Source organism: Flavivirga sp. 57AJ16 (assembly GCF_028736925.1).
In the GTDB taxonomy this organism is placed as follows: domain Bacteria; phylum Bacteroidota; class Bacteroidia; order Flavobacteriales; family Flavobacteriaceae; genus Flavivirga.
Genome location: NZ_JAQZAT010000015.1, coordinates 1 through 57,671 on the forward strand (window position 1 = coordinate 1; position 57,671 = coordinate 57,671).

Here is a 57,671-nt window from a genome sequence, read left to right on the forward strand (position 1 = left end):
TTGGAGGTAAGTCACCAATAAAATATGCAGAAGAAAATTCTCATGGGGCTAGCCCCATGAGAATTAAAAATAATAACTTTATAGAGATATTGGACAATTAAGCAGTTCTAATCAAGGGAAGCTTACAGAAGGAGCTTGTGACGTAATCAACAATAAGAAAAGTATTTTTGAAAAAGCATTGCTTGCTCTGGTTTTAATTTCCTATATCCAACCATTTATGGATGGTAACAAAAGAACGGCAAGAATTGTTAGCAATGCCATTTTAATAAATTACAATTATTGTCCTTTATCATTCAGAACCGTAGATTCCATAGATTACAAAAAGGCAATGTTGTTATTTTACGAACAGAACAACATTTCTAATTTCAAGAACATTTTTATTGAACAATTTGAATTTGCAGTTAGAACATACTTTTAAAGAAAAACGAGCTACAATCGAGTAGGTAAAGGGGAATCTCACCCCTAAACCTCTCACAGAACCGTACGTGAACTTTCTTCTATCGCTTCATGTACCTTAGTTACCGCTAGCACATTATAGTAGTGGTTTGATCAGTTCCCCTAAAAGCCCTGATCGGAAGACCTTCTTCCATCTTTATTTTAGTTACGGTGTCTTTCGACACCTCACAGCACACATCGAGTAGCCCGACATGATGAATAATCACCGTGTTGAGGCTCTCACACCACCCCCGCATCAAGTGCGGGGGGTCTCGTATTCGGCGGTTCGTAAATCATCACGCCAAGGCTCTTTTCACCCTTGGCACTTTCTTCTAGTTTAGGCATAGGCTACCACTAATGCTCCTATGCGAGTTTTAAAGAGAATTACGCTCTGTCCTTCCTTACTCGTGAGACCTATGTGATTTTAAATCAACTCGTTTCCCGTAAGTACTATGTCCTCTGCTGTCTTCTCCTTTATGCCAACTCGTGACTTTGGAGACCTCCCCAGGTAATGGCATCTTCTTTATTCACACATTCTTATTTTATATTATGGAGTTCATGATAACGCTTCGCTAAATTCACTCAATCGCTGCTGTATCTACTTAAATACCCTTTTGATAATCTTTTGGGCATTACAATGATGTGCTTGCTTACCCGAGTCATTATGCCTCTGTATACGGTTTCTGCTTGGCCTGTCCTGAGCTTGACTCAGGGTCTGTACCGAGTTTTGTAGTCTCGCTTTCTTCAGATAAAACCTCATGGTTTTCACCCTTGCGACTTACTAATGCTTCAAGACGTGACTCCTGCGCTTAAGGGACTTGCACCCTATAGATTAATTTCCTACTTTCACGTAAGAGAAAGATGCCCATGCTGGGCACACACAATAAATATAAGCAATAGCGGTTTCTTTGGGAGTTCGAGCGATAGTGGTTCTAATCAACCCCGCCAAATCTACCGATTTGACTATTTTAGTTTGTGTAGCTTTTGGCTGATTAATAACTTGATTCGAAACCACATTTAATTCCGCCACTGCTCATATTAAAACCGTTGTAAGCAAGCTGAAAAATGACATTCGAAAATTTAAATAAACATATTATTCCAATGACCGAATTCACTCTTAAGTGGAGATTTACGGAAGAAAAATATGATCGCTTGTCTGAACAACATTTGAATGCATTAAAACCGTTAGATAAAGTTGGAGCAGAATTTCTTGCTAATTTTTTAAGTTAATTGCAAAGTCCATAGTGAATTCAACAAAGACGTGTATAATTAACTGCAAGTACAAGCTTACTTACGAAAATCCTCGCGGATTTTTATTCGGTTTTTATTTACTAAATTGGGCAATTAAACCACGTAACAAACCATATACACGTTGGCAACAAGCTGAAAAAATCGAAATGCAGTTACAAAAGGCTATTATTAAAGACATCACCGAATTGAGAAAAATCTGTATTGATGCATATTCCAAAAATTTTTATGACCATTGGAATGAAGGTGGTCTTGAATGGTACTTGGAAAAAGAATTTAGTGCTGAAAGGCTCAAATTTGACCTGTTGGACAAAGACACAGAATACTATTTTATCAAACGGGGATTAAAAAATGTCGGATTTATAAAAATTAAAAATAACACGAACAAAGATTTGAACATAGAAAATGCGGTGGAATTGGAAAAAATCTATGTTCTTCCTGAATGCAAGGGAATGGGGATTGGGAAATCCGCATTGACCGAAATCATAAAAAAGACCAAAGAACACGGCTATAAAAATCTAATTTTATGTGTGATTGACACTAACGTAAATGCAATTGCATTCTATGAAAAACTTGGTTTCATATTCCATAGTAAGACCATTTTAGATATACCATATTTTAAAGAGGAATTAAAAGGAATGAACCGAATGATTATACAATTGGACGAAAAAAGCCAGTTGCCAACAATGTATAACCGTTAGCGGTCAGTTAAATCGAAACCTAAAATGACAGATATTAGACAACAGTTCATATAACTAATTCAAAACAGAAGTAAAGAAAACCCAGAATTCTTGAAAGATGACTTTACCAAAGGACGGATTGAAATGCAAACTTAACAAATGCAGCTGGTTCGAATCCTCAGAAGGCAATAAAAACCCTTTAACATATCAAAGATTATTTTTAGAATACACCAGTGTACCTATTCCTTAAAAAATAGCTATCCGATCTACTCACTCTACAATTCCGATAAAAACCTAAAATATTATTCAATAAAAAAAAATATTAAGCGAAAATCATATATTTTTACGAGCCTTATTTAGGCATGGTTTGCAATTATGTAAATTGTGTTAAGAACATATGAAAAATTGATTCAAGGGCTTTTGGATAAAGGTTTTGAATCCGTAGATAACTGGCTTACAGATGATGAGCTAATAGGTCTTCGAAAATCCCTCTTAAAACACCAAGAAAATGATCATTTTCATTTTGCTGGTATAGGAAACAAGGAAAATCTTCAGACTTTAGAAAAAATTAGAAGTGATCGGATTTATTGGATTGATCCTTCAAAAGCTAATCCTTGGGAAGAAATCTTTTTTAAAAAAATTAATGATTATGTCGATTATTTAAATCGAACCTGTTATACAGGCATTAGGTCTTATGAATTTCAATATGCCATTTATGACATCGGTTCCTATTACAAGAAACATATCGATACATTTAAAAATGACGATAAAAGACAGTTTTCAATAGTTTTTTATATCTCTGACCATTGGAAACAAGGAGATGGAGGTGAATTAAAACTTTATACCAACAATGCCGTTACAGAAATTCAACCTATTCCTGGTAAAATGGTTTTTTTTAAAAGCGATATGGCTCATGAGGTTTTAAAAAGCAATAGTAAAAGGTTGAGTATAACCGGCTGGTTGAAATCAAATTAGTAAAACTGGCTATAACATTGTAAACTTAAGAAGTATAGATATCATTGCGGTTGAATTCCTTTATAGGAATCATCACTTTTTCCCTATCCATAGGTTATAAGGAAAAGTCCATTGGGCGTTTTCCGCAACGAGCTATACACAAATCGTTAAACAAACTTTCTAAAAAGAGCAGGCTACAAATTATCCAACTGATTGCTTTTCTTATCCTCGCTAATGGTCCAAAAGAACCCTACAAAAAAGAATTGATCTGCAGCTGGTCGCAAAGCCCGTCTATTAAAATGACCATTTAAGTCTGGTGTATCGGCATATTGATACCCGTTAATATTTTTGAATCCCAAGACGTTGTTTACCGAGGCGTATAGGATCTTTTGCGGACTAATTAAGTAGGCCCAATTAATACTTAAACTATTATAAGGCTTTGTTTTATTGTTCAAAAACCCAGGTTCGTTTGGGTTGGTATAAGTCCTACCTGAAGCCAAGGCATAACTAAACCCAACCTGACTTCTCCAATCGTCGATCCAATATTTCCCAACCACAGATAAATTATGTGTATTAGCAAAATTTGGTTGGGACTTAATGGGGTAGTTTTTATAGTTCCGTTTTGTATCCAAAAAGGAATAACTCAGCCAATAATCGAAACTTTTAATGCTTTTACTATCCCTCCAAAAGAAATCGATTCCCTTGGCAAAACCAGTGCCTTCATTATTATAATGACTATCAAAATTGGTAAACTCGGTATCATATTTCACTAAATGATCATATGCCTTATAATAGGCTTCTGCTCTAAACAATCTTTTATCTGCATTATATTGATAATTAAAAATATAATGGGACGTATTTTGAGTTTTTAAAGTTTGATTAAACTTTAGGATATGACTGGATGGGTTTTGGTAAAAATGACCATACGCCAATGACACCTGACTTTTACCAGACGTTTTATAAGCCAAAGACAGTCTTGGTGCTAAAGTAAAATCTTTAAAAAGCGCACTGTACTCCCCTCTTAATCCTGATTTAAATGCTAACTTTTTGGATATAAAAATATCAGCTTCAGCAAAAGCCGCAGCAATATTGTTATCATAACCATATACTGTATTACTAATACTAGTATCTGAATAGTTTTCCTTAAAATTGGTTGCAAAGTATTCTGATCCAAAATAAAGTTTCAATCGGTTACTGATCCTGTTTTTGAATGTCAATTTTGTATGTACCGAATTTTCAGTGTCCTTAATAGTCCTTTCAATAAAATCAAAATGATTCCTTGCATGCGTATAGCTCACACCTCCAAATAATGTCCAGGTATCGTTTAAAACACCTTGGTATGAACCATTTATATAAACATTATTATTATCCAATTTAAAATGAACGCCCTCACTGTTATTGATATCCTCTTGGATCAATTCAAAATTAGTCGTATCAAATGCCCCATAAAGCTTAAAGAGCCCAGCGTTTGTTTTCTTTCTAAAAACCGCTTCTCCCGATACCGTTTCAAAAGGTTTTATCCAATCGTTCCTATTTGAAGATATAGCATTATAGGGCGCTAAATTTATATAAGAGGCATTTACGCTCAACGCGCTTTTTTCCCATTTCTGGGTATTTCCAAGTGTAGCTCCCACGCTCATAACGCCAATATCGGTCTTTTCTTGATCTGGTTCATCGATCGTATTTAGTAATAGTACACTAGAAAGTGCCTGCCCAAACTCGGCCGAATAACCACCCGTAGAAAATGTAATCCCATCAAATAGAAATGGTGAGTAACGCCCTCGAGTTGGCGTGTTATTTGTTGTAGGCGTGTATGGCGTAAATACGCGAACTCCATCTATAAAAATTTGTGTTTCATTGGCATCGCCACCACGCACAAACAATCGTCCATCCTCAGCTACCGTTGTTGTACCTGGCAATGTTTGCAACGCACCTACAAAATCACCTAAAGCACTTGCTGTAGTAACGACATCCAAAGGTTTTAACACATTCACTTTACTATGGTCTCCTGCCGAAAAAGTACCGGCAGACAGTACCACGGCATCTAAAGTATTCACATCTTCCCGAAGTTTGACAACAAGGTCTTTCATATAGGACACGTCTCCTACCATAGTGAATGTTTCATAAGACAAAAAAGAAACGATTAAAGTTTGCGTTCCTGTTTCGGTGGTGGTGAATGAAAAACGACCTTTTTCATCTGTGGTACTCCCATCGTAAGTGCCTTCTAAATAAATGTTAGCACCTACTATGGGGTTGTTTTTCATGTTAAAAACTGTTCCATTAATAGTTTTTTGGGCACTTATTTGAATCGATATTAATATAATAATGCTAGTTAAAATACATTTCATAGGTAATTTATTCTGTTGTTCATTTTTATTGATGATGCAAATTTGCAACAGAACTCCAGCTAAATAAATTCAATATAACCGAACTGTATATTTTTAATGATGAATTGAATATCCGTGATAAAGCTGTGATGGTAAATAATGTATTTTTTGAATGTAGATTTGCTTATCGTTGCTATTAATAAACAGGACGCTTTTACTCAACAAAAAGCATTTTAAAAACGAATGGCCTTAATTTTTTTTTGCTGTGATTTTTTAATAACTTTAAATGTGATTTTTTTATTTTCCAATAAAATTCACTGCCCATATTCTTTTTCAGGGATTTGCCGTATCACTCTGGGATAAAAGTATAAAAACTTATCATTTAATGCATCAAAAAAAAGCCATAGACAAAAACTATTAAACACATTCAAATTACTAATAATCAGTATTTAACAAATAACACCTAGATTATTAGTTCAACTTTTTAAATGGTCTTATAATAAGCCGTGCAGCTTTGTCAAAATTAATATAATTATAGCCCCAATTAAAGAAAACAATCACTCTATTTCTAAAACCGACCAATGCCATAAGGTGTACAAACATCCAGACAAACCAAGCAAAAAAACCTGCAAATCTAAAACGTTTTAAATCAACAACGGCTTTATTTCTACCTACTGTAGCCATAGACCCCTTATCCTTATATTTAAATTTTTTCAGAGGTTTGCCTTCTATTAATTTTATAAGATTTTTTCCTAGAAGTTCACCTTGTTGAATAGCGGGCTGTGCTACTTGCGGATGGCCGTTTGGATAGTCATCGGTCTGCATCAAACAAATATCTCCTAAAGCAAAAATATTATTATAACCTTCAACCTGATTATATTCATTTACTTTATATCTATTAGCTCGATCTATAAGCACATCTGCCTGAAGCCCCTTCACGGGATTTCCCGTAACACCTGCTGCCCATATTAAAGTTTCAGACTGCAATTCTAAACTTAAATTGGTCTGCACTTTTTTACCATCGTAGTTTTTAACAAATGTATTGCAATGGACTAAAACACCTAGTTTGGAAAGAAATCCTGCTGCTTTTTTAGAAGCATGCTCACTCATAGTAGGTAAAACACGTGAACCTCCTTCTAATAAATATATTTGCATGTCACCCGGAATTAAATCTCGATAATCCCTAGGTAAAATATGGTTTTTAAGTTCAGCAATAGCACCTGCCAGCTCAACACCGGTTGGTCCTCCACCAACAATAACAAAATTTAATAAAGCCTTACGTACCGCTTTATCATTAGTGATGGCTGCCTGCTCAAAATTCTGTAATATTAAACTACGAATATTTAAAGCTTGAGGCACTTTTTTCATAGGCATACCATATGTTTCAATGGATTTATTCCCAAAATAATTGGTCTTAGTTCCTGTGGCTATTACTAAATAATCATAACTTATATCACCAATGCTTGTTATAAGTTCATTTTTTTCTGAATTAATAGAATCAACTTCAGCTAAACGAAAAAAGGTGTTTTTATGATTCTTTAATATTTTACGAAGCGGATACGCAATAGAATCCGGTTCTAGACCAGCTGAAGAAACTTGGTATAATAGCGGCTGAAAGGTATGGTAATTTCGCTTATCAATTAAAACAACCTGAACGTTTTTATTTGCTATTTTTCTAGCAAAGTTAATGCCTGCAAAACCACCTCCAATAACAACAACTCTAGGTAAACTAGATGGGGGAATATTCATAGTAAAATAAGATATGGTGCAAAGATACTACACATAAATATTTTTAGCTATGAACTCATGGTATTTTAATAAAAGAATTTCTTAAAACTAACTATTCCTATCCAGTCGGCAGACAGTCCCGACGCAGAGCGTCGTGGAATGCTTTTCGATTAAAATTATCAAACATAGTTTGGTGTCTGTCCATAGCTATTTGTAAAAACTTTACGACCAGACATCTAGTTTATAAACTCTTAATCATGCTGCCTTATGGAAAGCTAAACCTACATGCACCTCAGTTTGCCAATTAGTTACAATCAAATCCTTATGCGATGTTATAATAGCAAAGCGGTCTTATATCCTTAGCCGAACATTAACGATAAAAAGATTATTTTTACCCCCATTGTAACGTTTTAAAATTTTAGGCTACTTATACAGTAACTAAACCATCACATTGAATAAAGAGTTAGAACACAGTTTTGTTGAATTGCTAGAAAAGCATCAAAATATTATACATAAAGTATGTCGTTTGTATACTAATAATTATGATGCTCACAATGATTTATTTCAAGAAATAACCATCCAACTTTGGAAAGCCTATCCTAAATTTCGAGGAGATGCCAAGTTTAGCACTTGGATGTATAGGGTTGGTTTAAATACAGCAATTACACTTTATAGAAAATCAAAACGAACTATTAATACACAAGATTTTGATGGTGTTGAATTTAAGATAAAAGCAGAGAATTATGATGATACGGAAGAACAGCAACTTAAAATACTTTACAAAGCTGTACATCAATTAAATGATATTGAAAAAGCACTTGTCTTCTTATACTTAGAAGATAAAGACTATAGAGAAATTAGTGAAACTTTGGGAATTAGCGAAGTAAATGCGAGGGTAAAGATGAATAGAATAAAGACGAAGCTTAAAACCATATTAAATCCGTAAGACTATGGATGAATTAGATTTATTAAAGAAGGATTGGAATAAGGATGACAATAATTATCCCAAGCTTACTTATAACGAAATATATAAGATGATTTTAAAAAAATCATCCTCCATTGTTAAATGGATTTTTATAATTAGTTTACTGGAATTTGCTTTTTGGATATCTATATCTTTCTTATTAAAAGATACTGAGAGCATGAAACGCTATGAGGAGTTAGATACCGATCCTATTTTCATGCCCCTAATAGTCATTGGATATGTTATTTTGGCCTTTTTCTTTTATTTGTTTTTTAGAAACTACAGAAGAATATCCACTACAGATAATGCGAAGGTACTCATGGAGAACATTCTCAAAACAAGAAAAACAGTAAAACAGTATGTCGCTTTTAATTTAATCTATTTAGTTGTGGCTACTTTTGCGGCTGTATTTGTTGAGTTGGGTCAAGATCAACTTATTATCGACCAAATAGAACAAGCAGCTGCCAATGGGGAAGTTTTTAAATTTTATGCCACATTTATAATAGCAGCCGTTTTATTTTTAGCATTAGCCATTGGATTATTGTTATTATTCTATTGGCTGGTTTATGGTATTTTATTAAAACGACTCAACCGAAATTATAAAGAATTAAAACGGTTGGAAATTTAAAAAAATGCTCTAACCTCAACAACATCTCCTGGCATTGCAGCGCTAAGACGAATACTTCCTACTCGAACCCGTACCAATCGTAATGTTGGGAAACCAACTGCCGAAGTCATTTTTCGTACCTGTCTAAACTTACCTTCGGTTAAAGTTATTGACAACCATGATGTTGGTCCATGCCTGTCATCCCTTATTTTTTTTGAACGCTTTGGCAAATCTGGAACCTCTTTTAATTTAAAAGCTTTGCAAGGCCTTGTTTGGTATTTTTTACCATCAAAACCTATTTCTACCCCTTCTTTCAATAGCTGAATCGCTTCCTCGGAAATGTTTCCATCTACCTGTGCATAATATTCCTTTTCAACTTTTCGGCTATTAACAAAATCACTCATTTTGCCATCCGTAGTAAGTAATAATAAGCCCTCAGATTTTTCATCTAACCTACCAATGGCCATAATCCCCTCAGGAAAATCATGAAGCGATCCTAAAAATTTCTTCGATTGCTGTTTGGAATCATGACTTTTAAACTGACTTAAATAGCCATCAGGTTTGTAAATCACAAAATGGCGATGCTCGCTTTTAGATACTTCCATTTAAAATACTATAAACGAGTTCCCTAGTTGGTTTTTGTCCGTTTATTTTAGTCCTAACAGCATCAAAGGTCACTTTAAAATCACATCCGGATTTGTAATGGCTACACCCATAAGCCGTACTGCCTTTAATAACGGTTCCTTTCTTACATTTCGGGCAACTCAATTCGTCTGGGTTAGCTTTCTGGGAAGTTTTTTTTGGTTCTAATTTTAACTTGAATGCTTCATCAAAACGGAGCAAACCTTCCAACGTACCAGAATCAGTTTTAAAACCTTTTAAATTAACCGTAGACCCTTTTTGAAGCAACCTGATATATTGCTTTTCGGAAATCTTTTTTCCGGCATAAGAAAAAGGCATTGTGAAATTACAGCCCGATTTATATGCGCTACACCCATAGGCTTTTTTCCCTTTCAAAACACTTCCTTGTTTACATTTTGGACATGTTTCGGCTGTAATCCCTGCTGTCTTTTTTTTGACCGCTTGGGCTTCTCGGTTCTTTATTGTTATTGCATGAGATATATTAGCGCGTTTCGTTTCACTTCTCACCTCATACACTAAAGCATCCACCATACGTTTCATGTTTTTTATAAACGCCCCGGCACTAAACGTTCCCTTCTCAATGTCTTTTAGTTGTTTTTCCCAAGAACCCGTGAGCTCGGCAGATTTTAATAAATCGTTTTGAATCGTATCAATAAGCTGTATGCCCGTAAGCGTAGGCAATACTTGTTTTTTATTACGCTTTATATATTTTCTTTTAAAAAGTGTTTCAATAATATTGGCACGCGTAGACGGCCTTCCAATACCATTTTCTTTCATCAATTCTCGCAAGTCTTCATCATCTACCTGTTTTCCTGCTGTTTCCATAGCACGCAATAAAGAGGCTTCTGTATATTGTTTAGGAGGTTTCGTTTCTTTTTCTAAAAACGAAGGTTCATGGGGCCCTTTCTCCCCTTTAGTAAATACGGGCAATAGTTTATCGTTCTTTGTCTCGTCGAGTGCCTTCGAAGTTTCAAAAACAATACGCCATCCTTTCTCTAAAACCTCTTTTCCCGTAGTTTTAAAGGATACATCTGCAGCCTTACCAACCACGGTAGTATTAGACACCAAGCAATCATCATAAAAAACAGCTATAAAGCGTTTTACTATAATATCGTAGACCTGTTGCTGATTATATTGCAAATTAATCTGAATACCCGTTGGGATAATAGCATGGTGATCTGTTACTTTTTTATCGTTGAAAACTTTAGTTGACTTTCTTATTTTCTTTCCTAAAAGTGACTGTGTCAACTTTGAATAATTTGTTAGCTTTTCAAGAATATTAGGTACCTTAGGATATATATCGTTTGGTAAAAAAGTAGTATCTACTCTAGGATAAGTAACCACCTTTTGTTCATATAATTTCTGAACAATCTTAAGCGTCTCATCTGCCGAAAACCCAAACTTAGTATTGCAATACACCTGCAACCCTGTTAAATCAAAGAGCTTTGGAGCATATTCTTTACCCTTTTTCTTTGTAATAGATGCTATTTCAAAATCACTTTCCTTGACTTTATTAGCTAACGTTTCCCCATCTTCCTTTTTCAAAAAGCGTCCCTCTTCATAACTAAACAACGTTTCCCTATATAACGTTTGTAATTCCCAATATGGCTGGGGCTTAAAGTTTTCAATGTCTTTAAATCTACTAACCACCATTGCTAATGTTGGTGTCTGTACACGACCAACCGACAACACTTGCTTATAACCACCATGTTTTACAGTATACAATCTAGTGGCATTCATGCCGAGCAGCCAGTCACCAATAGCTCTGGAAAAACCTGCATAGTATAAATTATCGTAATCTGAAGCTGGTTTTAAGTTTTCAAATCCTTCTTTAATGGCTTCAGCAGTTAATGAAGAAATCCATAAGCGTTTTACTTCTCCTTTATAATTAGCTTCATTCATCACCCAACGCTGAATCAATTCTCCTTCTTGACCAGCATCCCCACAATTTATAACAACATCTGCCTTATCGAATAGGCTTTTTACAATTTTAAATTGCTTTTGTATTCCTGAATTAGAAACCACTTTTGTTTCAAACTTTTCAGGCAACATAGGTAGATTATTTAAGTCCCAACTTTTCCAATATGGTTTATAATCGTTAGGCTCCTTTAAAGTACATAAATGTCCAAAGGTATAAGTAATAGCATAACCATTACCTTCGTAATAGCCATCACGTTTGGTGCTAGCTCCTAAAACAGAAGCAATCTCACGCGCTACGCTTGGCTTTTCGGCAATACAGACCTTCATTAATTTACGATTATATTTTTATATATAAGAATACGCAAAATAAGGATTTTGATATTGATTTTGAAAAGGAATTATTAGGAGTTATTAACGATAAATCCAACATCAGGATCTTTTTATTTTTATTATTAAAATTTAAGCTTTAAACTTTAATAATTTTTCTTAGCTTCGTAATGAATTAATGAAAAAGCCCCTTTTCAAAAATGACCAAAATAACCTATGCCCTAATAGCACTATGCCTTAGTGTGTATTATAGTTCCGGACAAATAGGTGTTGGAACAACAAACCCCGACCCTTCGTCCATTTTAGATATTACATCTACCAGTCAAGGATTCTTAGCCCCTAGAATGACACAGAGCCAAAGAGATACAATTGGTTGGTATTATCCATGTTACTTCAATAGGCATAATAACAATTTTTATGGAGGCATTCCTCTCGAAAATTCAGCAACAGATTATGCTCAATTGTTATTGGGCAACAGACCCCAAACGACTTAGTTAACTTACAAGTAATACAATAGCGTTAAATTATTTAAAATTAAACAACATCAATTAATTTTTACTACTTTATTTTTTAATGAAAAAGCCCCTTTTCAAAAATGATCAAAATCCATTATGTATTAATAACACTATGTCTTAGTGTGTATTATAGTTTCGGACAAGTAGGTGTCGGAACAACAAACCCCGACCCCTCGTCCATTTTAGATGTTACATCTACAAATCAAGGACTCTTAGTCCCCAGAATGACACAGAGCCAAAGAGATGCCATAACCACTCCTGCCGAAGGATTGTTAATATACAATCTGGACAGCAATTGTTTTCAATACCACAATGGCACAACATGGTCCGATTGCTTAGGTGAATCCCAACAAGCAAATAAGTTAAACTGCAATTCAATTAATGCTAACGGAAATTATGCAGTTGGAGAAACACTAACAAGTGCTAATACAATAACCATAGATGTTTTAGTTAATTCTTATGATACATATACCATCAGCACAAATACCGTTAATGGTTATAGTTTCTCTACTTCTGGAACGTTTTCATCCTTAGGTGTCCATACCATAACATTAACAGGCTCCGGCATCCCTATAGCTGAACAAACAGATACTTTCACCATAGATTTTTCAGGAAATGGCTCCACCTGTAATGTGGATATCAGGGTAACGAATGGGTTTTTAGCAAATTGCTTAGCTTATCTAAATGCTGGATTTACAACAGATGGGATATACACTATTGATTCAGATGGTGCCGGAGGCAACTCAGCCTATGATTGTTATTGCGACATGACCAATGACGGTGGTGGGTGGACGCTTATTTTTAATCACAACATTGCTGGCGGATATTGGACAGGCAATGAAGCCCGTGATGGGCACAATATTAATGCGCCTGGATTAACAACAAATAAATACTCGATATTAAACAAAATGAGCGAGATAAAAAGTGCAACGGATTATGAGTTTAGACTACATTACCCTTCTGTGGGACTCACTAACCATTGGTCACAAACATTTGACCCCAGAAGCGGAAGAACTCCAACGAACCCCAACCCAGTTACTGGATATAACCCAATTAGCATTGATGTGAGTAGCGATAATTGGGGAGGTATTGAGTTTTCTGGAAATTCTACTTACCTAGGAGGTAGTATTGGTCGATATTACCCAAGATACTCCATAGGACTTGAAGTAAACTGGTGGGGTGGTATACGTGCAGGATCAACCACAACAGATCACACACAATTATTTGTTAGATAAACAACCTAAGGTCGCCAACGTAAGCATTTGTATATAAATCTGAATATAGAAATTTGTACGTTTTAAAATTGAACTTTTCTAGGATCGACAGCAATTGTTGTTGGATTGCTTAGTCCTATTCTGGTTATATGACTTCTCCTATCATTGCCATGACTCGGTCTGCTAAATTGTTATTTTTAAGTCATGGCAACAGTAGGAGGCATGCATTATGTTATAAAGAGCCATAAACTAAAGGAAAAATAAAAATCTTTAATTTCGAAAAAGTATTAGAATAAGCCACTTTTCCCTTCTACATGAAAAATTTGATTACCACTCACGCTTTTTATTAAGCTCTTCGAGCGCTTCTAATTCTTTTTGGGGGATTACTTTTAAAAAAGATGGATGTTGTTCGATAGCATATTCGATTTTTTTCACAATCTCATTGGTAGTTTCATTATCGTAGTCGATCTCTAAAGGTTCTTTAATCTCAAAAGATTGTAAAATATTTTTCTTTTTAATACGTAATCCTTTTTTATCAAAAGAGCGCCTAAAGCCATCAATAACAATAGGCACTACAATAGGTTTGTATCGCTTAATAATATGGGCAGTTCCTTTTCTTATGGGTTTAAAGGGCGTTGTTGTACCTTGAGGAAATGTAATCACCCAACCATCGTCTAAAGCCTTTCCGATACTGGAAATATCACTCATCTTGACTTGCCTGTTCACATCTTGTCCTTCAGACCTCCACGTACGTTCAATACTAATAGAACCAACATAAGCCAGTATTTTAGGCAATAGGCCCGCTTTCATAGTTTCCTTGGCCGCTACATAATAGATATTCAACTTAGGATTCCATAAATACCCTACATTTTTTATAGAATCCACACGTCCACTTAAGCTGGCGTTAAAGACGTGGAACATAGCCACAACATCGGCAAAGTAAGTTTGATGATTCGAAATAAACAGTACATTGGTATCTGGTAAGTTTTTAATAATTTCAGAGCCTTCTATCTGTAACTCGTTAAACCCTCTAAAACGACTATGGGTTAATGTGCCTAAAATTCTAATAAGCCACTTTTTTAAAAATAATATATGTCCGAATGGATTTCTTTTAAACAATCCCATAAATCACGCGTCAAAATTGATTGGTTAAATGCAAAAATAACAAATCTATTAAACTACATGTATGGTTTTAACAAGTCTTTAATTTCACTTAGCACCATAGCGGTTGCTCCCCATACAATATGCCCATTTAATTTAAACGCAGGAACCTCAACTTCAGCACTATATGAGGTCGATACTTTTTTAGTGATCACTATACCATCATCTAACAAGTGTTGTAGATCAATTTCAATAATAGCTTCCACCTCATCCTCTTGTTTAATAAAACTTGGTGTATAGCTAGTAGTCCCCAAAAAAGGTTGTACATAAAAATTACTGGGCGGAATATAAACTTGAGATAATTTGCGAATAATTTTTATGGCATCCATAGGCACACCAACTTCTTCAAACGTCTCTCTTACTGCTGCTACCTCTAACGAAGTATCTTGCTTTTCCAATTTTCCTCCAGGAAATGCAATTTGTGCCGAATGCACACCTTTATATGTTTTTCTTAAAATGAGCACAAATTTTGTCTGTTTAGTTATATCCGGATAAAACAGCATCAATACCCCTGCCCTTTTGGCCTTTTTTATGGCCTCTTTTTGTTTTTCCATAAGAGATCTTCGAAAAGGTGGCACCATTTTAAAGTGGGACGATTCGGCTGGAAGCGCTATATTCTTTACTTTTGAAGTTAATTTTAAAAATTCATCAAAATTCATATCTATGAGGCTCGTATTTCTTTTATGTATCTTTTTTTTATTTCTGAACTGTGAAGATAAAAAAACTAAAAAGAAAATTATTACCGAAACTACGGTAACTAAACAGGAGAAAAAAGAAATTACAAAAGACACTATTAAAGAAGTTAAAAGAGCATTTCCTAAGTTAGATTCAAAAAGTGCTATGGCCTTTTTTATGGAGTACGACAAACATCATAAAGAAAATAAAGTACGCATTACTACAGATTTTGGAATTATTGATATCTTGTTATTTAACGAAACAAAATTCCATCGTTCCAACTTCATCTTCTTAACAAAACAGAAATATTTTAACGGTACACAGTTTTATAGGGTTATCAATAACTATATAGTGCAAGCGGGCAATAGCGATGACAAAAAAACAGCTAGGAAACGTGCCCATATTGGAAGGTACTTATTACCGCCTGATACAAAACGAGGGTTTAAGCATGATAGAGGTGCCGTATCGATGCCCAGCAGTGAAATTAACAACCCGTATAAATTAGCATCGCCTTTTGAGTTTTTTATTGTACAACAAAAGGGCGGTGCCCATTTTTTAGATGGTGACTACACTATCTTTGGTAAAGTAATAAGAGGTATGGATGTTGTTGATAAAATTGCTGCCGTTGAAACCGATGATGGGGATTGGCCCGATAAAAATATTTACATTAGAAACGCCGAGATTATTGATTAGTTATTGACCTAAGGTCGATTATTATTTCACTAACTATATCGTTGTCCGATAGCACCTTTCGTTTCCAGTTTATGAGCATTCTAAGATAAAAACTCACATCGAAGAGACATGCTATATTTTACATTCAAATTGATTTCATATTTACCTCTCGACCCAAAATTCACCAAATAAAAGTTTTAATACTGTTTATAACGATTACAAAAACATGTACTTAGCTTGATTGGAGTCGTTTAAATCACTTCATTAACAAAATTTAAACTTCTACTGTTTTATTCAATTTGAAAATCCTTTTTAATTTCATACTTTGCATACAATAAACTATTCACATAGCAAATGGTAGATATTACAAGAATTTTTGATTTTCCATATTATCAGTTAGAAACGTATAATTTAGATAAAGTATTCACCTCTAAGTATAATGGTAAATGGCATTCTATTTCAACTCAAGAATATATTAATCAAGCTAATGCTATTAGCAGGGGCTTGTTACGTTTGGGTGTGCAACCAAATGATAAAATAGCTATTATTTCTTCAACAAATAGAACCGAATGGAATGTTTTAGACATTGGAGTACTTCAAACCGGCGCGCAAAATGTACCAATTTATCCAACCATTGCCGCTGAAGATTACGAATACATTTTAAACCATTCTGAATCTATCTATTGTTTTGTTTCTGATGCTGAAGTTTTGGACAAGTTAAACACGATCAAAAGCAATACAAAACTTAAGGGTGTTTATACTTTTAATGATATTAAAGGTGAAGAAAGCTGGAAAGCCGTTTTAAAATTAGGTGAAGACACCAGTAATCAAAACGAAGTTGATGCCAGGAAAGAAGCTGTTAAACCTCATGATTTAGCCACTTTAATTTATACCTCGGGCACTACAGGGAAACCAAAAGGCGTGATGCTATCCCACAACAACCTAGTATCTAATGTATTGGACAGTTTACCTAGGGTTCCTTTAGAAATAGGTAAATCTAAAGCATTAAGCTTCTTACCCGTATGTCATGTGTTTGAAAGAATGATATTATACCTATATCAATATTGTGGTATAGAAATATATTTTGCTGAAAGTCTTGAAACTATAAGTGATAACTTAAAAGAAATCAAACCAAATATCATAACAGCCGTACCTAGGCTTTATGAAAAAATGTATGATAAAATAATCGCCAAGGGAACAGAATTAAAAGGCATAAAAAAAATATTGTTTTTCTGGGCCGTAAACTTAGGTTTAAAATATGAGCCTTATGGTAAAAATGGCTGGTGGTATGAATTTCAATTAAAAATAGCGAACAAACTTATCTTTAATAAATGGCGGGAAGCCTTAGGAGGAAATATTAACACGTTGGTATCTGGAAGTGCCGCACTGCAACAACGATTAATCAGGGTGTTTTCTGCTGCGAAAATGGAAATACTCGAAGGGTATGGATTAACAGAAACATCTCCTGTAATTTCTGTAAATTGTCCGTTTAATAAAGGTATTAAGATTGGAACTGTTGGTCGCATTATAGATAACGTTGAAGTTAAAATAGCTAGTGATGGAGAAATTTTAGTAAAAGGTCCTAATGTCATGCTCGGCTATTTTAAAGACCCTGAGAGAACTAAGGAAGTTATGACCGAAGACTATTTCCATACTGGTGATATTGGAGAAATAGATAGCGATAATTTCTTAAAAATCACCGACCGTAAAAAAGAAATGTTCAAAACATCCGGTGGAAAATACGTAGCCCCCTCATTATTAGAAAATCAATTCAAACAATCAAGATTTATTGAACAAATAATGATTATTGGAGAAGGTGAGAAAATGCCTGCTGCATTAATTCAACTTAATTTTGAATTTGCTAAAGAATGGGCAAGACGACATGGTATAACATTCCAATCTAACAACGACATGATCACCAATCCTCAATTATTAGAGCGGATTCAAGAAGAAATTGACGCAGCCAACAGACATTTTGGTAAATGGGAACAAATTAAAAAATTCGAAATCACCCAAGATATCTGGTCTATTGATTCTGGTCATTTAACGCCTACCATGAAAATGAGAAGAAAAGTAATTAAAGCAAAATATACAGATTTAATAGAAAAAATCTACAGATCATAACTTAACCCCGTATTATGCATTAAAAAACCTATGGCACCATAGAACTAATTAAAAAACTAGTATCTTGCTATACTTTCTTGGTTTTATTGTATATATGAGATTCTAATGCAGAATACAGGTTAAAGATCACGAAACACATTTTCAATACTCTCTCAATTAAATTGTGTTAAGTTTTACATCAATTTATTATGCATGCATAATAAAATTTTATATATTTGGTCACCAACTGAATATTATGAAAGATAAAACTATTGACTATATACTAAGAACGACATGGCTTGCAGTCCAAAAAATGTACAATGAAGAAGCTGCAAAATTTGAAAGCACTATGGCAACCGGGTTCACTTTATTGAGTATAGACCCAGAAAAAGGTACACCTTCAACTGCTTTAGGGCCTAAAATGGGAATGGAAGCCACTAGTTTATCTAGAATATTAAAAACTATGGAATATAAAGGACTCATTGAACGCAAACCCAATCCAGAAGATGGTCGTGGTGTGATCATTTCCCTTACCGAATGTGGCCTTGAAAAAAGGGGCTATTCAAGGGATAAGGTTTTAACATTTAACGAAGCTATACGAGATAATATATCAGAAGAAAAATTGAAAAGTTTTTACGAAGTAGCCGAAGTTATAAATGATATGGTAACAAATAAAAAAATATATAATCAAAACGATTAGTAGTATAAAATGAGTAAACGTAGAATAAAAAAAGTGGCCATTATAGGCTCTGGTATTATGGGTAGCGGTATTGCTTGCCATTTTGCTAATATTGGCGTAGATGTTTTATTACTTGACATTGTTCCAAGAGAACTCAATGAAAAAGAAAAATATAAAGGTTTAACACTTGAAGATAAAGTAGTTAGAAACAGATTGGTTAACGATGCACTCGCAACATCATTAAAATCAAAACCCTCCCCTATTTATCATCCAAAATTTGCAAACCGTATTACAACAGGCAATCTGGAAGACGATATTGCGAAAGTAGCAGAGGTTGATTGGATCATGGAGGTCGTCGTTGAACGATTAGATATAAAACAACAGGTTTTCGAATCACTTGAAAAGTACAGGACCCCAGGAACTTTAATTACAAGTAATACGTCTGGTATTCCTATTAAGTTTATGAGCAAAGGTCGTAGTGAAGACTTTCAGAAGCATTTCTGCGGAACACACTTTTTTAATCCTGCTCGCTACTTAAAATTATTTGAAATCATTCCTGGCCCTAAAACAGATCCTTCGGTTTTAGAGTTTCTTAATGGTTATGGGGAGCAGTTTTTGGGAAAAACATCTGTAGTCGCTAAAGACACCCCTGCTTTTATTGGAAACCGTATTGGTATTTTTAGTATCATGAGTTTATTCCATACCGTTAAGGACATGGGATTAACGATTGAAGAAATTGATAAATTATCAGGCCCCGTTATTGGCAGACCTAAATCTGCAACATTTAGAACCGTTGATGTTGTTGGTTTAGATACTTTGGTTCATGTCGCAAACGGCATTGCAGAAAACTGTAAAGATGATGAACGCTTAGCGCTTTTTAAATTACCGGATTTCATCAACACTATGATGGAAAACAAATGGTTAGGAAGCAAAACCGGACAAGGATTTTATAAGAAAACCGTTTCTGATGAAGGCAAAAAAGAAATTCTATCCTTAGATTTAAATACCTTAGAATACCGTTCTGCACAAAAGGCAAAATTCGCTACTCTGGAACTTACTAAAACCATCGATAAGGTTGTGGATCGATTTAAAGTACTGGTCTCTGGCAAGGATAAAGCAGGTGAATTTTATAGAAAAAGCTTTGCTGCTTTATTCGCCTATGTTTCTAATCGTATTCCCGAAATAACAGACGAACTATATAAGATCGATGATGCGATGAAAGCTGGTTTTGGTTGGGAACATGGCCCTTTCCAAATTTGGGATGCTATAGGTGTTGAAAAAGGTATAGAAATAATAAAAGCTGAAGGCTTAACGCCAGCTGCTTGGGTGAACGATATGCTAGCCGCTGGAAGCAAATCTTTTTATTCTGTTAAAGAAGGGGCTACTTATGCTTACGATATTCCAAAGAAAACACAAGAAAAAATACCAGGCCAGGATGCGTTTATCATCTTGGACAATATTAGACAATCTAATGAAGTATTTAAAAACTCAGGGGTCGTTATTGAAGATTTAGGAGACGGCATATTAAACTGCGAATTCCAATCTAAAATGAATACCATTGGAGGTGATGTTTTAGCAGGACTTAATAAAGCGATCGATTTAGCTGAAAAAGAATACCAAGGGCTCATTGTTGCTAATCAAGGTCCTAATTTTTCAGTTGGCGCTAACATCGGTATGATTTTCATGATGGCGGTTGAACAGGAATATGAAGAGCTTAATGCGGCCATCAAGTATTTTCAAGATACCATGATGCGTATGCGCTACTCCTCCATTCCAACCATTTCGGCACCACATGGCATGTCTTTAGGAGGTGCCTGCGAATTATCTATGCACGCCGATAAAGTAGTGGCAGCTGCCGAAACCTATATTGGCTTAGTTGAATTTGGTGTAGGCGTTATTCCTGGTGGTGCTGGTTCTAAAGAAATGGCCTTAAGAGCTTCTGATACGTTTAGAAAAGGTGATGTAGAATTAAACATCTTACAAGAATATTTTTTAACTATCGGTATGGCCAAAGTGGCAACGTCTGCTTATGAAGCTTTTGATATGGGCGTGCTCCAAAAAGGCAAAGACATTGTTGTTATTAATAAGGACAGACAAATAGCTACTGCAAAAGCACATGCAAAATTAATGGCAGAAGCCGGTTATACACAGCCCATAAAACGCAACGATGTAAAAGTGCTCGGAAAACAAGCATTGGGCATGTTTTTAGTGGGCACCGACTCTATGGAAGCTGCAAACTACATAAGTGAGCATGACCATAAAATAGCAAACAAATTAGCTTATGTTATGGCTGGAGGCGATTTATCAGAACCTACTTTAGTAAGCGAACAATACCTATTGGATCTTGAGCGCGAAGCCTTCTTAAGTTTATGTACAGAACGTAAAACCCTAGAACGCATTCAGCATATGTTGAAGACGGGGAAACCACTTCGTAATTAGAAGCCCTCTGTCTTCGGCATCTCCCCATTGGGGAGAACCATAAAAAACAAATAGATCTATATTTTGAATAAAAAAATTGAAATTAACATATAAATAAAATCCTATTGACCCCTAATAGGAATTCCCCCTTTGGGGGTTAGGGGGCTAATATGAAACAGGCATATATAGTAAAAGCATACAGAACAGCAGTTGGCAAAGCCCCAAAGGGTGTCTTTCGTTTTAAAAGAACTGACGAATTGGCTGCAGAAACCATTCAATACATGATGAAGGAATTACCCCAGTTAGACAAAACTCGCATTGACGATGTTATTGTTGGTAATGCGATGCCAGAAGGATCTCAGGGTTTAAATATGGCACGCCTTATCTCTTTAATGGGATTAAACAGTGTGGATATTCCAGGAGTGACCGTAAATCGTTTTTGCTCATCGGGTATTGAAACCATTGGTATTGCCACTGCAAAAATACAATCTGGAATGGCCGATTGCATTATTGCCGGAGGTGCAGAAAGTATGAGCGCCGTACCGATGACAGGTTTTAAACCTGAATTAAATTACGACATTGCAAAAGCTGGTCACGAAGATTATTATTGGGGCATGGGAAATACTGCAGAAGCCGTTGCCAACCAATTTAAAGTATCTCGTGAAGATCAAGATGAGTTTGCTTATAATTCGCATATGAAAGCTTTAAAAGCACAAGCTGAAGATCGTTTTCAAGATCAAATCGTACCTATTAAAGTGGAACAAACTTATATTGATTCAAATGGTAAAAAAGCCAATAAATCATATACGGTAACAAAAGATGAAGGTCCTCGCGCCGGAACAAGTTTAGAAGCTCTAGCTAAGTTAAGGCCCGTTTTCGCTCAAGGCGGTAGTGTCACTGCTGGAAACTCTTCACAAATGAGTGATGGTGCAGCCTTTGTAATGGTCATGAGTGAAGCCATGGTAAAAGAATTAAACCTAGAACCAATAGCACGTTTAGTAAACTATGCAGCAGCAGGTGTAGAACCACGTATCATGGGAATCGGTCCCGTAAAAGCCATACCAAAAGCATTAAAACAAGCTGGTTTACAACAATCAGATTTAGAGCTTATCGAATTAAATGAAGCATTCGCATCGCAATCTTTAGCGGTCATTAGAGAATTAAATCTCAACCCGGATATTGTAAACGTGAATGGAGGTGCCATAGCATTAGGACATCCACTTGGTTGTACAGGAGCCAAATTATCTGTGCAACTCTTTGATGAAATGCGTAAACGCCATATGAAAGGAAAATATGGAGCAGTTACCATGTGTGTAGGAACAGGCCAGGGAGCCTGTGGTATTTTTGAGTTTTTGAATTAAAGCCCCTTTGCCTACGGCATTTCCCCAAAGGGGAAAATAAAATAGCACCGTAGTTTAACCAAAAAGGTAGATTTAAAAAAAAGTTAAAAATAGGATAGTGCAAATTTTAAAATAACGTACAATTAAAATACCCGACAAATCCCCTTTCTTTCGGAAAGGGTAAGGGATAGAAACAAATGGAAGCAACAGAAAAAGAATTATTAAGAGGAGGTCAATTCCTTGTAAGAGAAACCAATTGTGAAGATGTATTCACTCCTGAAGATTTCAATGAGGATCAGTTAATGATGAAAGAAGCTGTAACTGAATTTGTTGACAGGGAAATTTGGGCTAATAAAGCCCAATTTGAAAAAAAGGACTATGCGTTAACGGAGTCCTGTATGCGAAAAGCTGGAGAACTTGGGTTCTTAAGCGTCTCCGTTCCCGAAGCCTATGGTGGTATGGGCATGGGCTTTGTAGACACTATGCTTGTTTGCGATTATATTTCTGGTGCCACTGGCTCATTTAGTACAGCTTTTGGTGCACATACCGGAATTGGTACCATGCCCATTACGCTTTATGGTACCGAGGAACAAAAACAAAAATATGTCCCCAAATTAGCTTCTGGCGAATGGTTTGGTTCATATTGCTTAACAGAGCCCAGTGCTGGTAGTGATGCCAATTCAGGTAAAACAAAAGCCGTACTTTCCGAAGACGGAAAAAGCTACAGCATTACAGGGCAAAAAATGTGGATTTCCAATGCTGGTTTTTGTAGTTTAATGATTGTTTTTGCCCGTATTGAAGACGATAAGAACATTACTGGATTTATAGTAGAATACGACCCTGAGAATCCTAATGGCATTACTATGGGAGAAGAAGAGCATAAACTGGGGATCCGTGCATCATCTACAAGACAGGTTTTCTTTAATGAGACTGTTGTCCCTATTGAAAATATGCTATCCACAAGAGGTAATGGATTTAAAATAGCCATGAATGCCTTAAATATTGGCAGAATAAAACTTGCAGCAGCTTGTTTGGATGCACAGCGCCGTGTTATAACAGAATCCATAAAATATGCCAACGAGCGTATTCAATTTAAAACACCCATTTCCAGTTTTGGAGCTATTCGCCAGAAAATAGCAGAAATGGCAACGAACTGCTGGGTAGGAGAAGCTGCAAGCTATAGAGCTGCAAAAAACATAGAAGACCGTATTCTTTTACGTCGTAATAACGGAAAAGACACCCACCAAGAAGCTGAATTAAAAAGTGTCGAAGAATATGCTATTGAATGTTCTATTTTAAAAGTCGCTGTTTCTGAATATACACAAAGATGTACCGATGAAGGTATCCAAATATTTGGAGGCATGGGCTTCTCTGAAGAAACGCCTATAGAATCAGCATGGCGAGATGCCCGTATAGCAAGAATTTATGAAGGTACCAATGAAATAAATAGGATGCTTTCAATTGGTATGCTTATTAAAAAAGCCATGAAAGGCCATGTAGATGTTTTAACGCCGGCCATGGCTGTTAAAGAGGAGTTGGTAGGCATTCCATCTTTTGAAGTACCTGACTATTCTGAGCTGTTTTCTGAAGAAAAAAACATCATACAAAACCTTAAAAAACTCTTCTTAATGGTAGCTGGAGCTGCTTTACAGAAGTATGGCGAAAAAATTGAAGAACAGCAGCAACTCATGTTGGCAGCATCAGATATTTTAATACAAATATACATTGCTGAATCTGCTATTTTACGTGCTGAAAAAATGGCCAAGAAAGAAGGTGAAGCCACAGTTAAAGAACAGATTGCTATGGCTAAATTAAACTTATTCCATGCTATAGATGTTATTGAAACTGCAGGTAAACATTCCATCATTTCATTTTCCACTGGCGATGAGCAACGTATGATGCTCATGGGGTTAAAACGTTATATTAAATATGTTAATATGCCAAATATTATAGAACTAAGAAATATTATAGCAGACAAAGTAACTAAAGAAAATAAATACTGTTTTTAGTATCAATAAAATAATTTGTGACTAACTCAATTTTAAAAACGCTCCGGACTTATTTTCGCAGCGTTTTTTTATTTTATACCGCTTCTCATTTGAACTGGCATTATGTTAAACTTGGAAAATATGTCCCTGTTTTAAATATCGCATACGTCTTATACCAATTATGAATTAAAATGAGCTACAGAAAACGATATTGCTTATTTGTTTTAGCCTGCTGCGAGTTATTTGCATAGCCTAAGCTATGGAAATGATGAGTAAAGTGATAAAACAAATTAATGAATGAGTTTGAATAGCGTATTTTAATTCATAATTGGTATTAATAATATAAACCAACTAGAGATCAACCATGATCTTACTTAAATTTAACTATATTTATATCAGATCGAGCGCAGGTTTAACCAACTTAAAACTTAAGATTATGAAAGTATCTATTATAATTGCATTGGTAACAATGGCCACCTTTTCTAGTTTATCCTGTAAAGCACAAGTTGAAAAAACACTAAAACCAAAATTAGAAAACATCTCTTGGATTTCCGGTCAATGGAAAGGAGAAGCTTTTGGAGGCCAAGTAGAAGAAAATTGGAGCAAACCATCTGGTGGCTCCATGATGGCAACTTTTAAACTCATTAACAATAATGCCGTATCATTTTATGAAATCGAAATAATTCGTGAAATAGAAAACACCCTTATTCTTCAATTAAAGCATTTTAATAACGATTTAACAGGATGGGAAACAAAAGATGAAACAGTAGATTTTCCTCTTAAAGAAATAACCGCTAATAAAGTTGTTTTTGAAGGCATGTCCTTTGAAAAAATAAGTAACAATGAAATGAACGTATATGTTGATATACATAAAAAAAATGGTTCTATAGAAACCGTTAAGTTTAATTATACCAAATAATAGACAATAAATACATGAAGCTAATAGATTAACATGACCCTGGGTTTATTTTCGTTATCTTTAAAACATTAATTTTCGGTCATGAAGTCTATCGTTTCTATTTTATTTATTTGCTTAGCCTTATCGCTCTTTTCCCAATCAAATTCTAACAATAACACAAATAAAGAACATGCAGCTCTAATTGTACAAAAACATATAGCTCCCTTTAACAATAGGGATTTAGAACAATTTATCAATGCTTTTGATGCGAATGTTTCCGTAAACAAGTTTCCAAACGATACCATGTACCTGGGCCGTGACAAACTAAAGGAAAATTATGCACGTTTTTTTAAAGAAAATAAAAAATCAAATGTTAAGGTACTAAACAGAATGGTTCTCAAAAATACAGTGGTCGATGAAGAATTGAGTACCATAAATTATAGGACCGATCGCCATATCACTATTTATAAAACAGATCATGAAGCTATCCATTCCATGACTTTTTTGCATAACTCTAAAACGACTTCAAATCCAGAGCGTGTTGTTAACAAACAGCTAGAAGCTTATAACAAAAGGGATATAGGGGCATTTGTGGCAACGTATTCCAGTAATATTAAACTATACAGGTATCCAAATGACCTAATTTCTGAAGGCCACCAAGCCATCCGTACAGCATATGTCTCATTCTTTGAAAAAGCACCAGATTTGAATGCTCAAATTGTAAATAGAATGGTATTGGGCAATAAAGTAATTGATAATGAAAAAGTTACTTTTAATGGTAATACTTTTTATGCAATTGCCATTTATGAAGTTCAAAACGAAAAAATCACAAAAGTCACATTCATTCAATAAAAAAATGAAATATACCCCGTTATTACTTTTACTATTAATTCCGTCGATCATCATTCCTCAAACCAATCAGCAATTATATGATATTATTGATGCCGTTTCATCAGAACGCATCAAACAAGATATTCAAACACTTGTAAATTTTGGAACAAGAAATACGTTTAGTGATACGATTTCAAACACTAGAGGTATTGGAGCAGCAAGGCGATGGATAAAATCTGAATTTGAAGCTATCTCAAAAGATTGCAACCATTGCCTCGAAGTCTTTTATCAAAAAGACTTTGTTACCAATAATAATAATAATAATAATAATAATAATAATAATCGTGTACCACACGATGCATGGGTTGTTAATGTGGTTGCCATTCAAAAAGGCACAAAATACCCCAACCGCTTTATTATTATGAGTGGTGATATTGATTCTCGTGCTAGTGACACTATGGATTTTACTACAGATGCTCCTGGAGCCAATGATAATGCTTCCGGTATGGCAGGAACCATAGAAGCTGCCAGGGTTTTATCTAAATATACATTTGAAAGCAGTATTATCTATGTTGGTCTGTCTGGTGAAGAACAAGGCCTTTTTGGTGGTGCCGGACTAGCAAAATATGCTCAGGAAAAAGCCTGGGATATTATTGGAATTTTCAATAACGATATGATCGGAAATATAAAAGGAGTTGATGGGGTCATTGATAATCGTTCCTTCAGGATTTTTTCAGAACCTGTACCTCCAAACGAAACAGAACGCCAAAGAAGACTTCGTCGATTCTATGGTGGTGAAGTAGATGGTATTTCACGTCAATTGGCACGCTACGTTCATAAAACCACAAAAACCTATATGCCAGAGATGCATCCTATGATGGTTTATAGGTTGGACAGGTTTGGGCGCGGTGGTCACCATCGTCCATTTAACGATTTAGGATATGCAGGGATTCGTATCATGGAAGCCCATGAGAACTACACACAACAGCATCAGGACATTCGTGAAGAAAATGGTATAAAATATGGCGACGTTATAGACCATGTAAATTTTGATTATGCAAAAAAACTCACCGCAGTAAACGCTATAAATATGGCAAGTTTGGCTAAGGCACCACCAGCACCAAAACATGTTAGTATTGGAGGCATTGTAGAACCTGCTGCAAAATTTAAATGGGATAAAGTTAAGGGGGCCAAAGGCTATAAAATTTACTGGAGAAATACCACCTCTCCTACTTGGGATCATAGCAGATATGTTGGAGATGTCTCAGAATTCACATTAGATGGTATTGTTATTGATAATTATTTTTTCGGAATAGCCTCTGTTGGTGAAAATGGTTTTGAAAGTGTTGTTGTATTTCCTAATAATGTCTTTAGGAATTAAAAACATTAACAAATCCTTAAGAACCTTTTTATTTAATTTTGAGCAAAAGCTAAAATAATGACCTATCGTTTATATCTATTATACCTTTTATTAGTAATGCCATGTGTTTCCATAAGCGCCCAAGGGTTACTTTCAGAAAAAAACAATTTTACCAGACAGGACACCTTAAGAGGTTCTATAACCCCAGAACGTTCCTGGTGGGATTTAAATTATTATCACTTGGATATTAAGGTAGATCCAGATAAAAAATTCATTTCTGGAAAAAACACCATTCAGTATACCGTTTTAAAGGATCATTCTGTGATGCAAATTGATTTGCAGGCACCTCTAAACCTTACCAAAGCCATTCAGAACGATAAAGAATTAAAAATAAAACATGATGGTAATGCCCATTTTATAAATCTTATTGAAAAACAAAAAATAGGAGACATATATACTATTGAGATCCATTATCAAGGCAATCCAAAAGAAGCTGTTAGAGCACCTTGGGATGGTGGGATTTCATGGAAAAAAGACCAAAACGGAAACCATTTTGTAGCGTCTTCTTGCCAAGGTTTAGGTGCTAGTGTGTGGTGGCCCTGTAAAGACCATATGTATGATGAAGTAGACAGTATGCTTATTAGTGTAAATGTACCTAAAAACTTAATGAATGTTTCTAATGGCCGATTAAGACGTGTAGAACAATATACCGATACAAAAACATATAGTTGGTTTGTTAAAAACCCTATAAATAATTATGGTGTTAATATAAATATTGGCGATTATGCTAACTTCTCGGAAGTCTATAATGGGCTAGGCGGACATTTAGATATGGATTATTATGTGCTTAAGGACAATCTTGAAAAAGCCAAAGAACAGTTTAAGCAAGCACCAAAAATGATGAAAGCTTTCGAGCATTGGTTTGGCCAGTACCCCTTTTATGCAGACAGTTTTAAACTAGTTGAAGTACCTTATTTAGGCATGGAACACCAAAGTAGTGTGACTTATGGAAATGGTTATAAAAATGGTTATTTGGGTAATGATCTATCGGGCACAGGTTGGGGTTTAAAATTCGACTTCATTATTATTCATGAAGCGGGACATGAATGGTTCGCAAATAACATTACAAACAAGGATGCTGCAGATATGTGGATTCATGAAGGTTTTACGACGTACTCTGAAAATTTATTTCTGGATTATTATTATGGAAAAAAAGCGTCTGCTGATTATGTTATTGGTACTAGAAAAAACATTCAAAACGATAGGCCTTTAATTGGACATTATGGTGTAAATAGTGAAGGTTCAGGAGATATGTACTATAAAGGTGCCAATATGCTACATACGCTTAGGCAACTTATTGAAGATGATGAAAAATGGCGGCAAATTTTACGTGGATTAAATAAAGATTTCTTTCATCAAACGGTGACGACACAACAAATCGAAAATTATTTAAGTGATAAAACAGGTATAGATCTCACAGAATTTTTTAATCAATACCTAAGAACCACAAAAATCCCAACACTTGAATATGCCATTGATAAAAATGAATTAAAATATCGTTGGACCCATATTGTTGATAAATTCGATATGCCCATTCAAGTTCGTATTAATGGAAATGAGCAATGGTTATTTCCGAAATCCGATTGGCAAAAAATAACATCAGAATTAAACATTGTATCATTTGAAGTCGATCGGGATTTTTATATTGATGTAAACAAACTTTAAGAATATTGGAAATTACCGAGCTATATTTTAAAACAGATACCGAATGGCGTGACTGGTTGCACGCAAACCACAATATCTCTAAAGGTGTTTACCTCATCTTTTATAAAGTGGAAAATAAAGAAGCCTCCATGCGCTGGGAAGAAGCTGTAAAAGTAGCACTTTGTTATGGTTGGATAGATTCCACAGTAAAAAGTCTGGGTCATGGAAAGCGCCGACAACGCTTCTCTCCTAGAAATCCAAAAAGTGTATGGAGTGCCTTGAACAAAAGGTACATAGAAGAATTAACCGCCAATAATTTAATGCACAAAAGCGGTCTTAAAATTATTGAAACCGGAAAACAAAATGGGTCGTGGACCGCTCTGGACGAGGTTGAAAAAGGCATCATTCCAGAAGCATTACAATTGGCCTTTGATAAAAACCCCACAGCCTTTAACAACTATAACAATTTTGCACCTTCATACAGAAAAGGGTATCTATATTGGGTCAGCCAGGCCAAAAGAGAAGAAACCAAACAAAAGCGTATTTCTGAAATTATAAAGCTTTGCGAAGCCAATATAAAAGACAGAGGGGGTTGGTAAGCTAGATGCCGCTTATAAAACTCCCATAAGGGTCTTTAAACTGAATGCCCTCTGTAAATCTCTGTTTGCTCAATTGTTTATATTCCACTAAAGCCCAAAGTACAAACTCCTTCATAAAATAACGATCCTGTTTAGATACATTGGGTTGGTATGCACCTAACAAATCATCTAACGGGGAAATAGCATCCAACACACGCCTATATTCTTTATCACGTAAATCATCCAACAGCTCAAAACCATCTTTCTGATTAAAAAACCAGGATACAATAGCATCATAAGGGCTTTCATCCTCTTGCTTTTTTAGCTTTTCTATCTTTGGAAAAAATTCACCAAACAAGCTCTTAACAGCTTCGCCTATTAAATTATAGGCAACCACTGCCGCTCCCTCCTGCTCGCCTTCATAAACCAATTCTACTTTTCCTGTAATAGAGGGAATAATACCCACAAAATCGCTTAAACGTAACATAGTTGTTTTATCGCCCGATATCAAGACCCTACGTTCGGCTGTGCTTAACAAATTTTCTAATGCTGTAATACTCAATCGTGCGCTTACACCACTTTTAACATCTATAAAATCATTTTTACGAGCTTCAAAAACTATTTGTTCCAATAAATCCCTGGCCAAATCGGGAACTAAAACAGTCTGCTTTTGACCTTCCGCTAATTTGGCTTCCTGTTCTGTTATTAACCGGGCCGTTTCTATATCTATTGGGTAATGTGTTAAAATTTGAGAGCCTATTCTATCTTTTAAAGGGGTTACAATACTTCCCCTATTGGTATAATCTTCGGGATTTGCCGTAAATAAAAACTGAATATCCAATGGTAAACGTAATTTGAAGCCTCTAATTTGAATATCGCCCTCTTGCAAAATATTGAATAATGCCACTTGAATTCTAGCTTGCAAATCGGGCAATTCATTAATTACAAAAATACAACGATTTGCTCTTGGTATCATACCATAATGAATCACGCGATCGTCTGCATAGCTTAATTTTAAATTAGCAGCTTTAATAGGATCTACATCGCCAATAATATCAGCTACCGTGACATCTGGTGTTGCCAATTTTTCTGCAAAACGCTCGCTCCTATGCAACCATGAAATAGGTGTATCGTCCCCTTTTTCCTTTATCAGTTCCACTGCAAACCTTGAAATAGGTTGCAACGGATCATCATTAATCTCGGAGCCCTCAACATAAGGAATATAGTCGTCCAGTAAGTTCAACATTAAACGGGCCAAACGTGTTTTTGCCTGTCCCCGTAACCCTAAAAGATTGATGTTATGACGTGATAGAATAGCACGTTCCAACTCAGGAATCACGGTATTTTCGTAACCGTGAACCCCTTCAAAGGTTGTTTCTTTATTTTTTATTTTCTGAATGAGATTGGCTCTCAATTCATCTTTAATAGATTTAGGTTGATAACCTGCTTTTTTTAATTCGCCTAATGTTTTTATGTCCATATTTGCCTCTCCCTAACCCTCTCCAAAAGAGAGGGAACTGTTATGGGGTGTATTATGATTTAACTTTATTTTTTTACTAAAATTTTCTTTTAAAAAATTTGATAAAAGTATTTGCTCCTCCCCTTCGGGGAGGTTGGGTGGGGCTTACCCCCTAATCCGCTTCTTTCTATTCGTTTCATAATCTTCAAAAATCATTTCTCCCAATCCTTTCAACCCAGTATAAAATGCCTTGCCTTGATTGGCATAGGTAAACTCCCTTACAAACTGCATCAAATAAGGATCTTGAGCAATCATAAATGTTGTAATAGGAATATGTAAGCGCCTTGCCTGCTGTGCCATCGCATAACACTTATTTACAATGTGCTTATCCAGTCCATTACTGTTTTTATAGTACTGACCATCGGGCAAACGCAAACAGCTAGGCTTCCCATCCGTAATCATAAAAATTTGCTTGTTGGTATTTCTTTTTCTTCGTAGTAAATCCATTGCCAATTGTAAACCGGCGACCGTATTAGTATGGTACGGCCCTACTTTTAAATAAGGCAGATCTTTAATTTCAATCTGCCAGGCATCATTGCCAAAAACCAAAATATCCAAGGTATCCTTTGGATAGCGCGTCGTAATTAATTCGGCCAATGCCATAGCCACTTTTTTAGCTGGCGTAATACGATCTTCACCATAAAGAATCATACTGTGGCTGATATCGATCATTAAAACTGTGCTCATTTGTGATTTATGGAGTGTTTCTTCAACCACCAAGTCTTCTTCCGACAGGTTAAAATCTCCAATACCGTGACTGATCTGGGCATTTTTTAAACTTTCGGTCATAGATACTTTATCTAAAGCATCCCCAAATTGATAATTTCTATACGCACCTGTATGCTCATCCCCTAACCCTATGCCTTTACTCTTATGGTTGCCTTGTCCGCTACGTTTAATCTTCCCAAAAATATGATCTAAAGCTTGCTGGCGAATAGCACGCTCCGTTTTTGCGGTAATTGTCATCCCCCCGTTACCATCAGGATCTATGGCTTCTCTTATATAGCCCTTCTTTTTTAAATCCTCAATAAAATCATCAACAGTATAGTCATCGGTGCTAAGTTTATATTCCTTGTCCAATTCCCGCAACCAATCAATAGCTTCGTCAAAATCACCCGAAGTGTACGTAATAAGTTCTTTGAAAACCTCAAAAAAATTATCAAACGGCGATTGATAAGGCTTTTCATATTTTTTAAATACGAATCCTTTCCTTATGGCTTTATCATTTCTCATAGCCCTATAAAAATACTATATTTTTCTATAATATTATATTAACATCTCATTAAGAATCTCACATTTAGTTTTTCTTATCTTTATTCGGATTAATCCGAATATATAATGAAAAGAACCTTTTTTTTATTGACACTATTAGCTTCAATCCCTATATTATCCCAAGAATTCTCAATGGACTTATTAAAAAGCATGCCCCCGCGAAACGTGGGTCCTGGTGGCATGTCCGGTCGTGTCACAGCCATTGATGTTGTGCTTTCTAACCCAGATATCATGTATGTAGGGACTGCTTCTGGTGGTTTATGGAAATCTACTTCTGGAGGTATTAAATGGGAGCCTATTTTTGATAAAGAGGTTACTGCTTCTATTGGAGCCGTTGCCATTCAACAATCTAACCCAAGTGTGATCTGGGCCGGAACTGGAGAGGGCAATCCAAGAAATAGTTTAAATGGGGGTTATGGTATATACAAATCATTAGATGGAGGCAAAAATTGGAAATTAATGGGTTTGGAAAAAACACGCCATATCCACCGTGTTGTTATCGACCCAACAAACCCTAACATCGTTTATGTGGCTGCTATTGGCTCGCCTTGGGGGATGCATCCAGAACGTGGCATATACAAAACGACTGATGGAGGCAAGACATGGAACAACATATTATTCGTCAATAATAAAACTGGAGCAGCCGACTTGGTCATGGATCCAACAAATCCCAATAAATTAATTGCAGCCATGTGGGAACATAAACGAGATCCCTGGTTTTTTAATTCAGGAGGTACAGGTTCTGGGCTGCACATGACACATGATGGCGGTGAAACATGGAAAAAACTAACCGACGAAGACGGCTTACCGGATGGACATTTAGGACGTATAGGTATTGCCATTGCTGCCAACAAACCCAATACTATTTATGCGCTTATTGAAGCTAAAAAAAATGCGCTCTATAAAAGCGAGGATGGTGGTTTTAAATGGCAAAAAATAAATGATAAAAATGGTATTGGTAATCGGCCTTTTTATTATTCTGAAATCTATGTAGATCCACAAAACGAAAATCGCATTTACTCGGTATTCACCTATGTAAATGTTAGTGAAGATGGTGGCAAAAACTTTTCTCAGCTCATGCCAGCCTATGGTGCTAATAATGGTATTCACCCAGACCATCATGCCTGGTGGATACATCCTACCAATGGTGATTTTATGATCGATGGTAATGATGGTGGATTGAACATTACTAAAGATGGTGGTAAAACATGGCGGTTTATAGGAAACCTACCTGTGTCGCAATTTTATCACATAAACGTAGATAATGATGTGCCATATAATATTTATGGAGGCATGCAAGACAATGGTTCCTGGAAAGGTCCTGCTTATGTTTGGCGTTCACAAGGTATTAGAAACTCTTATTGGCAAGAAATAAGTTTTGGTGATGGTTTCGATGTGATCCCAGACAAAGAGGATGCTCGATTTGGTTGGTCTATGAGTCAGCAAGGTTACGTAAGTAGGTACGATGCTGAAACCGGAAATAATTATTTAGTAAAACCGACGCATCCCAATGCCGACATAAAACTTAGGTTTAACTGGAACGCTGCTATTAATATAGATCCTTTTAATTCCAGTACCCTTTATTTCGGAAGTCAATTTGTTCACAAATCTACAGATAAGGGTTTAACATGGACGATTATTTCTGAAGATCTAACAACAAACGATCCGGAAAAACAAAAACAAAGCGAAAGTGGCGGGTTAACAATGGATGCTACTGGGGCAGAAAACCACTGTACCATCCTAGTTATTGAACCTTCTCCACTGGAAAAGGATATGCTCTGGATTGGTACAGATGATGGTCGTGTGCACATTACTCAAAATGGCGGACAGACTTACACCGATGTTACAAAAAATATTAAAGACCTACCTCCGGGAAGTTGGATTCCTCAAATAAAGGCATCCAATAAAAATAAAGGTGAAGCACTTTTAATAGCCAATGATTATAGACGTTTTAACTACACCCCTTATGCCTATAGAACTAAAAACTATGGCAAAACATGGCAACGTATTGTCGATGCTAAGGATGTAAAGAGCTATACCTTAGCAATAGTAGAAGATATTGAAAATCCTAATCTGTTATTTTTGGGAACAGATGATGGCTTGTACATATCATTAGATGCAGGAAACAAATGGACTAAATGGACAGAAGGCTTCCCTACTGTTCCTGTAAAAGATTTAGTTATTCACCCGCGTGAGCATGATTTAATAATTGGAACCTTTGGCCGTGCTGCATGGGTTTTAGATGACATTCGTCCATTACGGGCCATGGCTAAAAACCAGCAAGTCCTTACCCAAAAATTAGAGTTATTCCAACCTCCCACAGCTTATCTGGCCGCTTATCAACAACCAACTGGAACGCGCTTTGGCGGTGATGCGATATATCATGGCGAAAACAGAAAAGCAGGCGCACAAATAGCCTATTATGTAACCATTGATAACAAAGAGGCGTCTAATGAAAAGGAGGACGAAACAAAGAATGGTATTGATGACGAAAAGGAGGGTGAAGATGAAGAACATTCAAATGATGATGACCAAAAAGATAATGAGAACCTGAATCAAGTTCAGGTTAAATGGGATTCATTGACTATGAAAATTTATGACGAAGACCGTTTAATTAGAACATTAAAACAAAAAGCACCCGAAGAAACCGGGGTATATAAATGGACTTGGCATATGAATGAAAAAGGGCCAGATAGAGCGTCTCGAAGGATTAGCAAAAGCACTAATGAACCAGGAGGCGTTAGAGCAAAACCTGGAACCTATAAAATAGTGTTGAATTTTGGAGATCAAAGCTCGGAAGCAATGATTACCATCAAAAATGATCCACGTTTAAACAAATCGGATCATGCCATCAATGCGGTATACAATGCTTCAAAAGACATTGAAAACATGCTACAAACCACAGCAGATGTTGTCAAGCAATTGGTTGAGAGTAAACAAATTGCCGAAAAGTATCAATCCGAATTAAAAAAATTGGATAAAGAATTATACAAAGACCAAATAAAAGCTTCAAAGGATATAACTAAGAAGATGGACAATATCATTAATTTATTTTTAGGAAAAGAAGATAAAAGACAAGGCATCACCCGTAATCCAGAAGCCACTATCACCCAGCGCATAAATCAAGCCTATAGCTATGTAACATCTAGACAAAATGGATTGACCTCAACAGAAACCACGCTCATAGAACATGCAAAAGAAGCTTTAAAAAATGGGATGAACAAAACAAATATATTTTTTAATGAAGACTGGAAAACCTACAAAAATTTGGTAGAAAGCATAAAACTATCCCCATTTAAAGATGTGAAATCATTTAAAACCAATTAAATATGAATAAACTACTAACCTTAATGCTTCTTGTTTTGTTTATCTCTTGTAAAAAAGAGAAACAAAACAAAGAAACCGCTCTTAATTTAAAAGCGTACACCATTGAACAGTTCATGGATAATGAAGCTGTAAGTGGAGGAAGTTTTTCTCCGGACAAATCAAAATTATTAGTCTCTAGTAATCGATCTGGCATTTATAATATGTATACAGTTCCAACAAAGGGCGGCGACTTTACACCTATAACCGCTTCAGATTCTTCATCTATTTTTGCTATCTCGTACTTTCCAAACGATGAGCGTATGCTGTATAGAGCCGATGGTAATGGTGATGAAATTTACCATTTATATTCACGGGATACAGATGGTACCATTACAGAATTAACGCCAGATAAAGGAGCAAGAGCTTCTTTTTACGGTTGGTCCCACGATGGCAAAAGCTTTGCTTATGGCTCTAATAAAAGAGACAAACGCTATATGGATATTTACGAAATGAGCTTGGATGGCATGTCTTCTAAGCTCATTTACCAAAACGACGAAGGTTATAGCCTAAATGCTATTTCCAGTAATAAAAACCTCATCGCTTTTAGTAAACCAATAAACACAAATGATAGTGACATTTTCATTTATAACAGAACGGATAAATCACTTGTCAAAGTAAACGAAAATCAGAGCAGTAACTCTGCCCAAGATTTCTCTTTAAACAATGAAACCCTTTATTATACTACAGATGATGGTGCAGAGTTTTCGTATCTCATGAAATATAATATCGCTACGGGTGAAAAGGAAAAAGTTTTGGAAAGACCTTGGGACATAAGCGGTATTTATTTTACCCATAATGAGAAGTACATGGTAATTTTTATAAATGAAGATGCTAAAAACTCTATAGAAATACTGGATATGTCTTCTGGCAAAAACCTAAAGCTTCCAGATTTTCAAAACGGTAGCATAACCAGTATTGGTATTTCCAGAGATGAAACGATGATGCGCATGTATGTTGGTGGCTCAAATAGTCCTTCAAATTTATTCACTTACAATTTTGCCACTAAAGAGCAACATCAGCTTACTAATGTCCTTAATAAGGATATAGACCCAAATCATTTAGTAACAGCTAAAGTGATTAGGTATAAATCTTTTGATGGTGTTGAAATTCCTGCCATTTATTATTTACCGCATCAAGCATCGGCAGAAAATAAAGTGCCCGCTCTTGTTTTAGTACATGGTGGTCCTGGCGGGCAAAGCAGACAAAACTTTAATTCTCTAACGCAATATCTTGTTAACCATGGCTATGCTGTACTCGCTGTAAACAATCGAGGAAGTAGTGGTTACGGTAAAACATTTTTTCAAATGGATGATCTAAATCATGGTGAAAAAGATTTGCAAGATTGTGTAGAAGGTAAAAATTGGTTAACCTCACAGCCAGAAATTGATGCCCATAAAATTGGCATTATGGGTGGGTCTTATGGTGGATACATGACGATGGCTGCCTTAACTTACACCCCAGAAGAATTTGCCGTAGGTGTTAACCTGTTTGGTGTTACAAACTGGATGCGTACGCTTAAAAGCATTCCGCCATGGTGGGAATCTTTTAAAGAGGCGCTTTACAAAGAATTAGGAAACCCTCATACAGCAGATTCTATAAGACTACATAGAATATCTCCTTTATTCCATACCGATAAAGTAACGAAACCTTTAATTGTTTTGCAAGGTGCTAAAGACCCTAGGGTTTTACAAGTAGAGTCTGATGAAATCGTTTCTGGTGTTCGTAAAAATGGGGTTCCTGTTGAGTATGTTCTATTTGAAGATGAAGGGCATGGTTTTGTAAAAAAAGAAAATCAAATTGAAGCTTACAGCAGTATTCTCAAATTTTTAGACACCTATCTTAAAAAAGAAAATGCGCCCATAGATGGTGAAATTCCTGTAAAGGAAATAGAAGCTGAAGCAGTAAACTAGATGAAATAAAAAACGATGTCTAAAAAGTAATCTATTTTGTTCATTCAGAGCATTCCGACTGTTGTCGGAATGCTCTGAATGAACAACTATAAATTGTATATATGAAAACACGTATAAAGGTAGACTCGTGCTAAAAATTATAACTAGTGTATGGAAAAAGACGCAATGATGTAACGTTGAATAATAGTAGTTGTGTGTCATTCAGAAGGAGGGACCTGAAGAATCTGTGTGAACTTATTAAAAGATTCTTCGCTGTGCTCTGAATGACAAATAGCTGCGCTCTGAATGACACTTTTTACCTTTTTTTATTTTAGATAGACCGATCTTTATTCTATTCGCTTTAAACCTTCTAGACTTTCAATCTTTATTTGCTTGCCAATAGTAGAAATGAGTCCTTCTTTTTTAAATTGGGACAAGACTCTTATGGCAGACTCTGTAGCGGTACCAACTATATTGGCAAAATCTTCACGGGACAACAAAACACTAAGTGTACCATCTGGATTCACTCCAAAACTATCATGTATATATATTAATGTTTCTGCTAAACGTTGTCTTACGGATTTTTGAGCCATATTAACGATAATATCATCAGCTTCTTTTAAATCGTGTGCCATATCCTGCAAAACATCAAATGAAAACTTCGGGTTCTTTTGAAGGTCTGCCATTATTTCACTTTTAGGTATAAAACAGACTTCCATATCATTTAAAGCCGTTGCCTGTAAATTAGAACTTTCGTTGCTTATCAAAGAACGCTGACCTAACAATTGGCCTTTAACAACCATTTTTACGATTTGATCTTTACCATTTTCACTTAATTTAGAAAGTTTACAAATACCATCTTTAACGCAATAAACGCCATTTACAGCATCTCCTTCTTCAAAAATGACCGTGCCTTTTTTTATGATGTGAGAAGTTTTACAATTAGAAATACGTACCAACTCCTCTTTGGTCAAAGACTTAAGCGAATTAAATTGCTTAATAATACATTGTTCACATTTGCTCATATATAATTAATTACCCATGAAGTAAAAATAAAGAAAACATGACAATTATCATATGATAAAGTGAAATCATTTATGATTTTTGTTGCAGGTATAAATGAGCAAATAATAATGAGCAACAACACATGTTTTCATTGTGGGCTAGATGCTACAGCCTCTACAATAACATTTGATAATAAATCATTCTGTTGTAATGGTTGTAAAACTGTTTACGAAATTTTCTCTGTAAACGATTTAACCTGTTACTACGATTTACAACAGGCACCTGGAGCAACCCCTAAAGATATTGAAGGCAAATACAATTTTTTGGATAATGCTAAAATTGTTGAACAACTATTGGAGTTTAATAACGACGACACTCAAATAGTCACTTTATATATCCCACATATTCATTGTAGTTCGTGCATCTGGATTCTAGAAAATTTAAATAAGCTGAATCCATCAATAAGTTCGTCTATAGTCAATTTTGGTAAAAAAAATGTTCGAGTCACTTTTAATAGTGAATCGCTCACACTAAAAAACTTGGTTGCTTTATTAAGCAGTATCGGCTACGAACCTTTTATAAGTTTAGACGATTATAGTGTTGGCAAAAAACATACAGATCGCTCCCTGATATACAAATTGGGAGTCGCTGGTTTTGCCTTTGGAAATGTGATGTTTTTATCATTCCCGGAGTACTTTCAAGTAGATGGTTTTTGGATAGAAAAATATAAACCCCTTTTTAGATGGCTCATGTTTTTCTTTTCGCTTCCTGTTGTTTTTTATTCGGCACAAGATTATTTTATTTCTGCATTTAAAGGACTTCGATCTAAAATTTTAAATATCGATGTGCCTATCGCTTTAGGTGTTTTGGTATTATTTGTTAGAAGTTCTACTGAAATTATCTTTAATGTAGGTTCTGGTTTTTTTGATAGCTTAACCGGGCTTATCTTCTTTCTCTTACTGGGAAAGTTTTTTCAACAAAAAACATATACCTTTTTATCCTTTGAACGCGATTACAAATCGTATTTCCCTATCGGAATTACAAAAATAACAACAGAAGGGACAGAAGAATCCATACAAGTATATGACATCGAAAAAGGCGACCGATTACTTATTAGAAATGAGGAGCTCATTCCCGTAGACTGTATTTTAATAAAAGGAACAGCACACATAGATTATAGCTTTGTAACGGGGGAATCCAAAACAGTATCAAAACAATCGGGCGATAAATTGTTTGCTGGCGGAAAACAATTAGATGGTAGCATTGAAGTAGATGTACTAAAATCGGTGGAACAGAGTTACCTGACACAACTTTGGAGTAACGATGTGTTTAAAAAAGACAAAGCATCATCATTTACAAATATTACCAATAGCATTAGTAAGCGCTTTACAATTGCCATTTTACTCATTGCATTAATCACTACTTCATTTTGGTTGTTAACAGACGCCAGTAAAGCATTAAATGTTTTTACTTCTGTATTGATTATAGCCTGTCCATGTGCCATTGCCTTATCTGCTCCTTTCACTTTTGGAAATATATTACGCATTCTGGGCAAGAAAAAGTTCTATTTAAAAAATGCCAGTGTCATTGAGCAATTGTCTAAAATAAACACCATCATTTTTGATAAAACCGGTACCATAACTGTCAACAAGAAAACAACTATAAACTATGAAGGCTACGAGTTCTCTTTAGATGAAGAAACCTTATTAAAAAGCACATTACGAGGATCCAATCACCCATTAAGTCGATCGCTATACAATATCTTAAATAAACATGACATTGTCGATTTAGATACTTATAAAGAATTTTCAGGAAAGGGTATTGAAGCACAATATAAAAACCGTAAGATAAAAATAGGATCGGCTCCTTTTGTTGGTCATACGAGTGACACGGCAACATTAAATACTACGGTGCACGTAAGTACCAATAACCAATATAAAGGCAAGTTTACATTCTACAATGCCTATAGAAAAGGAATATCACAGCTATTCAATGCGCTTAAAGAAACCTATGACCTAGTTATTCTTTCTGGTGATAATGCAGGGGAAAAGGATAACTTAACAAAGCTACTTCCCACTAAAACAAAGCTACTTTTCAATCAAAAACCAGAAGACAAATTAGAATACATTAAATACCATCAAGATGAAGGTGCCCATGTATTAATGATAGGCGATGGACTAAACGATGCCGGCGCATTAGCGCAAAGTCATGTTGGTATTGTTATTTCGGAAAATGTAAACGTATTTTCCCCTGCCTGTGACGCTATTTTAGACGCTTCAAAATTCGACCAATTATTTAATTATATAAAAATATCCAAATCCGCTATAAAAATTATTAAATGGAGTTTTTTACTCTCGTTCATATATAATAGTATCGGGCTCTATTTTGCAGTAACTGGTCAGTTAGCCCCCGTTGTAGCAGCTATACTAATGCCGCTCAGTTCCATTAGTATTGTCGCTTTTACAACGATAGCAACCAATATTATTGGGCGCAAATTAGAATAAGGGCTATAACACAGAGATACACTGAGTTTTCACGGAGGCTCACAAAGGTATTTGTAATAAACTCTGTGCGACTCTGTGAAACAATTAAAGGCTATAGCACAGAGGCGCACTGAGCTTTCACGGAGACCCGCAAAGACAGTTGTAATATTATAATGAGATCGATGGTAATGGAATCAAAACTCTGCGAAACTCTGTGAAATAACTAGAATAAGGGCTATGACACAGAGATGCACTGAGTTTTCGCAGAGACCCACAAAGGTCATTTGCAATACTCTAATGAGATCGATGGTAATGGAATCCAAACTCTGCGAAACTCTGTGAAATAACTAGAATAAGGGCTATGACACAGAGATGCACTGAGTTTTCGCAGAGACCCACAAAGGTCATTTGCAATACTCTAATGAGATCGATGGTAATGGAATCCAAACTCTGCGAAACTTTGTGATGCTCTGCGAAACTCTGTGAAACAACCAGAATAAGGGTTATAACACAGAGATACACTGAGTTTTCACGGAGACCCGCAAAGACAGTTGTAATATTATAATGAGATCGATGGTAATGGAATCAAAACTCTACGAAACTCCGTGAAACAACCAAATTGGAAATAAATAATGAAACATGATAAATATCATTTTTTAACAATAGGTATGACAGTAATTTTGAACCATAACTTCAAATAGGTATGAGTGTTATTTATATTTTATTAGCTATAAGTATTATTGTAGCTGTTGGTTTCTTTATAGCCTTTATTATGGCTGTAAAAAAAGGACAGTACGATGATAGCTATACCCCTTCTGTAAGGATGTTATTTGAAGATGAGCTCGTTAAAGAAAATTCCAATAAAACAATACTAAACAAAAAAGATCAACAACTATGACCATGAAATCGCCATCACAAAAATTAATTAGAAAACCAATCCTAAATTTGGCGATTGCATAAGACATTTGAAAATCAAATAAACAATCCATTATGAAAATGCAGCAATTTCATTACGATAATAAAATCGTTAAAAATTTCTTATACGCCACCATGCTTTGGGGGGTTGTAGGGATGTTGGTAGGTCTACTACTGGCATTCATGTTTTTATTCCCTAATCTAACCGACGGTATTTCATGGCTTAGCTTTGGTCGATTAAGGCCATTACATACCAATGCCGTAATTTTTGCTTTTGTTGGTAATGCCATTTTTGCAGGAGTTTACTATTCCACACAACGTCTGTTAAAAGCTAGAATGTTTAATGACACCTTAAGTAAAATTAACTTTTGGGGCTGGCAACTTATTATTGTAGGTGCTGCAATCACTTTACCTTTGGGTTATACAACATCAAAAGAATATGCAGAGTTAGAATGGCCCTTTGATATTGCTATTGCAATTGTTTGGGTTGTTTTTGGATGGAATTTAATAGGTACGATCTTAAAAAGAAGACAGCGCCATTTATATGTTGCTATTTGGTTTTATATAGCCACATTCGTTACCGTTGCTGTACTTCATATTTTTAATAGTTTGGAATTACCTGTTAGTGCATTAAAAAGTTACTCGGTATATGCAGGCGTACAAGATGCTTTAGTACAATGGTGGTATGGGCACAATGCTGTAGCATTCTTTTTAACGACCCCCTTTTTAGGGCTTATGTATTATTTTATTCCTAAAGCAGCCAACAGACCCATATATTCTTATAGGCTATCCATAGTGCACTTCTGGTCATTGATCTTTATATACATTTGGGCAGGCCCTCATCACCTATTGTATACAGCCTTGCCAGAATGGGCTCAAAACTTAGGTGTGGCTTTTTCGGTGATGCTATTGATGCCATCTTGGGGCGGTATGATAAACGGCCTTTTAACGCTTCGAGGTGCTTGGGACAAAGTGCGTACAGATCCCGTTTTAAAATTTATGGTAGTAGCCATTACCGGGTATGGTATGGCAACCTTTGAAGGCCCGACACTTTCGCTTAAAAATGTAAATGCCATTGCACACTTTACAGACTGGATTATTGCGCATGTACACGTAGGCGCCTTAGCATGGAATGGGTTCCTAACCTTTGGTATGGTATACTGGTTAGTGCCTAGGCTTTTTAAAACAAAACTATTCTCTGTTGGACTGGCCAATCTGCATTTCTGGATTGGCACACTGGGCATTATTATGTATGCCTTACCAATGTATGTTGCTGGCTTTACACAAGCGAGTATGTGGAAGCAATTCAATCCCGATGGTACATTGGTTTATGGCAATTTCTTAGAAACTGTTACAGAAATCATTCCCATGTACTGGATGCGTGCCATTGGAGGAACGCTATTCATTACAGGTATGCTAATTATGATTTACAATGTTATGGTAACCATTAAAAAAGGCAGCAAGGTTGAAAATGAATTGGCCGAAGCACCAGCTCTAGAGCGTGTTACCAAAAAACGTACTGCAAGTGAAGGATGGCACACTTGGTTAGAACGTAGACCAATTCAGTTAACACTTTTAGCAACAGTGGCCATTTTAATAGGTGGCATTATTCAAATTGTACCAACCATTATGGTGAAATCCAATATTCCTACGATAGCCAGTGTAAAACCCTATACCCCTTTAGAATTAGAAGGTCGTGATATTTATATCCGTGAAGGCTGTGTAGGCTGCCATTCACAAATGATTCGCCCTTTTAGAAGTGAAGTAGAACGATATGGCGACTATTCAAAAGCAGGAGAATTTGTTTACGACCATCCATTTCTGTGGGGCAGCAAACGTACCGGACCGGATTTACATAGAGTAGGTGGTAAATATTCTGATAATTGGCACTTTAACCACATGTACGATCCGCAAAGTACCTCATCAGGATCCATTATGCCCCGTTATCCATGGTTAATAACCGGCAGTAGCAGTAAGTTGGACAAATCTATGACTGAGTCTAAAATGAAAGCAATGGTATCATTAGGGGTTCCCTATACCGAAGAAGACATTACCAATGCTCAGCAAGATATGCTAGCACAAGGCACGCAAATAGAACAAAACCTGTATTCAGATCCCGATTTTGCCAATACATATGAAGCCGATAAAAAATATGCTTCCGAAAATGGCGAAGATTTTGTTGAAATGAAAAACAGGGAAATTGTGGCTCTTATAGCTTACTTACAACGTTTAGGAACCGATATCAAGGTAGAAACAGCACAAAAATAACCATCAAAAACAATACGCATGTTAAAATTTGTAAAAAACCATATGGAGAGTATCACAGGCATCGAAATTTATCCGATGCTCTCTTTGCTCATCTTTTTTATATTTTTTGTGGTCCTTTTTTGGTGGGTTATCACTGCTAAAAAAGACTATATAAAAACCGTAAGTAACATTCCGTTAGACAACCACCACAATAACCAAAATGACGATATATCATGAAACCGACTGTTCAAAGCACAAGTTCATATTTGAATAAAATCGGAGATTGCATTTGTACATTAAAAAACAATAAAAAAACCATCAAATGAAAAAATTAATCCCATCCTGGATACGAGTTCCAATAGTGTTCTTTATTATTTTTGGAACTGTTGAATATTTTGTAGACTCAGGAGATAAACCTGCATTTGTAGAATATCCGATTATCTTACTTTTTCTTTTCTTAGTATTATTGATATTAATTGCCATTGAAGCCATTGTTAGTGCCTTAGAAAATATCATGCTGCAAAAGTTGGACGAAGAAGCTAGAGCAAGATTTTTACAGGAAAGACAGTATCGATTTACTTGGTTTAAAAACACCTATGCAAAGCTTCTTGGACAAAAACCAATTGAAGAAGAAGCCGAAATCATATTAGATCATAATTATGATGGTATAAAAGAACTGGATAATAACCTCCCACCTTGGTGGTTATATGGTTTTTACATGTCTATTATTTTCGCAGCTGTTTATTTATTAAAATATCATGTTTTTAATGGTGACACTCAAATCGATGAATTAGAAACCGAACTAGCAGAAGCAAAAACGGCTATTGAAGCTTATAAAAAAACGGCTAAAGATTTAGTAGATATAAATACGGTTACATTACTTACCGAAGCTGCAGACTTAAATGCAGGTAAAAAGATATTCGAAACCACATGTGTTGCTTGTCATATGGCCGATGGCGGTGGTGGTATTGGCCCAAACTTAACCGATCAAAATTGGATCTTAGGGGGCGATATAAAAAGCGTGTTTAGAACAGTATCTGAAGGAGGCCGTTCTGGTAAAGGTATGATTGCCTGGAAGCAGCAACTAAAACCGTTAGAAATAGCACAAGTAGCAAGCTATGTTTTAACATTTCAAGGAACAACACCTGCCAATCCTAAAGCTCCAGAAGGTGACATATGGGTAGATAAAAATGCGCAAACAAATGAAAACTAGTACTATTCAAGTAGACTCCCTAACAACTTCGTCTAACTAGAATGAACAAAATTAAGACCAGTCAGGTTTTAAAGACCTGACTGGTCTTACAAAGCAAAAAATTTTGGAAACGCCAGAAAATGAAACATTCAGAGACTCTATAGGTACGGTTACCGAAGAAGGTAAACGTGCTTGGGTATTTCCAAAAAAACCCAGCGGAACATTTTATAAATACCGAAAATGGGTAAGTTATGGATTGCTGGCCTTTTTATTACTGTCTCCTTTTATAAAGATTAATGGGAATCAGTTTTTAATGTTCAATGTTTTAGAACGTCGTTTTAATATTTTTGGATTTCCATTCTGGCCACAAGACTTTCATTTGTTTGTGGTCTCAATGATTATTGGTGTCATTTTCATTACACTTTTTACGGTGGCGTTTGGTAGGATTTTCTGTGGGTGGATCTGTCCTCAAACCATTTTTATGGAAATGGTCTTTCGTAGAATTGAATATTGGATCGAAGGTGATAGAGGCAAACAAATAAGATTATCGAAACAACCGTGGAACGCAGAAAAAATTAGAAAAAAAGGATTAAAACTAGCCATATTTCTTATTATTTCTTTCATTATTTCTAATGTGTTTTTGGCATACTTAATTGGAAGCGATAAACTTATTCAATACATAATCGATGGGCCTTTTAACCACATAAGCACCCTAATTTCATTGACCATTTTTACGGCAGTATTTTATTTTGTTTTTGCATGGTTTAGAGAACAGGTTTGTATTATCGCTTGTCCTTATGGCAGATTACAAGGTGTGCTTTTAGACACCAAATCGATTGTTGTTGCCTACGATCATAAACGAGGTGAAGGAGAAAATGGCAGAAAGAAATTTAGAAAAAATGAAGACAGACAAACTTTAGGACATGGTGATTGTATTGATTGTTTTCAATGTGTCCATGTATGTCCAACTGGAATTGACATTAGAAACGGCACACAATTAGAGTGTGTAAACTGTACTGCCTGTATCGATGCATGTGATCATATTATGGAAAGCATCGATCTCCCAAAAGGATTGATTAGATATACCAGTGAAGATAATATTGAAAAGAAAACACCTTTTAAATTAACAGCAAGGATAAAAGGCTACATTGCGGTTCTTTCTATTCTAATTGGCCTGCTAACCGGTATGCTGTTTTTAAGAAATGATGTAGAAGCCAATGTACTAAGGTTACCTGGCCAATTGTACGAACATAAAGAAAATAACATAATAAGCAATGTCTTTACGTATAAATTGGTTAATAAAACAACGAAAGACATTCATGATGTTAGTTTTAAATTAATGTCGCATAAAGGAAATTTAAAATTGGTAGCTACCCACGATAGTTTTGTAGTACCAAGTCAAGGTATTTCAGAAGGAACATTATTTGTAGAGATTAATAACTCGGCCTTAACAGGTGATAGAAATAAAATAAAAATAGGCGTATATGCAGGTGATAAATTAATCGAGACGACAACAGCCAATTTTTTGGGACCGAGAAGTTATAAGTAAAATAAATTGAATATTAACTAAAAAGGAGATTCCCTCCTTCGAGGGAATGACAAAAGAATATAGTTATGAAAATAAACTGGGGAACAGGTATCGTAATGGCCTTTATAGGTTTTATAAGCTTTATAATGTATTTTATTATTACAATGAACGTAAATGATGCTTATGACCACGATTTAGTGACAGAAGATTATTATGCCGAAGAATTAGCATATCAAAAAGATATTGATAAGCTAAAAAATGCTAAAAACCTGGGCGAAAACATTACCTATAAAAAAACTGTCGAAGGATTAATTATTCAATTCCCTAAGGCTATAGACTTTAAAAAAATCACTGGAAAAATATTCCTATATAGACCATCTAACAAACACTTGGATTTTGATACCATTATTTCATTATCCAAGCCTTATTTGCTCATACCTGACAATCGTTTGGTAGATGGTCGTTGGAATATTAAAATTGATTGGCAATATAACGGCATCTCTTATTTATTTAAAGAATCCATTAATTATTAAACATGTTAATTTCGGCATTCATATTAGGGCTTTTAGGAAGTTTTCACTGTTTGGGCATGTGTGGCCCCATTGCTTTTATGCTCCCTTTAGACCGAACAAATGCCTTTAAAAAAGCATCTCAGATCACTACTTATCATCTTGGGAGGCTATTAGCTTATAGTATTATTGGCTTAGTGTTTGGGAGTATTGGTAAGAGCCTGTATATTTTTGGGTTTCAACAACAACTTTCTATTATCACTGGGTTTTTAATGATTTTGATTGTTTTAATCCCACAAAGAACATTTAGCAAGTATAACTTCTCAAAACCTATTTATAAGCTTATTTCTAAAGTAAAATCCGCTTTGGGACATGCTTTAAAAAAGAAAACTTCCGATACGTTTTTAACCATCGGTTTCTTAAACGGTTTTTTACCTTGTGGACTTGTTTATATGGCTTTATTTGGAGCCATTGCTGGTGGAGATATATTAAAAGGTAGCTTCTATATGGCTGCTTTTGGTTTAGGCACCCTACCATTAATGACCGCTGCTATTTACTTTAGTAACTTTTTAAAAGGCACAGCCAGACAAAAAATACAAAAAGCAATTCCAGTTTTTGTGGTCCTTATTGGCTGTCTTTTTGTTCTTCGAGGTTTGGGACTTGGAATACCTTACCTTTCCCCAACCCCTATTTTAAATAGTGTTTCTAGTGCCATTGAATGTCATTAACCATGAAAGGATTAACATCCAATACTGAGCTGTCAATTTTTCAAGGCACCTAATAACTTACTGATTTTCATTACATTTACCCCGATTTCTCTTTTTTATAGTATGGATATAAGAATTGGCCAAATCAATAATACCTTTAATAATAACAGAATTTACCTTGATTATAAGACACTTTTACAGGTACTCATCTTGACTTTTTCTATTTCCTAAAACCTGCAGGCAGGCAGGAATGGCTCATATTTGTTCATATTTCGTTCCTTTTCTTATTCGTAACGAAGTTATGACTTTCAAAAAGTGCCTTATCTGAACAAATTTTAGCTCATTTTAGTTCACTTAACTCTTATTATCATAAATCGGAGTTCATGAATCTTCGATTTCGGTTAAAAACAAAAAGTCAAGATGAGTTCTATTTTAGAAAATTTATTATCTTTAAAAACAGTAGATTTTTTTCAATAAAAAAACCAGCAACAAGTAATACGCACATCCTTGAGCATAATTTTAAAAACCAAAATTTGAATGAAAACAACAATTTTTTACTTCCTATTGTCTTTGACCTTAATTGCCTGTAACAGCAAAACCGCTTCTTCAGAAAAAGTCGATAATACTACAACACCAAAAAAAGACATACAAAAAAGTATCATTGATCTATCGCATACCTATTCTAGCGAGACTATTTATTGGGTAACCTCGCAAGAGTTTAAATTGGATACCGTATATAATGGGCAAACGGATAAAGGGTATTATTATTCGGCCAATAATTTTTGTACTGCAGAACATGGAGGTACTCATATAGATGCCCCCATTCACTTTGTTGAAAATGGCCAAACTGTAGATGAAATAGCTCTCGAAAAATTAATTGGAAATGCCGTCAAGATCGATGTATATTCAAAGGCCATTAACAATCCTAACTATCTAGTGAGTATTGAAGATCTTAAGGCTTGGGAAATAAGTCAAGATATGACCATCCCAGAGGGAAGTATTGTTCTATTACAAACGGGCTTTTCAAAATATTATCCCGACAAGATCAAATACTTAGGAACGGATAAACGCGGAGAAGATGCCATTAAGTTATTGCACTTTCCAGGACTTTCTCCAGACGCAGCCAAATGGTTAATACAAAATCGTAATATTAAATCTATAGGTATTGATACCCCTAGTATTGATTACGGACAATCCGAATCCTTTGAAAGCCATATTGCTCTTTTAGAGAAAAATATTCCTGTTTTCGAAAACCTCACCAATCTGGATAAATTGCCTTTAAAAGGGTTTGAAATAATTGCCTTACCTATGAAAATAGAAGGCGGAAGTGGAGCGCCTTTAAGGATCATAGCCATGGTAAATGACAGGCAAAAATAACCACATACACAGATATATTAAAAAGGTATTAAATCCCAGGGCAAGCCCTGATTCCTGAAAAATGGACCTTAGGGGCGATATAACTTATAAAAAGGCGATCTAAAAATAAATGTAGATCGCCCATTCTCAATAATGAATCACTAGCAATTAATACCATTTCCCTTTTGAAAGGGTATCCTCTAAATTTTAAATGTTATTACTGGTAAGGTTGAATGATTTGCAACATCTTCACCGACACTTCCTTGAAAAAAATGGGATAGCCCTTTTCTTCCATGTGTGGGAATGGCAATTAAATCTGCTCCTATTTTAATTGAAGCACTTAAAATGCCATCCTCAACGATGTAATCTGAAGTATAATGAACAGCATCCATTCTATCTAAATTTCCATCAGCTTTGGTAAAGAAGTTAACAGCAAGCCTTTCTATTTCTGAAGCGCTTTTAAATCGGTCATTTGGCAAATTCACATGAACCAAATACAATTTAGAACCCATCTTATCAAACATTTTAACGGCATTCAAATAAGCCGTAATGGAATCCTCTGAAAAATCGCAAGCATAGGCCACCACCTCAAAATTAACCTGGGGCACATGATCCTTAACGACCAATACCGGAATATCTGCATGTCTCACAACACGTTCTGTATTAGAGCCAATAAAAAATTCCTTAACACCACTGGTTCCATGGGATCCTATGACTATAAGATCTGCATCATACTTTTTTGCAATGTTATTAACTTCGCTAAACACCTTAAAATGCTTAACAATTGGTGTTACTTTAATATCTTTTAGATAATCTTTTTTAAGAAAATCTTCAAATCTTTGTTCTGCCAATTTTAAAAAATAAATTATTTTTTGAGGTTGTTCGCCTCCTGCTGTAAGTATAACTTCAGACATTTCTAACATATGTAACGCTAGCAATTCAGCATCATGCTTTTTTGCCAACTTTGCTGCTGCATTTAAAGCGTATTCTGAATGTTCAGAAAAATCTATCGGTACAATAATCTTCTTCATATTTTTTAGTTTTATAATGAATATCTTTTTACTTCATGTTCCTAAATTAAGGATATTTATCCTACATTATCATAAGCGTATAGCCAAAAGGTTTAAACCCACCTTTTAGCGTCACAACACCATGACATGGATCCCTTTGTTAAGCATCAAGGTTTTCTTTTTAGTTAAACCGTCTTAGAAAACAACTGGGTATCTGGCTGTTTTCTTTGTAATAATAGATCAAAAGCCATACAAATGTTTCTAACAAATGGCCGGCCTTTTTTGGTTACTTGAATGGTGTTGGAACCAACCTTAAGCAATCCATCTACTTCCATTTCTTTTAACCGGTCAATAACATCTGGTAATCCATTAAAATCAAGATTGTTTTGTTCCCAGGTCGTCTTAAAGCGACACATTAAATTAAGTATATGCTCTCTTATAATTAAATCTTCCTCATTGAGAATATGCCCTCTATAAACTGGTAAAATATTATCTTTTAATAAATCATGGTAGGCTTCGATACTTTTAACGTTTTGAGAAAATCCGTACCAACTATCACTAATAGATGATACACCTAAACCAATCATAACCTGAGTTTTCGAAGCTGTATATCCCATAAAGTTTCGATGCAAGTGATCATTTACCATAGACTCATATAACGAGTCTGTAGTTAAAGCAAAATGATCCATCCCTATGTCACTGTAACCAACTTCGGAAAGTAATTGTTTACCCAATTCATACTGTTGCCTTTTTAATTCGGCAGATGGTAAATCGGAATCATGAAATCCGCGTTGGCCGTTCCCTTTCATCCATGGCACATGAGCATAACTATAAAATGCCAATCTATCTGGGAGTAATGTTTTTGTTTTTAAAATAGTTTCTTTTACATGCTCTAAAGTTTGAAACGGTAAACCAAAAATAATATCATGACCAATCGAAGTATATCCAATATCCCTGGCCATATCGGTTGCCCGTTTTACATTTTCAAAGGGTTGAATTCTATGGATCGCTTTTTGTACTGCTTCATTATAATCTTGTACACCATAGCTCACCCTTCTAAATCCAACATCATAAAGTGCTTGTAAATGTCCTCGAGTGGTATTATTGGGGTGTCCCTCAAAACTAAACTCATGGTCATTTGCAAGTATGGAGTGTTTTAAGATGCCCTTAATCAATCGCTGCAAATTTTCAGGCCTAAAAAAAGTAGGTGTACCACCTCCTAAGTGCAGTTCTTTAACAATGGGTTTTTCATCAAATAATGCTAAGTATAAATCCCACTCTTTTAGAACAGCATCAATATAGGGAGACTCAACACTATGTTGTTTTGTAATACGCTTATTACACCCGCAAAACGTACACAAACTCTCGCAATATGGCAAGTGAATATAAAGGCTTATACCTTCTTCCGAATTACTTTCTTTATAGGATTGTATTAAAGACGACTTCCATTTTTTTAAAGAAAATGTCTCATTGTTCCAATAAGGAACGGTTGGATAACTCGTATAACGAGGCCCAGCAATATTGTATTTATTTACTAAAGAATTTAACATACCTAACATTTATATTTCAAAAATATAACATAGTATACTTTAAAAATATGACATATGTCATAACGAACATTTGCAATTCGATTATTATTAGCTTAATTTCACATCGCCAAAAAAAACAACAAAAAAATGAAGAGAGCAATCATCTTATTAATAGTTATTTCTATGGGAATAACTTCATGTAAACAAAAAAAAGAAACAAAAACAGAGGCGCCGACCCAAGTAGAAACAACAGAAAAGTTTGTAGTTAAACCTGAGGCAACATCAGTAAAATGGACCGCTTATAAGACTACTGAAAAAAAAGGGGTAGCTGGTGAGTTTGCTATTTTAAATTTTGAAAATAAAGAAGGTGCTACGCCCCAAGAAGCTTTAAACAATTTAAACTTTTCGATCCCTGTAAGTAGTTTATTTACTAAAGATGAAGCTCGCGATGCTAAATTAAAAGAGTTTTTCTTTGGAGCTATGTTAGATACCGAACTTTTAAAAGGTACCATTAAGTATACTAATAATGTATGCGTGGCTTCTATTACCATGAATGGTGTGACGCATGATCTACCATTAAAGGTTGATATAACAGATGAGAGACGTGTAAGCATGGTTGGTACAATGAATCTTAAAGACTGGGATGCCTTAGGAGCTTTAGAGTCTATTAATAAAGCTTGTTTTGATTTACACAAAGGGCCTGATGGCGTTAGTAAAACTTGGGAAGATGTAGCTATAGAAGTAAATACATTTCTTCGCAAAAGTTAATAAAACACCTATTTTTATTATATAATTCATATTAAAGCTACTTATTAAAGTAGCTTTTTTATTTAATCATATTACTATAAAAAGGATTAAATGGCATGCATAAACACAGAATGTCTGTATCAACTTTTTTTCGTTAACTTAGTAACGTGCCCCCATTGATGTACAAACCTTTAAAATAGTAAATGAAAAAAATCAATTCTGTTGAAGAATACATAGAAGAACATGCTCATTTTAGTGAAGCACTCGTTTTGTTACGGGATATTATTAACAGGACTGAATGTGTTGAAACTATAAAATGGAATGCACCTGTTTATACTATAAACAATAAAAATGTTTTAGGTCTAGGCGCATTCAAAAATCATTTTGGTATTTGGTTCTTTAATGGTGTATTTCTAAAGGACAAACATAACATACTTGTAAATGCCCAGGAAAACAAAACGAAGGCGTTAAGGCAAATGCGTTTTGAATCTGTTTCTGAAATTGATGAAAATATTATTTTGGATTACATCAAAGAAGCTATCGAAAATCAAAAGTTAGGCAAAGAAATAAAACCTGATCGCAATAAAAAAGAGACTGTTATTCCTAAGGAATTAAATGATTTATTAGCAAAAAACAAGGGGTTAAAAAACAGCTTTGAATCTTTATCTCCTTATAAACAGCGAGAATACTGTGAATATATCGACAGTGCAAAACGTGAAACGACCAAACAAACCCGTTTAGAAAAAATCACACCCATGATTTTGCAAAACATAGGTTTAAACGATAAATATAAAAACTGCTAAGCTATCACAACTTGTAATAGGCTGTCATTTCATGAACGAGGTCTCATTTTATTGTTCCTGGTCATTTCGAATCTTTCGACCTAAGCCTGTATCGAGCGGAGTCGAGATGCTCAAGACAGGCTAAAGTAAGAAATCACATCACCAGAATAGAGTCAAGCAATAAGCAATTGATCTTGATCTCAAAAAGTCCCTGATTAATCCTTAAATAAAAAGAGCCCGATATATGATATCGAGCTCTTTACATTAATTTTTTAAGATTTGGTTTTGTCTGATTTCTTTTCTTATGTTTTTAAATAAATTAAACATTGATTTAACTCAGGGTTCTGCTGTACAAGAGAATGAATAAATATTTTAAGCTCTTCTATCTCATAAGGTAGTAAACGCTGTACCGCCTTTTGTACTTCTTTGCAAAACAACGTCGTATCAAAACTGACTTTTCTAAGTACAGTTTTAGTATACTCTAGCATTGCTCTTGCCATAATTTATGTTATAAGGTTTAGGTTTGTGTAAAAAAGTAGATTTTTTTTATAAGCGATGTCTTTTGATTAGTGAACTTAAAATTAATGAAAAATTACATAAGTTTTTTTATTTTAAAAAAATTTAACATTTAAAAACGATTGTCTCCATCCAGTAAATCCCCTAAACCTCCTAAAATACTACCTTCTCCCTTATCCTTACCGCCTCCTCGTGGAGCTGATGCCAAAACACGTCCCGCCAATCTACTAAATGGTAATGATTGGATATAAACGACTCCTGGTCCTTGTAGTTTCGCAAAGAACAGTCCCTCTCCACCAAAAATAGTGTTCTTAATACCACCAACAAATTCTATATCGTAGTCTACGCCCTGAGTAAAGCCAACGATGCACCCTGTATCTACTTTTAGTGTTTCTCCCGCTTGTAATTCTTTTTTGGCCATCGTTCCACCTGCATGAACAAATGCCATACCATCTCCTTCTAGTTTTTGCATGATGAAACCTTCACCACCAAATAAACCCCTTCCTAATTTTTTCGAAAACTCAATACCGATACTTACGCCCTTAGCAGCACATAAAAAAGCATCCTTTTGACAAATAAACTTCCCTCCAAATGCTGTTAAATCTATTGGTAAAATTTTTCCAGGATATGGTGAAGCAAAAGATACATTTCGTTTACCGACCAAGTTATTATAAAAAGCGGTCATGAATAAACTCTCTCCAGTAAGAATACGTTTTCCTGCGCCCAGGATTTTACCTAAAAATCCAGAATCTTTTTGAGAGCCATCACCAAAAATGGTTTCCATTTTTATACCATCGTCCATCATCATAAAACTGCCCGCTTCAGCAATAACACCTTCATCCGGATCAAGCTCAATTTCTACATATTGCATCTCTTCTCCGTATATTCTATAATCAATTTCGTGTGCTGTCATTTTTTATTGTTTTTTGTTGATTTGTTTATTTGTTGATTTGTTTTAGGTTTTGTTACAAAAATTATAAAATTCCAATTAATTATTCCTCAGAGATTCGCAAAGCTTGCTCAGAGATTCGCAGAGAAAAGACCTACCAAACACTCCCTACTCCCTACTCCCTACTCCCTACTCCCTACTCCCTACTCTACTTCCTAATACCTCATCCCTAATGGCTACTCCCCATCTATTCCACAGAGACTCACAAAGTCAGCACAGAGACTCACAAAGAAAAGACCCAATACCTACTACCTAATCCCTACTTCCCTACTGCCAACTGAACACTGAATACTGAACACTGAGCACTGAATACTGAATACTGAACACTGAACATTACCCTTTCACCTTAATACTCCATTCAAAATTAAAGCTAGAAACTTCTAACTCCTCTTCGTTTACACCAATGGATTTCACCCAAATAGTTTGTCCTTCTCCTGTTTCTATGGCTTTTTTTATAGCTTCCTCTATATCCTTGCCATCATAACAAGTAAAGGTTATTCTCCCAACCGCCTTTTTGGTAAATGTTGCTTTGTTTGAGGTCACTAACATAGAAATATGCTTTCCAGATGCTTTAATTTTTGAAACCATTAGAGCACCCGTTGAAAACTCTGCTGCCATTCCCTGCACCGCCCAAAACATAGATTTAAATGGATTTTTATTTATCCATTTGTACCTCACCGTTACTATGCACTTATTAGTATCTATATATTTTGTTCTAATTCCACAAAAATACGCAGCGGGTAATTTAAAGATCATAAAGGCATTTAGTTTTCTGGGTGTTATATCCATATTAACAGTTTATTTTTTCTACCCTCAATAACAACAAATTTAAACATTATTTAATAGCCGTAATTATTAGAAGTAAAAACACCATAAATCCTTTTAATTATAGTGTCGTAGTACAGACAGGCCTATTATGACTAACCGTAATGTAGAGCTCGCAACTTTTTTAGAGCAATTAGAAGAGTACTATTAATGCTTTTTAGTTACATTAAAAACAACAATATTTTATTATTAATCAGTTTATTTGGGTGAGATTGACTATTTGGCCATCCTATACAACCTTAGACTTTTTTACGATTTAATTAAGCCTTTAAAACAGTAGGAAATGGAGTAATACCAATTATGAATTAGAAAAATGTTTCTTAGACTTTACCCCCTCTTTTTAATTTCATGCGTTTTAATAATAGAAAGATGAATTAAAAAATTTCTGTTATGAAACAAAGAAGAAGAAACAAATTACTAAGGTTGGTAAAAAAAATATTAAATATAACAAAAGCTATAGTTGAAATAATTTTAATAATAGTAAAAAACCTGTAGTTATGTTAATAGAAAATAAAAAATGGTCACAATTACGATAACAATTAAAACTTTTAAGCCTGTTTTTGTTTCAAAAAACATTTGAACAAAAATTTCTACTAAAAATTTAAGAAAAGACTCCATGATGAATAATATGTATAAATATGAAAGTTACAATTCAATCAATCTGTAATCAATCAAACATACCATTGCGGATACATAGCTATCCCTCTATTTTCTCTTTTGTATATCACAAAAAATTTCAATTTTCCTAACCAGTACTTCTAAACAATAACTGGCACAATTTGTTTCTAAAAGAAAATACTATCTTCGAATCTTACATTTGTACAACTACATGAGCCATAATAATATTGAAAACAATCTAGATAAAACAATAATTAAAAATATAACAATGACGGTAGAAGACATCTTAACTAAACTCGTTTCATTTCCGGTATTGGGAGGGGAAAGTAATTTAAGCATCATCAATTGGATTAAAGATTATATTGAATCCCATAATGTAACCGTCTATATGGTTCCTAATGAAGAAGGGAACAAAGCATCTTTACATTGCAGAATCGGACCAGCTGTAGATGGAGGCCTTATACTTTCAGGTCACACCGACGTGGTTCCTGTTGAAGGCCAAGATTGGGACACCAATCCGTTTGAATTAGTTGATAAAGGTGATGGCAAACTTTACGGTAGAGGTTCTTGTGATATGAAAGGCTTTCTTGCTACCTGTCTCGTCATGTTGCCGGAAATGGTAAAGACCAATTTAATCAAACCCATATATTTTGCGTTCTCTTATGATGAAGAAGTTGGTTGTTTGGCAGCACCGGATTTGATAGAACATATAAAAACAACCTATACTGAAACTCCAAAA

At 35.2% G+C, this 57,671-nt stretch carries 47 protein-coding genes (1 of these 47 running past the window's edge); 33 read left to right on the forward strand and 14 right to left on the reverse strand.

The genetic code is table 11. The features are described from left to right. Positions 1-145 precede the first annotated feature (145 nt). From PQO00_RS15735 to PQO00_RS15750, 4 genes are all read left to right on the forward strand, one after another. Positions 146-418, forward strand: a complete 273-nt coding sequence (locus PQO00_RS15735) for a Fic family protein (protein ID WP_337992856.1) — start codon at positions 146-148, stop codon at positions 416-418. A 1,082-nt stretch (positions 419-1,500) separates the two neighbouring features. Beyond that, on the forward strand, positions 1,501-1,665 hold the full coding sequence (locus PQO00_RS15740) for a hypothetical protein (RefSeq protein WP_274185810.1): 165 nt from the start codon (positions 1,501-1,503) through the stop codon (positions 1,663-1,665). A gap of 14 nt (positions 1,666-1,679) precedes the next feature. Next, positions 1,680-2,384: a GNAT family N-acetyltransferase gene (locus PQO00_RS15745; protein ID WP_274185811.1), complete on the forward strand. Its 705-nt coding sequence runs from the start codon at positions 1,680-1,682 to the stop codon at positions 2,382-2,384. Positions 2,385-2,747: 363 nt separating this feature from the next. Beyond that, positions 2,748-3,338 carry a 2OG-Fe(II) oxygenase gene (locus PQO00_RS15750; RefSeq protein WP_274185812.1) on the forward strand — a complete coding sequence of 197 codons (591 nt, stop codon included), beginning with the start codon at positions 2,748-2,750 and terminating at the stop codon, positions 3,336-3,338. A gap of 173 nt (positions 3,339-3,511) precedes the next feature. Here the strand turns inward: PQO00_RS15750 and PQO00_RS15755 are convergent, their stop codons facing one another. Next, on the reverse strand, positions 3,512-5,665 hold the full coding sequence (locus PQO00_RS15755) for a TonB-dependent receptor (RefSeq protein ID WP_274185813.1): 2,154 nt from the start codon (positions 5,663-5,665) through the stop codon (positions 3,512-3,514). 450 nt (positions 5,666-6,115) lie between these two features. Continuing rightward, positions 6,116-7,393 (reverse strand): NAD(P)/FAD-dependent oxidoreductase, encoded by a 1,278-nt coding sequence (locus PQO00_RS15760; RefSeq protein ID WP_274185814.1) that lies wholly within the window; start codon positions 7,391-7,393, stop codon positions 6,116-6,118. A 430-nt stretch (positions 7,394-7,823) separates the two neighbouring features. On the opposite strand from PQO00_RS15760, the gene PQO00_RS15765 reads away from it, so the two are divergent. Both PQO00_RS15765 and PQO00_RS15770 read left to right on the forward strand, forming a co-directional pair. Next, positions 7,824-8,318, forward strand: coding sequence for an RNA polymerase sigma factor (locus PQO00_RS15765; RefSeq protein ID WP_274185815.1), 495 nt, complete (start codon positions 7,824-7,826; stop codon positions 8,316-8,318). Between the two features lie 4 nt (positions 8,319-8,322). Next, a complete protein-coding gene (locus PQO00_RS15770) occupies positions 8,323-8,964 on the forward strand; it encodes a hypothetical protein (RefSeq protein ID WP_274185816.1) in 642 nt (213 codons plus the stop codon). Here the strand turns inward: PQO00_RS15770 and PQO00_RS15775 are convergent. Both PQO00_RS15775 and PQO00_RS15780 read right to left on the reverse strand, forming a co-directional pair. Next, positions 8,961-9,548, reverse strand: coding sequence for a pseudouridine synthase (locus PQO00_RS15775; RefSeq protein WP_274185817.1), 588 nt, complete (start codon positions 9,546-9,548; stop codon positions 8,961-8,963). The two genes, PQO00_RS15770 and PQO00_RS15775, sit on opposite strands and share 4 nt — an antisense overlap. Continuing rightward, positions 9,535-11,832 carry a type IA DNA topoisomerase gene (locus PQO00_RS15780; protein WP_274185818.1) on the reverse strand — a complete coding sequence of 766 codons (2,298 nt, stop codon included), beginning with the start codon at positions 11,830-11,832 and terminating at the stop codon, positions 9,535-9,537. Before PQO00_RS15780 ends, PQO00_RS15775 begins: the two co-directional genes overlap by 14 nt. A 200-nt stretch (positions 11,833-12,032) precedes the next feature. On the opposite strand from PQO00_RS15780, the gene PQO00_RS15785 reads away from it, so the two are divergent. After that, positions 12,033-12,326, forward strand: coding sequence for a hypothetical protein (locus PQO00_RS15785; protein WP_274185819.1), 294 nt, complete (start codon positions 12,033-12,035; stop codon positions 12,324-12,326). Between the two features lie 101 nt (positions 12,327-12,427). Then, positions 12,428-13,582, forward strand: a complete 1,155-nt coding sequence (locus PQO00_RS15790) for a fibrinogen-like YCDxxxxGGGW domain-containing protein (protein ID WP_274185820.1) — start codon at positions 12,428-12,430, stop codon at positions 13,580-13,582. 306 nt (positions 13,583-13,888) lie between these two features. Here PQO00_RS15790 and PQO00_RS15795 read toward each other — a convergent pair whose 3' ends face one another. Continuing rightward, positions 13,889-14,686: a 1-acyl-sn-glycerol-3-phosphate acyltransferase gene (locus tag PQO00_RS15795; RefSeq protein WP_274185821.1), complete on the reverse strand. Its 798-nt coding sequence runs from the start codon at positions 14,684-14,686 to the stop codon at positions 13,889-13,891. A gap of 53 nt (positions 14,687-14,739) precedes the next feature. Next, a complete protein-coding gene (locus tag PQO00_RS15800) occupies positions 14,740-15,276 on the reverse strand; it encodes a CoA pyrophosphatase (protein WP_337992854.1) in 537 nt (178 codons plus the stop codon). Positions 15,277-15,385: 109 nt separating this feature from the next. Between PQO00_RS15800 and PQO00_RS15805 the strand changes: the two genes are divergently transcribed. From PQO00_RS15805 to PQO00_RS15855, 11 genes are all read left to right on the forward strand, one after another. Next, positions 15,386-16,090: a peptidylprolyl isomerase gene (locus PQO00_RS15805; RefSeq protein ID WP_274185823.1), complete on the forward strand. Its 705-nt coding sequence runs from the start codon at positions 15,386-15,388 to the stop codon at positions 16,088-16,090. Positions 16,091-16,423: 333 nt separating this feature from the next. Further along, on the forward strand, positions 16,424-18,193 hold the full coding sequence (locus PQO00_RS15810) for a long-chain fatty acid--CoA ligase (RefSeq protein WP_274185824.1): 1,770 nt from the start codon (positions 16,424-16,426) through the stop codon (positions 18,191-18,193). Positions 18,194-18,428: 235 nt separating this feature from the next. Further along, a complete protein-coding gene (locus tag PQO00_RS15815; RefSeq protein WP_274185825.1) occupies positions 18,429-18,872 on the forward strand; it encodes a MarR family winged helix-turn-helix transcriptional regulator in 444 nt (147 codons plus the stop codon). A gap of 9 nt (positions 18,873-18,881) precedes the next feature. Further along, complete coding sequence (locus PQO00_RS15820; protein ID WP_274185826.1) at positions 18,882-21,290, forward strand: 3-hydroxyacyl-CoA dehydrogenase/enoyl-CoA hydratase family protein; 2,409 nt, start codon at positions 18,882-18,884, stop codon at positions 21,288-21,290. A gap of 149 nt (positions 21,291-21,439) precedes the next feature. Further along, entirely contained in the window at positions 21,440-22,630 is a 1,191-nt protein-coding gene (locus tag PQO00_RS15825) for an acetyl-CoA C-acyltransferase (RefSeq protein ID WP_274185827.1), read from the forward strand. 176 nt (positions 22,631-22,806) lie between these two features. Then, positions 22,807-24,618, forward strand: coding sequence for an acyl-CoA dehydrogenase family protein (locus tag PQO00_RS15830; protein WP_274185828.1), 1,812 nt, complete (start codon positions 22,807-22,809; stop codon positions 24,616-24,618). Positions 24,619-25,033: 415 nt separating this feature from the next. Then, positions 25,034-25,516, forward strand: coding sequence for a DUF6265 family protein (locus PQO00_RS15835; RefSeq protein ID WP_274185829.1), 483 nt, complete (start codon positions 25,034-25,036; stop codon positions 25,514-25,516). Between the two features lie 81 nt (positions 25,517-25,597). Further along, on the forward strand, positions 25,598-26,347 hold the full coding sequence (locus tag PQO00_RS15840) for a nuclear transport factor 2 family protein (RefSeq protein ID WP_274185830.1): 750 nt from the start codon (positions 25,598-25,600) through the stop codon (positions 26,345-26,347). Positions 26,348-26,351: 4 nt separating this feature from the next. Beyond that, positions 26,352-27,707: a M28 family peptidase gene (locus PQO00_RS15845; RefSeq protein WP_274185831.1), complete on the forward strand. Its 1,356-nt coding sequence runs from the start codon at positions 26,352-26,354 to the stop codon at positions 27,705-27,707. Between the two features lie 96 nt (positions 27,708-27,803). Next, positions 27,804-29,411, forward strand: a complete 1,608-nt coding sequence (locus tag PQO00_RS15850) for a M1 family metallopeptidase (protein WP_274185895.1) — start codon at positions 27,804-27,806, stop codon at positions 29,409-29,411. A gap of 5 nt (positions 29,412-29,416) precedes the next feature. Next, positions 29,417-29,989, forward strand: coding sequence for a YdeI family protein (locus PQO00_RS15855; protein WP_274185832.1), 573 nt, complete (start codon positions 29,417-29,419; stop codon positions 29,987-29,989). A gap of 1 nt (position 29,990) precedes the next feature. Here the strand turns inward: PQO00_RS15855 and PQO00_RS15860 are convergent, their stop codons facing one another. Together PQO00_RS15860 and PQO00_RS15865 are read right to left on the reverse strand one after the other, a co-directional pair. Continuing rightward, a complete protein-coding gene (locus tag PQO00_RS15860) occupies positions 29,991-31,448 on the reverse strand; it encodes a magnesium chelatase (protein ID WP_274185833.1) in 1,458 nt (485 codons plus the stop codon). A gap of 144 nt (positions 31,449-31,592) precedes the next feature. Continuing rightward, positions 31,593-32,720 (reverse strand): VWA domain-containing protein, encoded by a 1,128-nt coding sequence (locus tag PQO00_RS15865; protein ID WP_274185834.1) that lies wholly within the window; start codon positions 32,718-32,720, stop codon positions 31,593-31,595. Positions 32,721-32,825: 105 nt separating this feature from the next. On the opposite strand from PQO00_RS15865, the gene PQO00_RS15870 reads away from it, so the two are divergent. After that, entirely contained in the window at positions 32,826-36,086 is a 3,261-nt protein-coding gene (locus PQO00_RS15870; RefSeq protein ID WP_274185835.1) for a hypothetical protein, read from the forward strand. 2 nt (positions 36,087-36,088) lie between these two features. Beyond that, positions 36,089-38,035, forward strand: a complete 1,947-nt coding sequence (locus tag PQO00_RS15875; protein WP_274185836.1) for a S9 family peptidase — start codon at positions 36,089-36,091, stop codon at positions 38,033-38,035. A gap of 326 nt (positions 38,036-38,361) precedes the next feature. Here the strand turns inward: PQO00_RS15875 and PQO00_RS15880 are convergent, their stop codons facing one another. Next, positions 38,362-39,039, reverse strand: a complete 678-nt coding sequence (locus PQO00_RS15880; RefSeq protein WP_274185837.1) for a Crp/Fnr family transcriptional regulator — start codon at positions 39,037-39,039, stop codon at positions 38,362-38,364. Positions 39,040-39,147: 108 nt separating this feature from the next. Here PQO00_RS15880 and PQO00_RS15885 point away from each other — a divergent pair, with 108 nt between their 5' ends. The 9 genes from PQO00_RS15885 to PQO00_RS15925 all read left to right on the forward strand — a co-directional run bounded on the left by PQO00_RS15885 (position 39,148) and on the right by PQO00_RS15925 (position 49,977). Continuing rightward, positions 39,148-41,523 carry a heavy metal translocating P-type ATPase metal-binding domain-containing protein gene (locus tag PQO00_RS15885; RefSeq protein ID WP_274185896.1) on the forward strand — a complete coding sequence of 792 codons (2,376 nt, stop codon included), beginning with the start codon at positions 39,148-39,150 and terminating at the stop codon, positions 41,521-41,523. A gap of 682 nt (positions 41,524-42,205) precedes the next feature. Further along, complete coding sequence (ccoS, locus tag PQO00_RS15890) at positions 42,206-42,400, forward strand: cbb3-type cytochrome oxidase assembly protein CcoS (protein WP_274185838.1); 195 nt, start codon at positions 42,206-42,208, stop codon at positions 42,398-42,400. 92 nt (positions 42,401-42,492) lie between these two features. Continuing rightward, positions 42,493-44,685, forward strand: a complete 2,193-nt coding sequence (ccoN, locus tag PQO00_RS15895; RefSeq protein ID WP_274185839.1) for a cytochrome-c oxidase, cbb3-type subunit I — start codon at positions 42,493-42,495, stop codon at positions 44,683-44,685. An 18-nt stretch (positions 44,686-44,703) separates the two neighbouring features. Further along, positions 44,704-44,901 (forward strand): CcoQ/FixQ family Cbb3-type cytochrome c oxidase assembly chaperone, encoded by a 198-nt coding sequence (locus tag PQO00_RS15900; RefSeq protein WP_274185840.1) that lies wholly within the window; start codon positions 44,704-44,706, stop codon positions 44,899-44,901. A gap of 85 nt (positions 44,902-44,986) precedes the next feature. Then, a complete protein-coding gene (locus PQO00_RS15905) occupies positions 44,987-45,877 on the forward strand; it encodes a cbb3-type cytochrome c oxidase N-terminal domain-containing protein (RefSeq protein WP_274185841.1) in 891 nt (296 codons plus the stop codon). Between the two features lie 103 nt (positions 45,878-45,980). Beyond that, on the forward strand, positions 45,981-47,405 hold the full coding sequence (gene ccoG / locus PQO00_RS15910) for a cytochrome c oxidase accessory protein CcoG (RefSeq protein ID WP_274185842.1): 1,425 nt from the start codon (positions 45,981-45,983) through the stop codon (positions 47,403-47,405). A 65-nt stretch (positions 47,406-47,470) separates the two neighbouring features. After that, a complete protein-coding gene (locus PQO00_RS15915) occupies positions 47,471-47,917 on the forward strand; it encodes a FixH family protein (protein ID WP_274185843.1) in 447 nt (148 codons plus the stop codon). 2 nt (positions 47,918-47,919) lie between these two features. After that, positions 47,920-48,621, forward strand: a complete 702-nt coding sequence (locus PQO00_RS15920; protein WP_274185844.1) for a sulfite exporter TauE/SafE family protein — start codon at positions 47,920-47,922, stop codon at positions 48,619-48,621. A 516-nt stretch (positions 48,622-49,137) separates the two neighbouring features. Next, positions 49,138-49,977: a cyclase family protein gene (locus tag PQO00_RS15925; protein WP_274185845.1), complete on the forward strand. Its 840-nt coding sequence runs from the start codon at positions 49,138-49,140 to the stop codon at positions 49,975-49,977. 179 nt (positions 49,978-50,156) lie between these two features. Here the strand turns inward: PQO00_RS15925 and PQO00_RS15930 are convergent, their stop codons facing one another. Continuing rightward, a complete protein-coding gene (locus PQO00_RS15930) occupies positions 50,157-50,987 on the reverse strand; it encodes a universal stress protein (RefSeq protein WP_274185846.1) in 831 nt (276 codons plus the stop codon). Between the two features lie 164 nt (positions 50,988-51,151). Next, positions 51,152-52,516 (reverse strand): oxygen-independent coproporphyrinogen III oxidase, encoded by a 1,365-nt coding sequence (gene hemN / locus PQO00_RS15935; RefSeq protein WP_274185847.1) that lies wholly within the window; start codon positions 52,514-52,516, stop codon positions 51,152-51,154. Positions 52,517-52,642: 126 nt separating this feature from the next. Here hemN and PQO00_RS15940 point away from each other — a divergent pair, with 126 nt between their 5' ends. Beyond that, positions 52,643-53,263, forward strand: coding sequence for a YceI family protein (locus PQO00_RS15940; RefSeq protein ID WP_274185848.1), 621 nt, complete (start codon positions 52,643-52,645; stop codon positions 53,261-53,263). Between the two features lie 182 nt (positions 53,264-53,445). Beyond that, positions 53,446-54,045 (forward strand): YdeI family protein, encoded by a 600-nt coding sequence (locus tag PQO00_RS15945; RefSeq protein WP_274185849.1) that lies wholly within the window; start codon positions 53,446-53,448, stop codon positions 54,043-54,045. Positions 54,046-54,326: 281 nt separating this feature from the next. On the opposite strand, the gene PQO00_RS15950 is transcribed toward PQO00_RS15945, so the two are convergent. The 3 genes from PQO00_RS15950 to PQO00_RS15960 all read right to left on the reverse strand — a co-directional run bounded on the left by PQO00_RS15950 (position 54,327) and on the right by PQO00_RS15960 (position 56,278). Further along, on the reverse strand, positions 54,327-54,524 hold the full coding sequence (locus tag PQO00_RS15950; RefSeq protein ID WP_274185850.1) for a hypothetical protein: 198 nt from the start codon (positions 54,522-54,524) through the stop codon (positions 54,327-54,329). Between the two features lie 128 nt (positions 54,525-54,652). Beyond that, complete coding sequence (locus tag PQO00_RS15955; RefSeq protein ID WP_274185851.1) at positions 54,653-55,453, reverse strand: TIGR00266 family protein; 801 nt, start codon at positions 55,451-55,453, stop codon at positions 54,653-54,655. A gap of 369 nt (positions 55,454-55,822) precedes the next feature. After that, positions 55,823-56,278 carry a DUF4442 domain-containing protein gene (locus PQO00_RS15960; RefSeq protein ID WP_274185852.1) on the reverse strand — a complete coding sequence of 152 codons (456 nt, stop codon included), beginning with the start codon at positions 56,276-56,278 and terminating at the stop codon, positions 55,823-55,825. Between the two features lie 865 nt (positions 56,279-57,143). Here PQO00_RS15960 and argE point away from each other — a divergent pair. After that, positions 57,144-57,671: the 5' end (the start) of an acetylornithine deacetylase gene (argE, locus tag PQO00_RS15965; RefSeq protein ID WP_274185853.1), read on the forward strand. 696 nt of this gene lie beyond the right edge of the window; only the first 528 of its 1,224 coding nucleotides appear in the window; the start codon lies at positions 57,144-57,146; the stop codon falls past the right edge of the window.

What these genes read in the sequence shown, in the direction of transcription:
- PQO00_RS15740 (WP_274185810.1), top strand. Translation starts at nt 1,501, where the DNA reads ATGACATTCGAAAATTTAAATAAACATATTATTCCAATGACCGAATTC.
- PQO00_RS15755 (WP_274185813.1), bottom strand. Translation starts at nt 5,665, where the DNA reads ATGAAATGTATTTTAACTAGCATTATTATATTAATATCGATTCAAATA.
- PQO00_RS15760 (WP_274185814.1), bottom strand. Translation starts at nt 7,393, where the DNA reads ATGAATATTCCCCCATCTAGTTTACCTAGAGTTGTTGTTATTGGAGGT.
- PQO00_RS15770 (WP_274185816.1), top strand. Translation starts at nt 8,323, where the DNA reads ATGGATGAATTAGATTTATTAAAGAAGGATTGGAATAAGGATGACAAT.
- PQO00_RS15775 (WP_274185817.1), bottom strand. Translation starts at nt 9,548, where the DNA reads ATGGAAGTATCTAAAAGCGAGCATCGCCATTTTGTGATTTACAAACCT.
- PQO00_RS15780 (WP_274185818.1), bottom strand. Translation starts at nt 11,832, where the DNA reads ATGAAGGTCTGTATTGCCGAAAAGCCAAGCGTAGCGCGTGAGATTGCT.
- PQO00_RS15785 (WP_274185819.1), top strand. Translation starts at nt 12,033, where the DNA reads ATGACCAAAATAACCTATGCCCTAATAGCACTATGCCTTAGTGTGTAT.
- PQO00_RS15790 (WP_274185820.1), top strand. Translation starts at nt 12,428, where the DNA reads ATGATCAAAATCCATTATGTATTAATAACACTATGTCTTAGTGTGTAT.
- PQO00_RS15795 (WP_274185821.1), bottom strand. Translation starts at nt 14,686, where the DNA reads ATGGGATTGTTTAAAAGAAATCCATTCGGACATATATTATTTTTAAAA.
- PQO00_RS15800 (WP_337992854.1), bottom strand. Translation starts at nt 15,276, where the DNA reads ATGGAAAAACAAAAAGAGGCCATAAAAAAGGCCAAAAGGGCAGGGGTA.
- PQO00_RS15805 (WP_274185823.1), top strand. Translation starts at nt 15,386, where the DNA reads ATGAGGCTCGTATTTCTTTTATGTATCTTTTTTTTATTTCTGAACTGT.
- PQO00_RS15810 (WP_274185824.1), top strand. Translation starts at nt 16,424, where the DNA reads ATGGTAGATATTACAAGAATTTTTGATTTTCCATATTATCAGTTAGAA.
- PQO00_RS15815 (WP_274185825.1), top strand. Translation starts at nt 18,429, where the DNA reads ATGAAAGATAAAACTATTGACTATATACTAAGAACGACATGGCTTGCA.
- PQO00_RS15820 (WP_274185826.1), top strand. Translation starts at nt 18,882, where the DNA reads ATGAGTAAACGTAGAATAAAAAAAGTGGCCATTATAGGCTCTGGTATT.
- PQO00_RS15825 (WP_274185827.1), top strand. Translation starts at nt 21,440, where the DNA reads ATGAAACAGGCATATATAGTAAAAGCATACAGAACAGCAGTTGGCAAA.
- PQO00_RS15830 (WP_274185828.1), top strand. Translation starts at nt 22,807, where the DNA reads ATGGAAGCAACAGAAAAAGAATTATTAAGAGGAGGTCAATTCCTTGTA.
- PQO00_RS15835 (WP_274185829.1), top strand. Translation starts at nt 25,034, where the DNA reads ATGAAAGTATCTATTATAATTGCATTGGTAACAATGGCCACCTTTTCT.
- PQO00_RS15840 (WP_274185830.1), top strand. Translation starts at nt 25,598, where the DNA reads ATGAAGTCTATCGTTTCTATTTTATTTATTTGCTTAGCCTTATCGCTC.
- PQO00_RS15845 (WP_274185831.1), top strand. Translation starts at nt 26,352, where the DNA reads ATGAAATATACCCCGTTATTACTTTTACTATTAATTCCGTCGATCATC.
- PQO00_RS15850 (WP_274185895.1), top strand. Translation starts at nt 27,804, where the DNA reads ATGCCATGTGTTTCCATAAGCGCCCAAGGGTTACTTTCAGAAAAAAAC.
- PQO00_RS15860 (WP_274185833.1), bottom strand. Translation starts at nt 31,448, where the DNA reads ATGGACATAAAAACATTAGGCGAATTAAAAAAAGCAGGTTATCAACCT.
- PQO00_RS15865 (WP_274185834.1), bottom strand. Translation starts at nt 32,720, where the DNA reads ATGAGAAATGATAAAGCCATAAGGAAAGGATTCGTATTTAAAAAATAT.
- PQO00_RS15870 (WP_274185835.1), top strand. Translation starts at nt 32,826, where the DNA reads ATGAAAAGAACCTTTTTTTTATTGACACTATTAGCTTCAATCCCTATA.
- PQO00_RS15875 (WP_274185836.1), top strand. Translation starts at nt 36,089, where the DNA reads ATGAATAAACTACTAACCTTAATGCTTCTTGTTTTGTTTATCTCTTGT.
- PQO00_RS15880 (WP_274185837.1), bottom strand. Translation starts at nt 39,039, where the DNA reads ATGAGCAAATGTGAACAATGTATTATTAAGCAATTTAATTCGCTTAAG.
- PQO00_RS15885 (WP_274185896.1), top strand. Translation starts at nt 39,148, where the DNA reads ATGAGCAACAACACATGTTTTCATTGTGGGCTAGATGCTACAGCCTCT.
- ccoS (WP_274185838.1), top strand. Translation starts at nt 42,206, where the DNA reads ATGAGTGTTATTTATATTTTATTAGCTATAAGTATTATTGTAGCTGTT.
- ccoN (WP_274185839.1), top strand. Translation starts at nt 42,493, where the DNA reads ATGAAAATGCAGCAATTTCATTACGATAATAAAATCGTTAAAAATTTC.
- PQO00_RS15900 (WP_274185840.1), top strand. Translation starts at nt 44,704, where the DNA reads ATGTTAAAATTTGTAAAAAACCATATGGAGAGTATCACAGGCATCGAA.
- PQO00_RS15905 (WP_274185841.1), top strand. Translation starts at nt 44,987, where the DNA reads ATGAAAAAATTAATCCCATCCTGGATACGAGTTCCAATAGTGTTCTTT.
- PQO00_RS15915 (WP_274185843.1), top strand. Translation starts at nt 47,471, where the DNA reads ATGAAAATAAACTGGGGAACAGGTATCGTAATGGCCTTTATAGGTTTT.
- PQO00_RS15920 (WP_274185844.1), top strand. Translation starts at nt 47,920, where the DNA reads ATGTTAATTTCGGCATTCATATTAGGGCTTTTAGGAAGTTTTCACTGT.
- PQO00_RS15925 (WP_274185845.1), top strand. Translation starts at nt 49,138, where the DNA reads ATGAAAACAACAATTTTTTACTTCCTATTGTCTTTGACCTTAATTGCC.
- PQO00_RS15930 (WP_274185846.1), bottom strand. Translation starts at nt 50,987, where the DNA reads ATGAAGAAGATTATTGTACCGATAGATTTTTCTGAACATTCAGAATAC.
- hemN (WP_274185847.1), bottom strand. Translation starts at nt 52,516, where the DNA reads ATGTTAAATTCTTTAGTAAATAAATACAATATTGCTGGGCCTCGTTAT.
- PQO00_RS15940 (WP_274185848.1), top strand. Translation starts at nt 52,643, where the DNA reads ATGAAGAGAGCAATCATCTTATTAATAGTTATTTCTATGGGAATAACT.
- PQO00_RS15945 (WP_274185849.1), top strand. Translation starts at nt 53,446, where the DNA reads ATGAAAAAAATCAATTCTGTTGAAGAATACATAGAAGAACATGCTCAT.
- PQO00_RS15950 (WP_274185850.1), bottom strand. Translation starts at nt 54,524, where the DNA reads ATGGCAAGAGCAATGCTAGAGTATACTAAAACTGTACTTAGAAAAGTC.
- PQO00_RS15955 (WP_274185851.1), bottom strand. Translation starts at nt 55,453, where the DNA reads ATGACAGCACACGAAATTGATTATAGAATATACGGAGAAGAGATGCAA.
- PQO00_RS15960 (WP_274185852.1), bottom strand. Translation starts at nt 56,278, where the DNA reads ATGGATATAACACCCAGAAAACTAAATGCCTTTATGATCTTTAAATTA.